33 protein-coding genes are annotated in these 57,671 nt (G+C 43.4%); 6 read left to right on the top strand and 27 right to left on the bottom strand.

The window, feature by feature from the left end; genetic code table 11:
• Nucleotides 1-54 precede the first annotated feature (54 nt).
• Nucleotides 55-1,746 (bottom strand): sodium:solute symporter family transporter, encoded by a 1,692-nt coding sequence (locus AC1DU2_RS18725; protein ID WP_477385960.1) that lies wholly within the window; start codon nucleotides 1,744-1,746, stop codon nucleotides 55-57.
• A 377-nt stretch (nucleotides 1,747-2,123) separates the two neighbouring features.
• Between AC1DU2_RS18725 and AC1DU2_RS18720 the strand changes: the two genes are divergently transcribed.
• Together AC1DU2_RS18720 and AC1DU2_RS18715 are read left to right on the top strand one after the other, a co-directional pair.
• Nucleotides 2,124-2,342 (top strand): GDCCVxC domain-containing (seleno)protein, encoded by a 219-nt coding sequence (locus AC1DU2_RS18720; protein ID WP_477385958.1) that lies wholly within the window; start codon nucleotides 2,124-2,126, stop codon nucleotides 2,340-2,342.
• 90 nt (nucleotides 2,343-2,432) lie between these two features.
• Complete coding sequence (locus AC1DU2_RS18715; RefSeq protein ID WP_477368610.1) at nucleotides 2,433-3,473, top strand: LacI family DNA-binding transcriptional regulator; 1,041 nt, start codon at nucleotides 2,433-2,435, stop codon at nucleotides 3,471-3,473.
• A gap of 273 nt (nucleotides 3,474-3,746) precedes the next feature.
• Here AC1DU2_RS18715 and nagA read toward each other — a convergent pair whose 3' ends face one another.
• The 11 genes from nagA to AC1DU2_RS18660 all read right to left on the bottom strand — a co-directional run bounded on the left by nagA (nucleotide 3,747) and on the right by AC1DU2_RS18660 (nucleotide 22,169).
• Nucleotides 3,747-4,931, bottom strand: coding sequence for an N-acetylglucosamine-6-phosphate deacetylase (gene nagA / locus AC1DU2_RS18710; protein ID WP_477385956.1), 1,185 nt, complete (start codon nucleotides 4,929-4,931; stop codon nucleotides 3,747-3,749).
• A 150-nt stretch (nucleotides 4,932-5,081) separates the two neighbouring features.
• Nucleotides 5,082-5,945, bottom strand: a complete 864-nt coding sequence (locus tag AC1DU2_RS18705) for a DMT family transporter (RefSeq protein WP_477385954.1) — start codon at nucleotides 5,943-5,945, stop codon at nucleotides 5,082-5,084.
• Between the two features lie 513 nt (nucleotides 5,946-6,458).
• The gene (locus AC1DU2_RS18700) at nucleotides 6,459-8,561 is read right to left on the bottom strand and encodes a CehA/McbA family metallohydrolase domain-containing protein (RefSeq protein ID WP_477385952.1); all 2,103 of its coding nucleotides are present in this window, start codon (nucleotides 8,559-8,561) and stop codon (nucleotides 6,459-6,461) included.
• 172 nt (nucleotides 8,562-8,733) lie between these two features.
• A complete protein-coding gene (locus AC1DU2_RS18695) occupies nucleotides 8,734-9,810 on the bottom strand; it encodes a cellulase family glycosylhydrolase (protein WP_477362228.1) in 1,077 nt (358 codons plus the stop codon).
• An 18-nt stretch (nucleotides 9,811-9,828) separates the two neighbouring features.
• A complete protein-coding gene (locus AC1DU2_RS18690) occupies nucleotides 9,829-10,992 on the bottom strand; it encodes a sialidase family protein (RefSeq protein WP_477385950.1) in 1,164 nt (387 codons plus the stop codon).
• Between the two features lie 3 nt (nucleotides 10,993-10,995).
• The gene (locus AC1DU2_RS18685) at nucleotides 10,996-12,039 is read right to left on the bottom strand and encodes a family 43 glycosylhydrolase (RefSeq protein ID WP_477385948.1); all 1,044 of its coding nucleotides are present in this window, start codon (nucleotides 12,037-12,039) and stop codon (nucleotides 10,996-10,998) included.
• Between the two features lie 12 nt (nucleotides 12,040-12,051).
• A complete protein-coding gene (locus tag AC1DU2_RS18680; protein WP_477385946.1) occupies nucleotides 12,052-14,115 on the bottom strand; it encodes a beta-L-arabinofuranosidase domain-containing protein in 2,064 nt (687 codons plus the stop codon).
• Nucleotides 14,116-14,279: 164 nt separating this feature from the next.
• Entirely contained in the window at nucleotides 14,280-16,121 is a 1,842-nt protein-coding gene (locus AC1DU2_RS18675) for a glycoside hydrolase family 2 protein (protein ID WP_477385944.1), read from the bottom strand.
• A 209-nt stretch (nucleotides 16,122-16,330) separates the two neighbouring features.
• A complete protein-coding gene (locus AC1DU2_RS18670) occupies nucleotides 16,331-17,035 on the bottom strand; it encodes a DUF3823 domain-containing protein (protein ID WP_477385942.1) in 705 nt (234 codons plus the stop codon).
• Nucleotides 17,036-17,054: 19 nt separating this feature from the next.
• Nucleotides 17,055-18,947: a RagB/SusD family nutrient uptake outer membrane protein gene (locus tag AC1DU2_RS18665; RefSeq protein ID WP_477362216.1), complete on the bottom strand. Its 1,893-nt coding sequence runs from the start codon at nucleotides 18,945-18,947 to the stop codon at nucleotides 17,055-17,057.
• Nucleotides 18,948-18,971: 24 nt separating this feature from the next.
• A complete protein-coding gene (locus AC1DU2_RS18660; protein WP_477362214.1) occupies nucleotides 18,972-22,169 on the bottom strand; it encodes a SusC/RagA family TonB-linked outer membrane protein in 3,198 nt (1,065 codons plus the stop codon).
• Between the two features lie 194 nt (nucleotides 22,170-22,363).
• Here AC1DU2_RS18660 and AC1DU2_RS18655 point away from each other — a divergent pair, with 194 nt between their 5' ends.
• Nucleotides 22,364-26,359 (top strand): hybrid sensor histidine kinase/response regulator transcription factor, encoded by a 3,996-nt coding sequence (locus AC1DU2_RS18655; RefSeq protein ID WP_477385940.1) that lies wholly within the window; start codon nucleotides 22,364-22,366, stop codon nucleotides 26,357-26,359.
• A gap of 96 nt (nucleotides 26,360-26,455) precedes the next feature.
• Here AC1DU2_RS18655 and AC1DU2_RS18650 read toward each other — a convergent pair whose 3' ends face one another.
• Nucleotides 26,456-27,775, bottom strand: coding sequence for a vanadium-dependent haloperoxidase (locus AC1DU2_RS18650; protein ID WP_477385938.1), 1,320 nt, complete (start codon nucleotides 27,773-27,775; stop codon nucleotides 26,456-26,458).
• A gap of 234 nt (nucleotides 27,776-28,009) precedes the next feature.
• Between AC1DU2_RS18650 and AC1DU2_RS18645 the strand changes: the two genes are divergently transcribed.
• Entirely contained in the window at nucleotides 28,010-31,573 is a 3,564-nt protein-coding gene (locus AC1DU2_RS18645; protein ID WP_477385936.1) for a VCBS repeat-containing protein, read from the top strand.
• Between the two features lie 58 nt (nucleotides 31,574-31,631).
• Here the strand turns inward: AC1DU2_RS18645 and AC1DU2_RS18640 are convergent, their stop codons facing one another.
• From AC1DU2_RS18640 to AC1DU2_RS18605, 8 genes are all read right to left on the bottom strand, one after another.
• The gene (locus tag AC1DU2_RS18640; RefSeq protein WP_477385934.1) at nucleotides 31,632-34,028 is read right to left on the bottom strand and encodes a hypothetical protein; all 2,397 of its coding nucleotides are present in this window, start codon (nucleotides 34,026-34,028) and stop codon (nucleotides 31,632-31,634) included.
• A 14-nt stretch (nucleotides 34,029-34,042) separates the two neighbouring features.
• A complete protein-coding gene (locus AC1DU2_RS18635; protein WP_477385932.1) occupies nucleotides 34,043-35,221 on the bottom strand; it encodes a DUF4249 domain-containing protein in 1,179 nt (392 codons plus the stop codon).
• A gap of 7 nt (nucleotides 35,222-35,228) precedes the next feature.
• A complete protein-coding gene (locus AC1DU2_RS18630) occupies nucleotides 35,229-36,413 on the bottom strand; it encodes a DUF4249 domain-containing protein (protein WP_477362202.1) in 1,185 nt (394 codons plus the stop codon).
• A gap of 11 nt (nucleotides 36,414-36,424) precedes the next feature.
• Nucleotides 36,425-37,615, bottom strand: coding sequence for a DUF4249 domain-containing protein (locus AC1DU2_RS18625; RefSeq protein WP_477385930.1), 1,191 nt, complete (start codon nucleotides 37,613-37,615; stop codon nucleotides 36,425-36,427).
• Between the two features lie 63 nt (nucleotides 37,616-37,678).
• The gene (locus AC1DU2_RS18620; RefSeq protein ID WP_477385928.1) at nucleotides 37,679-40,450 is read right to left on the bottom strand and encodes a carboxypeptidase-like regulatory domain-containing protein; all 2,772 of its coding nucleotides are present in this window, start codon (nucleotides 40,448-40,450) and stop codon (nucleotides 37,679-37,681) included.
• Nucleotide 40,451: 1 nt separating this feature from the next.
• Nucleotides 40,452-41,150 (bottom strand): hypothetical protein, encoded by a 699-nt coding sequence (locus tag AC1DU2_RS18615; protein WP_477385926.1) that lies wholly within the window; start codon nucleotides 41,148-41,150, stop codon nucleotides 40,452-40,454.
• 500 nt (nucleotides 41,151-41,650) lie between these two features.
• On the bottom strand, nucleotides 41,651-42,691 hold the full coding sequence (locus tag AC1DU2_RS18610; RefSeq protein WP_477385924.1) for a glycoside hydrolase family 43 protein: 1,041 nt from the start codon (nucleotides 42,689-42,691) through the stop codon (nucleotides 41,651-41,653).
• A 32-nt stretch (nucleotides 42,692-42,723) separates the two neighbouring features.
• A complete protein-coding gene (locus AC1DU2_RS18605) occupies nucleotides 42,724-45,177 on the bottom strand; it encodes a TonB-dependent receptor domain-containing protein (protein WP_477385922.1) in 2,454 nt (817 codons plus the stop codon).
• Nucleotides 45,178-45,416: 239 nt separating this feature from the next.
• On the opposite strand from AC1DU2_RS18605, the gene AC1DU2_RS18600 reads away from it, so the two are divergent.
• The gene (locus tag AC1DU2_RS18600) at nucleotides 45,417-46,535 is read left to right on the top strand and encodes a sensor histidine kinase (RefSeq protein ID WP_477385920.1); all 1,119 of its coding nucleotides are present in this window, start codon (nucleotides 45,417-45,419) and stop codon (nucleotides 46,533-46,535) included.
• A gap of 1 nt (nucleotide 46,536) precedes the next feature.
• The gene (locus AC1DU2_RS18595) at nucleotides 46,537-47,271 is read left to right on the top strand and encodes a LytR/AlgR family response regulator transcription factor (protein ID WP_477385918.1); all 735 of its coding nucleotides are present in this window, start codon (nucleotides 46,537-46,539) and stop codon (nucleotides 47,269-47,271) included.
• A 131-nt stretch (nucleotides 47,272-47,402) separates the two neighbouring features.
• Here the strand turns inward: AC1DU2_RS18595 and AC1DU2_RS18590 are convergent, their stop codons facing one another.
• The 6 genes from AC1DU2_RS18590 to AC1DU2_RS18565 form a co-directional block, all read right to left on the bottom strand.
• Entirely contained in the window at nucleotides 47,403-49,139 is a 1,737-nt protein-coding gene (locus AC1DU2_RS18590) for an alpha-L-arabinofuranosidase (RefSeq protein ID WP_477385916.1), read from the bottom strand.
• A 63-nt stretch (nucleotides 49,140-49,202) separates the two neighbouring features.
• Complete coding sequence (locus AC1DU2_RS18585; protein WP_477385914.1) at nucleotides 49,203-50,114, bottom strand: AraC family transcriptional regulator; 912 nt, start codon at nucleotides 50,112-50,114, stop codon at nucleotides 49,203-49,205.
• Between the two features lie 80 nt (nucleotides 50,115-50,194).
• On the bottom strand, nucleotides 50,195-50,719 hold the full coding sequence (locus AC1DU2_RS18580; RefSeq protein ID WP_477385912.1) for a carbohydrate binding domain-containing protein: 525 nt from the start codon (nucleotides 50,717-50,719) through the stop codon (nucleotides 50,195-50,197).
• A 72-nt stretch (nucleotides 50,720-50,791) separates the two neighbouring features.
• The gene (locus tag AC1DU2_RS18575; protein WP_477362179.1) at nucleotides 50,792-51,952 is read right to left on the bottom strand and encodes an IPT/TIG domain-containing protein; all 1,161 of its coding nucleotides are present in this window, start codon (nucleotides 51,950-51,952) and stop codon (nucleotides 50,792-50,794) included.
• 8 nt (nucleotides 51,953-51,960) lie between these two features.
• On the bottom strand, nucleotides 51,961-53,628 hold the full coding sequence (locus AC1DU2_RS18570; protein ID WP_477362177.1) for a RagB/SusD family nutrient uptake outer membrane protein: 1,668 nt from the start codon (nucleotides 53,626-53,628) through the stop codon (nucleotides 51,961-51,963).
• A 21-nt stretch (nucleotides 53,629-53,649) separates the two neighbouring features.
• Nucleotides 53,650-56,793: a SusC/RagA family TonB-linked outer membrane protein gene (locus tag AC1DU2_RS18565; protein ID WP_477385910.1), complete on the bottom strand. Its 3,144-nt coding sequence runs from the start codon at nucleotides 56,791-56,793 to the stop codon at nucleotides 53,650-53,652.
• Between the last annotated feature and the right edge of the window lie 878 nt (nucleotides 56,794-57,671).

The following is a 57,671-nucleotide window of genomic DNA, read 5'->3' as shown; positions in this document are numbered from 1 at the left end:
ACTATTCCTCCACTATTACTTACAAGCTTTCGCGTCCCTTGCTTATATCTATAACTACCAGAAACGCACGTAAATAGCAGAAAGAAATAGCAATATTACCGCGATAAGCACTATCGATGACGATTTCAATTTAAACATCCCTTTATCAACCTCGATAGATTTGGCATTAACCGCCGGCCCTGTTAAGCTTACCAAAACCATCACTAAAAAAGTTGTCAGGAAGGACCAGCCGAGGCATATGAAAAAAGGAATTTCATAAACACCAGCAGCGTTTTTAAAGGCTGAATATAACAAGGTTTCGGGGCCGAATACCCCAACCGCGAACTGGTTGAAAAATACAGATGCTGCAAATCCTGTCAGGATACCAACAATAGCGGCCTCGCCTGTGGTACGTTTCCAAAACATGCCTAACAGAAATGTAGCTAACACACCGGGGCTCACAAAGCTGCTGTATTTTTGAACAAAGGTATACCCACCTTCACCGCTGATGCCCAGCATATCGTTCCAGGTAAAGGCTACGGCAATTACAAGGCTGCACACAATAGCTATACGCCCTACCCAAACCATATTGCGTTCGGTAGCCTTGGTGCTCATGTAGTTTTTATAAACATCCAACGTAAAAATGGTTGAGATACTGTTAACCTTACCCGCAATGGAAGCCACAATTGCCGCCGTTAATACGGCCAGGGACAAACCTTTCAATCCCGAAGGTAAAAATGATAATATAGCCGAATAAGCCCCGTCTTTTTTGCCACCAACAAGCATAGGCAAATCGCCATGTTTGTATAATACATAAGCTACAATGCCGGGCAGCATTACAATAACCGGCATCAATATTTTAAGCAGGCTGGCAAACAGGATACCGGTACGGGCGGTGTGCAAATTGGCGCCCAATGCCCGCTGGGTTATATACTGGTTACAGCCCCAATAGTTAAGGTTGCTTATCCACTGGCCGCCCGCATACATGGCAAAACCGGGCAGAATTAAATATTTGCTAATCGTTTCTATAGATGCACCATGGGCAGGCTTTTTAAAGATGAGGTGAAAATGATCGGGCGAATCTTTCAGGATCAGCTTTAAACCGGTAAGCGCGTTTTGGCCGAAACCAAATTTATCACTCACAATAGTCAGCGAAAGATACGTAATGGCAAGCCCGCCAATAATGAGCACCGCAACCTGTACCACATCGGTATAACCAACCACCTGCATACCGCCAAGCGCGATGATTACTCCAAATATAGCCAGGCCAATCATAATCTCGTGCAAATACCCGCCGCCGAGCAGGCCGTTAATGGCCAGTGCGCCAAGGTATAAAATGGCGGTAAGGTTAATAAATATATACAACGCCAGCCAGAATATCGACATCACCAACGCTACACCGCTGTTATACCTGTTTTTCAGGAACTGCGGCATAGTGTAAATTTTATTTTTGATATATACCGGCATAAAAAACACCGCTACAATAATCAGCGTGGCTGCGCCCAACCATTCGTAAACGGCTACGGCAATGCCCGCAAAAAAACCATCGCCGCTCATGCCTATAAATTGCTCGGCCGAGATATTCGATGCAATGATAGATGCGCCTATCGCCCACCAGGTAAGTGACCCTTCGGCCAGGAAAAAGCTATGCGAACTGGAATTGGTTTCTGCTTTTTTACGGCGATAAACCAGGTAACCATAAACGGAAACCAAAACGAAATAGGTAAAAAATACGATCAGATCGCCTATGGAGATGTACTTCAGCATGTTTGTTTTTGCAATGGGAATTAGGTTATACCCGGTTCAATTCTCAAATCTATAAAATAAAATGGACTGGCAATGGTTTAACATGATCAAATGTCAATGATACAGCTGTAGTAAGCTATTTAATACCACAACCGCTACTAATACATCCCGAAAGGGTGTTTCTTTTAACTTGCTCATAAGTTTATAATTTTATTAAAGGAAATGCAATTGGCAAACAGTTCCTTATGGCTATAAAATCCAAACATGCTTAATTACTGCTATACATTTAGCAAAATCATATTATTTATTTGCTTAAACGTTTAACATCTTCGAAATTTATTTTTTTATCTGGCCCTGAGTTTTACATTTGATACCCGGGGATAAACTTCCGTGAAGATATGGCAACAGAACCGATTTTAAATTCAACAATAACCTGCCCGAATTGTGGTTTTCAACAAGAAGAGCTGATGCCGGTGGATTCCTGCCAGTATTTTTATTCCTGTAAACATTGCGAAGCTTATTTAAAACCCCTTCCTGGAGATTGTTGTGTTTTTTGCAGTTATGGTTCGGTTAAGTGCCCACCTATACAGCAGGGAACTTCATGCTATGGCCATTAAACTACAACATTTGCAGCATATGGTTGTAGCTAAGTGCAATCTACCTACCCTAAGAATAATTTTAACAAATTTATATATAATTGAATATCCATGGCCAGCGAACCCAAAAGCGATAAAATAGACATGAAGACACTGGCCAAAGTGCTCAATGTATCTATCGCCACTGTATCAAAAGCCCTTAGGGATAGCCATGATATCGGCCCCGAAACCAAGCTGAAAGTAATTGAAGCCGCCCGTAAACTCAATTACGTGCCTAACCCCTATGCCAGCAGTCTCCGTAAAAAAGCCAGCAACACCATCGCCATTATTATCCCCGAGATTGCCGACAGCTTTTTTAGCCAGGCCATCAATGGGATAGAAAGCATTGTAGCCATAAAAAAATACCATACGCTGATTTACCTTACCCATGACAGCTACGAGCGCGAAGCTTATATGTTTGGCGAACTTGCCAGCGGCCGGGTTGATGGGGTAATTATGTCAGTAGCCAGTAATACCGAAGATACCAGTCATATTAAAACCCTGCAGCAGGCGGGCGTGCCCATCGTGTTTTTCGACCGGGTTTTTGATGACCTGAATTCGGTGAAAATCACTACCGACGATCTGAACAGCGCCTACATTGCCACCAATCATTTGCTGGATGCCGGTTGTAAAAACATCTCGCTTGTTACCATCAAAGGTTATCCATCCATCCTATCGGCCAGGGAACAGGGTTATAAAAAGGCGCTGGCCGAACGGGGCATCCAGCCAAAGGAATCGGGCATTGTTACCTGTTCAAATAAGTACAATAACGAAAATGTTGAAGTAATAAAAGAACACCTCACGCTTCAAAAGCCCGACGGCATTATTGCAACGGTAGAACACCTGGCTACATCAACTTACCTGGCCTGCAATGAACTAAAGCTAAATATTCCGCGGGATGTTAAAGTGGTTTGCTTTACCAACCAGATAACTGCCCCCATCCTAAACCCGCCGCTCACAACCATTTTGCAGCCGGCTTTTGATATGGGCAAAAAAGCCGCGCAATTATTATTTGACCATTTGGCCGGCAAAGCGGTTGAAAACAATAAGGAGATAGTTTTACCCTCAACGCTGGTGATAAGGGAATCTTCAATTATGGAATTGTTGAATTAGTGAATTATTGATTTTTTCAGATTGAAAGGGTCGAATCAAAATTAAGCTATACGACTTGAATTGAATAAACTTATCTTCCGAATTGGGCGATGCCTGCGGCCCGGGCTGTCTGTTCATACGCCTTCATGGCCTTACACACGGGCCGGTATCCACGCCCATCCCTATCGCAAATTTAGCTGAACCTGGACTGCATCAGATTAATCAGATTGCCGGATCTTTTACATTTAACTTAATCTCCCTCACAACTCACAACTCACAACTCACAACTCAAACCTACCCACCATACACCAGCTTTCCGTTCACGATTGTTGCCTGGATATTTATATGCTCGTCAAAAATGGCGATGTCGGCATCAAGGCCTTCAACCAAAGCGCCTTTACGGTCATCTACCCCCATAATTGTCGCCGGGTTGTTGGTCATCATTTTTACGGCTTCGGGCAGCGGCACACCGGCCATTGTCATCATCGTACGTACCAGCCTGTCGCAGGTGGCCACACTGCCGGCAAATGAACTGCGGTCGGGCAGTTTGGCAACGCCATCTTCCACAATCACTTTTAAACCGGTATCCTTATTGCCCAGTACGCTATCCCCCCCGGGCATACCCGCCGCCCGCATGGCATCGGTAATGAGCGCTATCCTGTCCGGCCCTTTAATTTTGTAAACCAGCTTTAATAGGGGTGCAGGCAAATGAATACCATCGGCAATAACCTCTACATCCATCGCATCAATCAAAAAAGCTGCTTCAATAACCCCGGCATAACGGTAAGCATTGCGCCTGGTTACACCCGACATGCCAGAATATAAATGTGTTGCCAGCGTGTAACCGTTTTCAAAAGCTACGGCAACTTCCTCGTAAATTGCATCCGTATGAGCCAAAGCAGGCATAATACCGTTGGCCTGCAGGTATTTGGCAAACTTAATTGCGCCTGGCAGTTCGGGCGCGGCGCTCCAGCGTTTGATAGCTTTGGAGTAAGCAATAATCTCTTTATACTCCTCCTCGTCGGGATTGCGGATATAGCGCGGGTCCTGCGCGCCGCGCTGGTTCATGGCAAAATATGGCCCTTCCAGGTGCATACCTAAAAATTGCGCGCCCATGGTATTTTTAGCATCGGCACTGGCGTACAGATCAAGCGTTTTAAGCAGGTCGGCCTTCTCGGCAGTTAGCGTTGTGGGCACCATGGCCGTGGTACCGTAGCGGGCATGCGTACGCGCTATCTCCAGGAAAGCTTCCTCGTTGCCATCCATAAAATCGTGGCCACCACCACCATGCACGTGGATATCAATAAACCCCGGCGAAACATAATTGCCGCCAGCATTAATAATTTGAGAACCAGGCGCGTCAATATCCCCATGACGAATAGCGCCTATTTTGTTTCCGCTGATAAGCAGTGTGCCGTTGTTTACGATACTGCCCGGCGTTATAATACGCCCGTTGATGATCTTGATTTGATTGTTCATCTGTTGAGGCTTACAGGTTAAGCCGATTTAAGTAAACTTTAAGATCAACATTAAAAATGTAAAACTGATGTTATTTATCATGAATAAACATTGATTTTGGAGATTAATTTCAAGCGAAGCAAGTTTTAATATCAAATATAGAACAAAAGCTCAATTCAAACTCAAGGCAATTATTCCTCCGAGTATCAATACACTGGCAATTAATCGTCTCCTGCTATCGTCTTCATTCAACACCCGCGAACCAATGAATACGCCCAGCAGAATGCTGGTTTCCCTGGCTGGGGCAACAACGGTAAGCGGCGCGTATTTCAGCGCTTCGAGCACTAATATGTAAGCTGCCGGGCTTAACAGGCCAATAGCTATAATTGTCCATTTGTGCCGGCGTACCTCCCGTTTAATTTCGACCTTTTGTGTTACAACCAGGGGTATCAGCAACATCATGCTGAACATATTGGAAACAAAGGTGACTACGATGGGCGAGATGGCGTATGTTTTTATGGCAACGGCATCGTTAAACGTGTATAAGGCAATAAACAAACCAGTAAGCGTGCCCCAGAAAACACCAGTCATTATTTTAGCATTGTTTTCCTTTCTTAAACTTAAACCGGTTATTATAAATACGCCGATAAGAATCAGCAACAAACCTATGCTTGCTTTCAACTTCAACTGCTCGTGTAAAAATAAAATGGCCGCGACAGATGAAAACAGCGGACCGGTGCCCCGGGCAAGTGGGTATACCACAGACAGATCAGCGCTTCGGTAGCCTTTTTGCAAAACCAGGTAGTAACCAGTATGCAGAGCAGCGCTGCCCAGCGAAAGCCATAATAATGGTTGCGACCAAGCTACATGGCCCTGCATCAACTCATAAAACATCACCGGCAGGTACAACACAGTGCTTGCAATATACATTAGCCAGATAAATGGCGCCTTACCCCCGGCTTTTTTGGAGAGTAAGTTCCATACGGCATGCAGTACTGCGGCTGTAAGTACTAAAGCAAGTACATATAAACTCATTTGCACTTCAATTTATCGCAGCGTGTTGATCCATCATAGTTTTAAATTACTACCTGCCTTGCTTTAACACATAAAGACCGGTTGACGAACTAAAGATGCTTTTATTTATCACCCTGGGCAAATGATAAATAGTAATTGATTAATTACCTTAAGTTATGACTAACCGATAGCCAATGGATAGTGTTAAATACTTTGGGTCGATCGTTCCCAAATAAACCACCGTGAATAGTTAATATCTTAAAACATGAACAAAGAGTGCGTATTGGCAAAGATGTAATAAAGGATATTTAGCGCGCCATGGGGTGCCCGACAGAGTTACGGGTCTGATTAGTAGTGTTTGCAGGCTATATTAAAAATCACATTCTACTGACTATCAACACAATTAAGCTTTTCACATTAGCAATTTTCGCTATAAAACACTCCTACAAACAATCATAACCCGCAACTCTCATTTTGCAGGTTTTAATATATTGCTAATTTTTGTACAGATGCCTTTACGGGTGCTGTTTCCCTTTATTCAAACCAAACTGTTTGCGTAAAAGCACCATCGGCGGCAGCGTCCCATATCTCTAAACGTGCCCATTTACGGCCTTTAAGGTTTTCTGTTAAGCTAAATAACTGGTTTCCGAATGCTTCGGTGGCATCAAGGTTAACGCGTTTACGATAAACCTGCTTGCCGTCACCAGAAATAATTTCGGCAAAATTAAGCGGGAATGTCCAGCTGGCTTTAAAGGAGATGTGGCATTGCCCATTGTCGGGGAAGGTAAAGGTTTCGCCAGACGACCGGCCATTTATTTTAAAATCTTCAATCAAAACTTCGCCGGTGGTGGAGAAGAACTTACCCTGCTGCAACACATCCAAAACCGGCTGCCAGCCTTGCTTAAATTCCGGTTGTTTATCCAGTTTCAGGTAATTGATATTCATGTGGGCATACATCTCGTTTTCCGGTTCGATGCTGAACAAGTCGGCTTCCGAGAGTACTTTTTTATGGAGGCCCCGGTTATTCATATCGTCCATCAAATCCAGCACCCGTTTCCCCAACCTGGGTTGCGACAGATCGGCCGGCATCGCCTTCCAGGCAGCACCTAAAAACCTATCCGACAGGAAAAAGTCCTCCTTTTTATAGGCATCCGGAAACCCTGTTGATCCTTTGGTACGGGCATGGGCGGTCCAGGCCAGCCCATTTTCGGCTTGCAGCAGCCGCAGCATATCGTTTTTATCACCAATGTGGTAAACCTTGCCATGTTCGGCATCGGTAGTTTCAAATGGCGTACCCTGCTTCCTGTCCATAATCCAGTAAACCGGTTTTGGGAAAAACTCCAGCCAGTGACCTCCAAAAAACTCATTCGGCTCTTCGCCTGGCAACAACAAAAAGTTTGATGAGGATAAGCGGGCGCATTGCTCAAACAACGTTTTCAACTCCTGTAAACGTTGTTCGTCGGGGCCTTTAGGGTGGGCAGTATAGTGAAACTCGGCCAGGTGCACAATGTTTACGCCCAGCCGTTTAAATACTTTCACAAAGCTGGGGTTATCAGGTACGGGCTTACCTTTAAGCACCACACTCATAATAAACTCATTATGGAAATGGCTGGCCATGGTTTTGTAACCCGGCAAGGGTTTATAGCTGTCATTGTGCGTAAATTGCTTCACATTGGCTAACAACGCCGGTGCGCCATTAATACCTAACAGGCAGAAAAAGTTAAGCCGCTGTTTTGTTCCCGGCGGGGCGTTAAACCATGGCACATAACGTTTATCACCATTTAATTCCTGCCTTATACCAATGCCAAAGCCCTCAAGCATTTGGCGGTAATTGTTGCCATACCACACAAATTTGAGGTTGAAAGCTTCATCTAATGGATAAAAGTATTGGTGCGGTGCCGGGAAAACTGCAATGCTTCCTTTATCATTTGTGCCGATGATTGTACGATACTTTACGGCTATATTTTTAGCAGTATCAGGCTGATTGATATCATCTGTTTGCAGTTTTTCGTAAACATCGCTGTAGCTGATGTTCTTTACAGGCGGGTGCTTCCCCACCAAACCGGCATCATACAGTATAGCCGTCGAATTTTTTTGGGTTGATACAAAGGCGGCTATGTTGAACAGGGGTTGGCCGTTATAGAGTGTTATCTGTAGGTCGCCTTTAAAATTGGTGGCCTCTACCCCACTCATCGTAATTACAGTTCGTGAACCCGAACTATTTACGTTGATATCCTTTTTATGAAATTCAACTTTATAGGATTGATGCGGCTTTAAGGGCACCTTATCAAAAAATATGTTCCATCCGTTTTGGGACACCAGGTCGCGCTTGCCTTCAGTGATGATGAATTGCGGATCGACATTTTGGATAATGGTTTGGTATACTCCGCCCTTACTTAATCCGATACTGCTGAATAGTGGCTCATCATTTTTGAGGCTCAATACCAGGCGGCCGTTGTTACCTTGACCCGTGGGCCAGGTTATGGTAAACCGGGTACCGGTGGTGCTTACGAATACTCCCGGGCTGGTTTTAAACTTTTTTTGTTTAATGATCTGAGCTGATGCCATATCAACAAGCAACAAGCCCATTAAACCAAGGCATGCAGCAACTAAATAACTGTTCTTTTTAACCCTCATCGCTATTTATTTAACAAGCCCGGTGGCCATTACAGGAAAAATGACAAATCCGCAAAAAACTCACGAAGTTAAAAACTTCGTGAGTTTTTGATTTTCAAACATGTCACGGTTCCTCCTAATCTGCACATCTAAAATCTGAAATCTGCACATTTGAAATCTGCACATCTGAAATCTATTTTCCCCTTCCTGTCAGGCTTTTAATCAGTTCTGTTTCTTCAGTTTTATATGGCGTGCCATCTTTGTGAAAAATATCGTGGAACCATAGTTTTGGTTCGGCGCCATCGGGCATTGGGGTATCCCAGGCGTAAATGGTATTGGTTTTGCCGGTTACAAAGCCCCAGTTTATGGCGCCTACGTTTTCTTTTTTCAGCATAGGCAATACGGTTGCAAATGTGCTGTTACGCGGACGGGCCATGTATTCGGTGCAAATTAGCGGGCGTCCAATCATTTTCAGGAATTGTACTGTTTTCAGGTGATCATCAACCGGCGAATAATCGTGATAAGTAGTTACATCCGAATTGGCTACCTGGAACTTGTTTAAATCCTCTAATCCCCATGACCATACACCTGCACTTATCGGCTGATTTGGGTTTACCTGCCGGGCCCATTTAAATATGTTTTTAAGCAGTGGTAAACTTTTGTTCCCTTTACCGGAGTTGCCTGGCTCGTTATATAAATCCCAAAGCAATATGCGCTTATCTGCCTTAAAAGTGGTTAATACGTCCTTTACGTATTTTTCCAATACAGGCGAATTGGCCATCTCTTCGGACGCCGGCTGGCCGGGGTCCTGCGCCCAGCCCGAATTGTGGATACCAGGTTTTGGCTCGGGCTGTTTACCTGTTTTTGGTACTTTGTTCCAGCAATCGTCAAAAAACACAAACATGGTTTTAATGCCGTGTTTGCTGGATATGGCCAGGTATTCGTCCACTCGTTTTTTAAAGCCGGCCGGGTCTTGCTGCCAGGCCAGGTGGTGTAAAAATACCCGCATTACATTCATGCCAATGCCCTGCGCATATCCCAGTTCCTTATCAATAGTCTTCGGGTCGAAGGTATCGGCCTGCCACATTTCCAATTGGTTAATGGCGCTGCTGGTTATAAAATCGCTGCCTACAAGCCATTGGTTTTTGGCGTACCAGGCGCTGGCTTTTTGCGGGCTCCAAACGGGTGCTGTTGCTTTTTGCTGGGCCGATAGCTTCATGCTCAATGGCATTATTAAAGCGATGGCCAATAATTTTAGTTTAGTTTGCATGTATAAGTGTTTAATAGTTTAATTCAATTTTTTATTTGCCAAATGTCCTTTTATCATCCAGATGGCGTTGCTGCCATAAGCATCTGTTGATGTTAAGGCGATAATTGTATCGTCGCTAAGCACGCACAGCGAGTTCCACAAGCCGTGCTTGTTTAAAGGTACATTAAATGGCGTGCTTACATTTTTAAAGTTTTTTGCATTCTCATCGCCAACGGCCACCTGCATACAGGCCAAATTGCCGTTGTTATCCCGGTTTTGGGTGCTTTGGTACGATAAAATTGTTTGCCCGCCGTGTAACTGACGCAAATAAGGTGCGCCGGCATAAAACGTTTCGGGCAACCTGGGTGTAATGGCATAAGTGCGTTCCGCATCGCCTGGCCTAACAGTTTTTTGCCAGTTTTGCGCAATGCTGTTGCGAATGATTGAGGGTTTAAACTGGCCGCCGCCGTTATCTTCAATGGAAAACACGATCTCACTTGTTGCCTTTAACAAAACAGGTACAGGCATCCCGTCGCGATGGCCGGGTGTAAATGCTACAATTTCGGGTTTCTTTGTCCAGCTGAGGCCGCCATCGTACGATCTGAAGAGCGAAATATTTTGCTCATTCGATTGCGTAAAGATGCCCTCGTCAGAATAAAATAACTGAATTTCGCCCGAAGGCAACTGCAATTGCGATGGCTCCCAGCAACCATCCTCAAACCGGTAGCCGGCCTGGTATATCAAGCGCTCATCAGTCCAGGTTTTACCTTCATCGTAGCTTTTTTTGGTGATGATGGCAAAGTGTTTGGTTGTATCTGCCACGCCATTTACTTTGTGTGGCCGGGGATTGTAGGATACCAGCAGCGAGTGGTCTTTCAGCTCTACAATATCAGGGACGGCCATATTAACACCAGGAACCGATGAAGCCACTTTTACCGGGGCAAGCCAGGTTTCGCCAAGGTTGGTACTTACTGTACTTTGTATCCCTCCGTCGCCTTCGTAAACGCAAAGCAGGTGGCTGTTGCTCAGTTGTATGGCACGGGCATAGTTGCCACCGCTGGGAGATACTTGTTTTAGCGTCGACTGCTCCCACGCGATATCCACCTGATCACTTGCTTTCACAGGCATTTTATCTTGTCCGCAGGCCATGAGCGGAATTAACATACCAGCAAGCCATATCTTGGTTATCCCCATCTTCATCATGCATCAGTTTACTATATCGGCCAGCCAAAAGTTAAAGGGTTTGTCCCTGTCGCACACCAAAGTGCTGCCATCAAATTCAAGTTCGGCAGCATGTATAGATGTGCGCTTCGTTGAATAAGAATATGCTCCGTCTTTATCCAGCCCCCCATCATCGCCATGTGTTTTGCGGCCTGGGTGGGTAAAATAAATAATATAAGCATGATCGCCGCTCGCCACTACATCGGCATGTGCGCCGGTTGGCGTATCCTCGTTACGGTGGCCGGGTTTATCTAATATAAGGCCCTGGTGTTCCCAGGTTTGCGCATCTTTTGAACGGTAAACGCGCTGGCCCTGCCATTCGTCGGTTATCAACCAGTAATAGTTTTTAAACCAGAATATCTTGGGGCCTTCGTGGGCACGCCCGCCTATGGCAGGTTTATCATCAACCTTCCAATTCACCAGGTCGGTGCTTTGGGCAGTCATGGTTATGCTGTTCAGCTTTTGATCTTTATACCACATGTGCCATTTTCCGTCGGGCAGTTTTATCAGTGTTGGGTCGATGATATTATGATCTGGCAGATGAAGCGGGCCTTCATATTTCCAGTCCCACAGGTTTTTACTGGTATAATGTACCAGGTGCGAATCGCCGCCCCATTGGCTGTAAACACCTTTGATATAAACTACAAACATATGGTAGACGCCGTTTTGATAAACAACATCCGGGGCCCAGAAAGTATTCTGCCCCTGTCCGTGTTCCAAATTTAGTGCTCCCTTATATACCCAGCTATGCCCATGATCTTTTGACACCGCAACGCCTATGGCAGTGCCATAACAATAGGCCACACCCGGCGATTGTACATTAGCCCGGCGCTGGGTATACAGCATCGTCCACTCCTTTTCGGCGCGGTTAAAAACCAATACCGGGTCGGCAGCTCCATCATAAATGGGGTCGCGATACAGTGGCGATGGTGGTTGCTGCGTGATAGCCCCTTCCCTGGGCTGAGCCACAACGGTTAAACACATCGTGACCAACGCGGTGAATGCTGTTATAAATTTAAGGCCTTTCATTAGCTGTTATACTTACTCTGCTACCGGGAACGACGAAATTCTTAACCTTGCGCCGCCCATAGGCACTAATGTTAAATTGACTGTCGGCTGGCCGGTTTTAACCGGGCTTTGAGGCAGCACACCACAAAGGCCATATTGATCAATTGCCCAGCCGGGAATTTGTTTACCTTTTGTTTTTAACTCAATAGGCGCGTTGGCATTTGTAAATGGATTATTATCCTTTGGCCATGCACGATGAATAACTTCAATTGATTTCTCCGGATGTTCCTGGTCAATTACCAAACCATAATTCCAAGCAGATGCGGCGTGAATTTCATATGAAGGCCATTTTTGAGGATCGGCCGTAGGCTGCCAGTGCGAATCGCCCTGAGTTGTGGTACGGCTATCTTCCTTAGTGTATTGCTCATCAATTTTAAGCGAGTAAGTAAGCGGCCCGTAATTTACACTCACGCTGCTTTTGTTTTGCTCCCACTGGCGTACTTTTAATTGCATAGGTAAATGCAGGGTTATTTTATCGCCGTTTTTCCAGGCCTTGGCTATTTTAATATAGTCGCCGTTGGCCGAACTTAATTTTACCGGGATACCGTTTACCTTTACCGAGGCAGCTTTACACCACTCTGGTATCCGCAGGTAAAGCGGGAAAGCAACCGTTTTTGCCGCATTTACCGTAAAGCTCACCTCATCTTCAAAGGGATATTTACTGGTCTCCACAATATTTACATTTACGCCTTTGCCAACTTTTGCCGATACCTGGCCTTGTGTATACAATTGTGCTGCTATACCATTATCGGGGGTAGCCATCCAGCTATTTTCGGCATAGTACACCCAGCCTGCTGCGTGGTTGTGCTGGCAACAGCGGCTGCTAAAAGGATTCATCATTAAAAACGGACCTTCATTGGCAATGCCGGGGCTGTGATTTTTGCCATCGCTAAGCACCATGTTTGGTGCAGTTAAATACCTCAACGAACGATAATCGGGCATAAAGGCTGCCGAAAATGTGTTGAATGCTACATCCTCGCAGTTGGATGCCCAAAAGGTATCGCCGGTTGATCCTAACAGCATTTGATCTGATGTCATTTGCTCAACCATGCCACAGGTTTCTACGGCCTGGCGTGGGTCGTCATAACCTTTGCGGGCATTTTCATCGGCACCAAACATGCCGCCGGGCACCTGGCCATATATTTTACGGATGAGGCTAAAATCGTTATAAGTAGCAGCCAGATCCTTTGAATCATGGCTCTGCAGGTAAAAAGTTGCCGGTTCGCGAAAGCATTGGGCTACGTTTACATTATGCCAGTTGGGCAGGTTATTGGCCTGGCGCCAGTTAGCGGTATTTTTATCCAATTTGGCAGCCAAATCCAGCAGGAATTTATCGCCGGTGCGGTTGTACAACCAATAAACACTCAGCATATTATCGCCGCCACGGCTGTTTTCCCAATAGTCTTCTAAGAACTGGTCATCCGGTACCGATAACTCGTACTTGAAATATTTAGTCATGAAGGGGATAACCCGCGGATCTTTAGAGTATTCGTAATAAGATTGCAGGCACCAAAGCATAGGCATGTTTGTCCACAGGTCGCGGTTACCTTTATTGGTACGGGCCGGGCCAAAATCGCCGTTGTCGCGCTGGTTATTCAATACCGCATCAATCCAGAATTTGGCTTCCTTAATAATTTTTTGATCGCCCAGCATATAGCCGATGTTGGCGTAGCCTTTTAACCAGTAAGGTAATTCTTCCCAGCCATATTCGCCTTTACCCTCTTTATTTAGCCAGGCATTGTTGGTTTTTGACAGCCAGACGCTTATTTCGCCCAGGTTACCGGTAAGGCCATCGCGCTGCAATTCCAAGGCTTTTTTTAGCCAGCCACCTGCTTTAATGCTGCCTACCGGCAGTTTGGTAAAATATTCGTGCTGCAGCGGCGCCCGGTTATTAACGTAATTGGCATTCACCTGCTGGTTATTAACCTTTGTTAATACCGATGCCTTTACTGTTTGTGCCGATGCTGTATAAACACTGCTGCACGCAGCTAATGCAGTTAAACAAATGCCTTTCCCTATCTTATTAAAATTACTCATGTTAAGTATGTTAGCCTCACCCTGCCCTCTCCAAAGGAGAGGGTTCTGAATTTTATTTCTGCGAATTAAGTTCTCTCCGTTCTAAGAGAATTATTCACGCTTTTTCTGTTGTTTGTGCTTGTGATAACTACGCAGTTCAGTCGCCGCTAAATCGTTCCTATCATTTATTTCACCAACGCCGGATCGTAAAGTTTCACGTTTTCTTTGTGTAACAATTCTACAGGCATTTTAATCACTTTACGATCATAAGTCATGAAACCGTTAACCTCTCCTTCTACGTCGGTTGTTTGCGTGTACACCGCTGCCGAAAGACCAAGTTTTATAAGTTCCTGCAATCTATCGGTAAAGGTGATATAACGTTTTAGCAGGTCGTCGCCATTTTTAAAGTTCTGGTAGCCCCAGTTTTTGTTGGCTTGCCAGGTATGCCCGTCAACAGGCCAGCCAAGGCCGCCAAACTCGCCCAGTACCACAGCTTTGGTTTTACCAAAAATCTCCGGGCGCGGCATTGCCGGGTGCGGGTAATTGTGTAAATCCACTATATTTCCTGTATCGTAAAAATTACCCCCGCTTGCGCTATTCACCAGGCGCGATGGGTCTTTTTTCATCGTCCATTCAGTAATTTCAACCGTTTTAAATTGTCCCCAGGCTTCGTTAAACGGTGTCCATACCACAATACAGGGGTAGTTGTATAATGAATTGATAATGGCGTTCCATTCCTTGCGGTAATAGCCTTCAGATTCGGGCGTACGTTGCTGATCTGTAGCTTTATCCAATACGCCAGGACGGTTTTCCCAGTGGTTACCCAAATCGCCGCTTGGCATATCCTGCCAAAGCAACATACCTGTTTTATCGCAATAGTTATAATAGCGGGCAGGTTCAACCTTAATGTGCTTACGGATCATGTTAAAACCCATGGCTTTTAACTGGTCAATATCGTAGCTCATGGCCTCGTAAGTTGGCGGGGTATACAAGCCATCAGGCCACCAGCCCTGGTCAAGCGGGCCATATTCAAATACAAACTTGTTGTTCAGCAACATGCGTTGTACCCCGTTGGCATCGCCGCCAAGCGAAATTTTGCGCATGGCAAAATAGCTTTTTACCTCATCAACCGGCTTGCCTTTACGGATAACAGCCACCTGCAAATCGTACAGAAACGGATCTGTTGTCGACCATAATTTTTCGTCTTTTATATCCAATATCGCGGCAGCGCCTGCATCAACTGTTTTTTCGTCAACTTTGATCTTGCCATCCCAGGCGGTTATTTTTAGTTGGTCGCCGGGCTGGCTATCGGTTACTTCGGCCGAAACCGTTAATGTGTGATTATCAATATCGGGGGTTTGTTTGGTGGCCTCAATATGCGTTTTGGCAACGCCTTCCAGCCAAACTGTTTGCCATATACCGGTTACAGGCGTGTACCAGATCCCTTCGGGACTTTTAACCTGTTTACCGCGTGGTTGCGGGCCATCATTTGTTGGGTCCCACACGCTCACCTTAATTTCTTGTTTTGCACCGCCTTTTAAATAAGGGGTGATATTGAATGTAAAGGGGTCGAAACCGCCTTCATGCTTACCGGCGCTTAACCCGTTTACAAAAACTTCGGTACGCCAGTCAACAGCGCCGAAGTGTAGCAATACATCTTTGCCTTTTAATGTTTTATTGAGGGTGATGGTAGTTTTATACCATAACATGCTATCCTTCCCAACCGTTTTGCCAACGCCCGACAGTGCAGATTCTACGGCGAAAGGCACCAGGATTTTACCGGCATAAGCCGATGGCTCGGCTGATGCTTTGGGTACTATGGCGTAGTTCCATAGTCCGTTTAAATTTTGCCAGTTACCACGCACCAATTGCGGGCGGGGATATTCGGGCAGCGGTGCATTTGGGTTTACCTTGTCGGCCCAGGGTGTTGTAATTTTTGTTTTGATAAGGTGCCAGCTGCTTTGCTGCGCATTAGCCGATAAACAGGCTGCAGTAAAAACCGCAAGGCATAAATTTAGTTTTTTCATTAGTTTTATTAAGATAAAAAGTATCAAGTAGTAAGTATCAAGAATTTATCGTGATTAAATGTAATGCATTTGCAGCAGTCTTGATACCTGATACTTACTACTTGATACTAAACGGCCGCAGTCTTGATACTAGCTACTTGATACTAAAAGTTAACACATCAGAAAAAAGGGGCCGCACCGCACAGTACGACCCCAAACCAATTATTAACTTAGAAGGACACTTTTGTTACCGGTGTGTAGATCATATCTTCCACACCTGCAATTTTTAACCCCACACGCGCAAAAACATAGTTTTGGGTAGGTGTGATGGTTGGAATATTAACACTTATTGAAACATTGTTAAGGCTGGTAACTGCCGAGCCGGCAACATCAGTTTTAGCTATACGGTTATCGCCATTTTCTGACACAAACTGTGTTTTACCAAGATATAACGTCACGCGCTCAATATTTTTGGCATTGGCATCTGTAATAACCTTCTCAATGTTAAACACTGCAGTTACTTTACTGCTGGCAGCAGTGAATTTCGCCTCACGCAGCATATAGAATGGTGTAACTTCAATATCTAAAGTTTGGCTGCCCGTTAAATTAACGGCTAACGTATCGCGTTTACCGGCGCTTAATTCTTTCCATAAAAAAGGACCCTGATTTGCAGGTATGGTGAACTTGTAGTTGCCATTAAATAATAGCAACGAATACGCACCTTCCTGGTCAAAATAGCCCCTGATAGATCCGGATTTACCAAACCCAGGCTGATAAACATCAAAAGGTACCTGCCCGTGCTCTACGTTGATAGTGGTGCCTTTGTAAGTTAAATGGCCCTTTAATTCTACCGACGGCGCGTCGTAGTTATCTTTCTTACAACCCGTAGCTGTAATTAAGAGGGCTATTATGATGTGATGAAATTTTATTTTCATGATTTTATATTAAAAATACCTATTGATTTGGTTGCTTAACAATTTTAGGGTTTCTGGAGATGATATCATCCGAAATTTGCGAATAATAATTACCCATCTGGAACCTGTTTGACCCGGTAACCGGGCTTGGTTTTATCTCTTTAAAGATCCATTTCCCACTGTTTGCGTTGCCTGGGTTAAAATATTTATATGGCCATAAACCAAACGGTTGTGTGTTATGTTTTTTGGCGTCGCCAATATCGCTAACCAGGTCAGCAACATCCATCGGGTTACCATCCCATACAATATGTGCAAGTCTCCAGCGCTTCATATCAAACAAAATATGCCCTTCAAATGCTAACTCAACACGGCGCTCATGCACAATCCGGTCAAAATAGTTTGCTGCTGTTAATACAAGCGGAGTAGTTAAACCAACACGTGCACGCACCTGGTTGATATAGATTGACGCTTCACCGTAATTTCCAAGTTCTGCGTCAGCTTCTGCTGCATTCAACAATACTTCGGCATAACGGTAACGAATAAAGTTAACATCACTACCACGACCGCGGCGACCAGAACCAACAGTTGGATCAAGATATTTACGGATATAAAAACCTGTTTGCGTACGAAGCTCTAAACCACTCACAGGTCCGTCTTGTCCTACCACCTGCACACGGCCCAATCCGGGGACTTCCTGCGGCAGTGAAGCATCGCTGCTGCTGATAATTGTTCCATTAGCTAACTGATACCCCGCCATTACATCGGTACGTTTACCTTTAAATAAACCATTCGGTAATAATACTGTTCCTGCTAAACGAGGGTCTCTTCCTGCAAAAATATCCAGCTGGTTTGCGTAGTAAATAGGATTACCCGAACCATCTTTAGTTGGCAGTGGAGCATAAGTGTTATCCAATTTCTCAAACGCTTCTACCAGGTTTAACGATGGATCTAACCTGCCGGCGTCACCACCCTCGTCAGAAATAGAATAAGGCTGATCATTAGTTGTAAAACCGTGAGTCTTACCGGCATTTGCTTTGAAGTCTTCAACAAATATTGATTCTGAGCTTGTTTTATCAAGGAAAATATTTGCAAAGTTATCGCTTAAATCTGGTAACTGTTTGTATAGTGAATAGTTACCTGCGCTACCGCTAATAATAGCTTTTGCAGCAGTAAGGGCTTTGTTGTAGTAACCGGTAGCCATACTTGATGGTATGCCTACCTCATTACCCGGCAAAGTTACCACGGGTGTAGTAACACCGTATTTTGCTATTGAAGCTGCATACAAAGCGGCTCTTGCTTCCATTGCTAAAATTGCACCCTTTGTAGCTCTTGATTTATCGCCATGATCCACAGCAAGATCCTTTATAGCCTCTGCTTCGCTGATAATGAAATCGTAAATATCAGATTCTTTAGCACGAGGGATCTGCAATGAAGTTACGTTGCCAGAAAAATCGTAATCAAGAGATTTGGTGATCAACGGAACTCCTCCCATACGTTTTACCATTTCGAAGTAAAAGTTGGCGCGTAAAAATCTGCCTTCAGCAATAAAGCCATTTTTTTGATCGTCGGTCAATTTTGTAGAGGCATTCAGACGTTCAAGAAACAAATTGAGCTCGCGAACGTAGGTGTAATCATATAAACCCCACTCGCCAAAGCCCCAGCCGGTGCGCTGAACAAAGAAATAGCTACCGTTTTCTGAGGGGAATGATTCACTAAAATCGGCAAATGATGCCCAACCGTTATCAAGACCAGAGAAATCAACCTGACGGTTGTATAAATCACCAAGTATAGATAATACCAACGCCGGATCTGAAAACGCTACGTCAGAAGATACGATCTGCTTTGGCGGAACATCCAGGAATTCGCTGTCTTTTTTGCAGGCCCCTGTTAATAACACGGCTGCAAACATTGTTGTTATAGTTATTTTTTTCATTGAGTTTTAAACTTAAGGGATTAATTAAAAGGTTAAATTAACACCGAAGTTGAGTACCTTACTTTGCGGGAACTGAAGCCCGTTATCGTCGGTAGTTTCCGGGTCAACGCCAAATTGTTTAAGATTGTCGAATGAAAACATATTGTACGCGTTAACATAAAATCTCGCTCTCCTGATCTTTACCTTTGTTAACAAATTAGCAGGCAATGAGTAGCCTAACTCCAGTGTCCTGACACGAAGGTATTTCACGTTATGTAACCAGTATGTTGAATTACGCTGACCATTTAATTCATAATCAGCATGACCAAAGCCCGGATTAAATCTGTTGGCAGGGTATTTTCCAGGAATCCAGGGACTATTCACATCATTGTAAACCGCGTGGTGCCACCTGTCTTCAAATATGGTGTTTAAGTTACCGGTGTTCTGGAAAGCCCAACGTGTTTCGTAATTCTGGAACCAGGTGTAGCCTGCACCACCCGAGAAATCGGCATGGAAGTCAAACCCTTTGTAAGCACCACCTAACTGGAAACCAAAGTTAATGTTAGGTTGAGTGCCATAACCAAAACCGATTGGACGCTCATCGTATTGGTCAATTCTACCGTCACCGTTTTGATCTTTGTACATTAAATCGCCCGGTAATAAGGTAATGTTACCCCGGTTATCGTTATTAATCTTGTAATTATTAATCTGCTCCTGCGAAGTAAACTGACCGATTACCTGGTAACCCCAGTCAATATGCGAGTACCTGTTTGCAGCTGAGTTCCTGTACTGATCAAGTGAGTTGTTAAACAAAGGTTTATATTGTGACAGATCTTTTGAACGTGAATAAGAGAAATTACCTCCAATATTGTAGCTAAAAGCACCTATCTTATTATTGTAGTTAAGTGAAATCTCCTCACCATACTGGGCGTCACTGTTCAAGTTTTCCTGAGGAAGGTCAAAACCAACTTCAGATGGCAATACAACGTCGTATTTACGTCCTAATAAGCCGGTACGTTTACGATAGAAATAATCTACAGTACCATTTAAATGGCTGTTTAGTAAACTAAATTCGGCACCTACGTCAAAAATCTTACTTTTTAACCATGACACGTTGGTAGTTACTATACCTTTATCTCTTGATGTAACCACCGGGTTACCACCAATAATTGCGGTACCGGTATTGTAGTTGTAACCGGGGATATAAGAGAACGCACCGATAAGATTCCTGTCATCACCCAATAAACCGTATGAACCTCTGAACTTCAAATCGTTAAGAACGCTATTATCACCTAATAAGCTCTTCATGAACCCCTCTTGTGTAATCCTCCATCCCAGGGATACGCCTGGGAAGTAACCTACACGTTTATCCGGGGCAAACAAGTACGATGCATCACGTCTTGCAGATGCTTCTAAATAATATTTGTTATCGTAGTTGTAATTTAAGCGACCAATATAACCTGTACGTGCTTCTTTATCGTCACTATCCTGGTATTGATCCATAATAGGGAAATAGATAAGGGGCAGGTTATTTGAAACAGGCGAAGCGTGCAGCCAGTTACGTAAATGCTGCAGTTCAATACGCTCTGATACGAATGTAGCACCTATAGTATGCTTACCGAAAGTGTTGTTGTAGTTAATTTGCCATTGGTAAGTTTTAGCAAACTCTTTACGCTGCTCACGCTCGCGCCATGGGTTGGTACTGCCGCCGGTTACATTGTATTGTTTAGTTGCAGGATCGTAAGTATATGCATTATAAGTATACTCCTGGTTGTTCAGCAAATAATCGGCAAGATAATATGAGTATAAACCTTTAACTACTAATCCTTTTATACCAGGAACGGTATACTCTGCACCAAAATTGGTTTGCAATACTCTCCAGTCGCTGTGGTAAACGCCTGATAGCTTTTTGTTCAGGAATGCATAGTTCGACTCTGTATTATTGATTTTATTCAAATAGTCGGGATTGTCATTAGCATAAGGACGCTCTAAGGGTGTATTTCTCAATACAGCAAACCTGGCCAAAAAGTAATCGTCACCACCCGGAACACCTGGGTTTTCACGAGTTTCTATACGGCCGTTAATATCTAAACTAACTTTTAAACCATTAGCTACCTTTAAGGAAATGTTTGATTGAATGTTTGAGCGGTTGAATTTATACTCTTTACCCAACTGAGAGTTTTGGTAAAGGTTTGTAGCCGATACGTAATAGTTCAACCTGTCTGAACCACCGGTAAAGTTAGCGTTCACCGAATTTTGAGGCGCGTTGTTATTGCTGTTCAACACATATTTACGCCAATCAAAACTACGGTAAGCCGGATCAGTTCCTGCTTTGTATTTGTCAAGCTCTGCTTGTGTAATCGTGGTCGATCCGTTACTGTTCACTTCAGCCTCTGCTTTATAACGCATGTAATCGTATGAATTGTTAACCACGTTAGGGAACCTGTACCAGTTTTGGTAGCCGGTGTACGCATCAATGTTGATACGTGCCTCGCCGCTACCTTTTTTAGTAGTTACCACCACCACGCCGTTTGCCGCACGAACACCGTAAATAGCTGCAGATGCGTCTTTCAACACGGAAATGCTTTCCACGTCGTTTGGCGCAAGGTTGTTAAACTGACCTTCATCCTGCTGGATGCCATCAATTACATACAGCGGAGAACCCATGTTACGGATCTGGATACTGGCGCTGGCTCCAGGCCTGCCTTCAGACATCCTGAAAGTTACACCTGGAATTTTACCTGCCAAACCAGTACTCACCGTTGAACCGGCGTGCACACGGTCGAGATCTTTACTGGTTACAGTAGAGATTGCGCCCGTAATGGATTCCTTTTTCTGTGTACCGTAACCAGTAACCACAATTTCCTGTAAGGATGCGTTACTTGATTTTAAACGGATTCTTACGGCTGTTTGCCCGTTTAGGGGCACTTCAAGCGTTGTAAAGCCAATATAGCTTAATACAAGCACGCTGTTGGCATCGGGTACTGTTAAGCTAAACTGTCCTTTTACATCAGTTGTTGATCCACCCTGGGTACCTTTAATACGTACGGCAACGCCTGTTAGCGCTTCACCCGTTGTATCAGTTACCGTTCCTGTTACCTTCACCTGTGCCGATGCACCAAGCGAAAAAAGCAGGCAGCTCATGATAGAGAATAAAACTAATGTTACTTTTTGGCTCCACTTACTGGGCGGCCATTGCACGCGGGAGGGCCCCCCATGCCTGAGTAGTAAAAATTTTCTCATAAATTGATTTGTTATTGGTTAATTGTTGATTTTAAAAATGTAATGTTGACATATCTAAAATCACGATGTAAAGAAAAAGATTTAGGGGGGCTCCTTATTAACCAAATCATCTCAATAATTAGTCAAAAAGTATCAATTTTTATTCATACGAAAACCCTTGCTCAGAATGGCTATATTTGTTCAAGAGATCGATTTTGAAACCTGCATATTTATTTTTTTTACTATTTATATTCTCCTTCAATATCTGTAATGCACAGCCTTATTACTTCAGGCATTACCAGGTTGAGCAGGGCTTGTCAAACAATACCGTTTACTGCAGCCTGCAGGATAAGCAGGGTTTTTTGTGGTTTGGCACGCGCGATGGTTTAAACCGTTTTGATGGTTACAGCTTCAGGGTTTTCAGGCATAATCCTAAAAACAACAAGAGTATTTGCAGCAATATGGTGCATGCGCTGGCGCTTGATCATAATGGCAACCTATGGGTAGGTACCGATGAAGGGATTGACAAATTTGACAGTAAAACAGAAAGTTTTACGCGTGTAAACTCCCCTAATACAAACGGTGTGCGGAGTATTGTCTTTGATCGTTACAACAACTGCTGGTATGTGGCGGGGGCTTCGCTCATCAAGTACAACACTTCAACAAAACAAATTACCGATTACTTTCCGGAGCAACATTTTGAGGCAACCAGTATTGCCCAAAACGATAATGGAGATATATGGGTTTCTACCAGCCGGGGTAGTATTGAACAGATGGATACTGTGCATAACTCATTTAAAAGCTATAGCATTACCAGCCACTCCAAATGGGCACCATCAAACTTTATCGAAAAAATTTTTAGCGCAGGCAACAACAAAATATTTATAGCTACAACCAGCCAGGGCTTTAAAGATTTTGACTGCGCAACCGGAACTTACCGCGACCTGTTAACCTATAATAAAAACAAAACCGGAGTATACGTACGAGATTTTGCCAAATATGCCGAACATGAGTTTTGGCTGGCAACAGAATCGGGCGTGTTTATTTACGACGACCTGCACGGCACATTTTTCAATCTTCGTAAAAAGTATAACGACCCATATTCCATATCCGACAACGCGGTTTACACCCTATGCCACGATGTAGAAGGAGGTGTTTGGGTAGGCACTTATTTTGGTGGGATAAACTATTACCCCAAACAGTATTCAACATTTAACAAATTTTATCCTGGCGACGAGAAAAACTCCCTCAAAGGCAACGTTGTGCGTGAAATTTGCAAAGACGATTATGGTAATCTTTGGATGGGCACCGAAGATAATGGCCTAAACAAACTGAGTGCCGATAAACACACCTGGACACATTATGTGCCTGGTGGCAATACGGATATTACCAATACCAACATCCATGGACTGATTGCAGATGGAAAAAATCTCTTTATAGGCACATTTGAGCGCGGCCTGGATATTATGGATATCCCCAGCGGCAAAGTAGTAAAAGTTTATATTGCCGGTAAAGACAGCAAAACTTTAAAAAGCAATTTTGTAATATGTTTTCGCAAAACGCGCAATGGCAACATTTATATTGGGGCAACCAGGGGTTTTTACCTGTATAACCGCAAACAAAAAGATTTTACTCTTATTGATAAAATACCCATCTGGGACTTTATTTACGACATAGTTGAAGACCATACCGGGATGCTTTGGATTGCCACCGTGCGCGATGGTATTTATAGATATGATCCCGAACAAGACACCAGCTATCATGTGCCCTACCGTTACCCGGTAAAAAATGCACTGAATGGCATAACAGTTAATGGAGCATTTGAAGATAGCAACCACATTTTATGGTTTGCGACCGATGGGCTTGGCTTATGGCGGCATGACCCGGTAAAAAACGATTTTAAATTTTTCGATCTGGATAATGGCTTCCCAAGCAACTATGTATTCAGGATGTTGGAGGATGATCATAAAAACTTATGGGTAAGCACTTCCCGTGGCCTGGTTTGCCTTAATATAAATACCAATAGCATTAAGGTTTATACAAAAGCCAATGGGCTGCTCAGTGATCAGTTTAATTATAACTCGGCGTTTAAGGATACCGATGGCACCCTGTATTTTGGCTGTGTTAAAGGTATGATAAGTTTTAACCCGGCCGGCTTTAATAGTAACAACTATGTAGCCCCGGTATATATAACAGGGTTCCAGGTCCATAATAAAGAGATTATGGTAAAAGGGAGCGATTCGTTGCTTAACCAATCAATCATCTACACAAAAAAAATATATTTAAATTACAACCAGTCGTCCTTTAGTATTGATTTTGCGGCCTTAAGCTACCCATCGCCGGAGATGACCCAATATAAGTACACCATGAAGGGGCTTGACAAAGGCTGGACCGATTTAAAGCGAAACCGAAAAGTATACTTTACGCAGCTGCAGCCCGGTCATTATACTTTTATAGTAAAAGCTGCCAATAACAACGGCGTTTGGAGCACCAAAGAAACCGCCCTTGAAATTAATATAGCACCACCTTTTTGGGAAAGTATATGGGCATATATCCTGTATGCATCGCTGGTTATTTTCATTTGCTATTATCTGTTGCAGCAATACCACAACCGTAATAAGGCGCGGAATAACAGGCTTATAGAAATATTGGAAAGTGACAAAGAGAAACAGATCTACAACGCCAAAATTGAGTTTTTTACCAATGTAGCCCATGAAATACGCACGCCTTTAACCCTTATTAAAGGGCCAATGGAAAAGGTGATCAAAAAAGCAGAGCATGTGCCCGAGATTCAGAATAACCTGAAGATCATGGAAAAAAATACCAACAGGCTGCTCGATCTTACAAATCAACTGCTTGATTTCAGGAAAACAGAAACCAATGGCTTTAGCCTGAGTTTTGTAAAAACAAACATAGCCGATTTGCTGGCCGATATATTTTTGAGGTTTAAGCCACTAACTGAACAAAAAGGGCAACGTTACACGCTAATATGTGTTGATAAAACATTGTATGCCTATGTTGATATTGAAGCATTTACCAAAATAATAAGTAACCTGATCAATAACGCCATTAAATATGGCGAAAACGCTATCGAGGTTGAACTGTTAAAACCCGAACAGGGCGACAATACTTTTACCATTGAAATAAGAAACAACGGCTACATTGTGCCCTATGAAATGCGTGAAAAGATTTTTGAGCCCTTCTTCAGGATGAAAGAATCAGAAAAACAAATTGGTACAGGGATAGGCCTCTCCCTGTCGCGCTCCCTTGCCGAATTGCACAAAGGATTATTAGTGTTGAATAAATCTATTAACGATTTCAATATTTTTAACTTAACCTTGCCTGTTCACCAGGAGAAGGAATTTGACCTGCACAACACTCCCGACGATTATGAACTAACCGATTCTATAAAAGAAGAAAATTTTGACTTTATGAAACCGATTATACTTTTGGTGGATGACAATCCCGAGATCCTTGATTTTATTTCGGATGACCTGAGCGATAAATATGCTGTAATAAAAGCATTCAACGGCCAGGAAGCGTTGGATATGATAGAAATTGAAAACATCCAGCTTATTATCAGCGATGTGATGATGCCTGGCATTGATGGCTTTGAATTATGCAAACGCATCAAAACCACATTTGATTACAGCCACATCCCAATTATATTACTTACAGCAAAAAACACCCTGCAAAGCAAAATAGAAGGCCTGGAAGTAGGCGCAGATGCCTATATCGAAAAACCCTTTTCGCCCGAGCATTTACAGGTGCAAATTGCCAATCTGCTCATCAACCGCAATAAAATTAAAGACCATTTTGCAAGTTCGCCGCTGGCAAATATTAAAACCATGGCCTACTCCAAACCGGATGAAAGCTTTTTAGATAAGCTTAACGCGGTAATTAACAACAACATCCAAAACCCCGAACTGGATGTGGAGCATATTGCCAACCTGATGAACATGAGTAAGCCTACGTTGTACCGTAAAATAAAGGCCATATCCAACCTAACCATCAACGAGCTGATTAATATAACGCGCCTTAAGGCTGCCGCAAAACTACTTGAGGATGGCGATTATAAGGTTTACGAAGTTGCAAATATGGTAGGCTACAGCTCACAATCGCACCTGGGCCGTAACTTCTTGAAACAATTTGGCACTACCCCTACCGAGTATCAACAAAATAAAAAGAACCAGAAGGTTAGAACATACTAATAATAGTATCAAGTAGCGAGTATCAAGATTTTAGACTTGCAGCTTTACCACTATGTATTTGCGGCTATCTTGATACTAACTACTTGATACTTGTTACTACTTTCGTGTCTTTAGCTTGTTGATCGCGAAGTTTCCGATACGTCTCCCTTCATCAACGCCATTTACAATGGATGGCATATAATGAATACCGCCGTAAAACCGGCTGATGGCTGCCTCATCGGCCGCTGCCTTAAATGATTTGAACTTACGGGCGGGGATGCTAAACTCTACCTCGGTGGAATCTGTAAAAGCAAAATTATCGCCAAACAGCTTGCCAAGCATCACTGCCGATGCATTTGAAACTACGCTATGTCCGCTGGTATATTCGGGGAACGGCGGGGTTTGCAGCAAAGGCATCCAATTTTGATCAATGTATTGGTTAATATAGGTCTCGGGGCGAATCACTTTGCTTTTGTATTTTTCGTCCCAGCAATTAATAAAACTATCGGCAATTACAACAGCCAGGCAGGCATAGGTCTCAGCCGAACGGACGTATTCGGCTTTTGCCTGGCGGCAAACCAGCCCGGCAATGTTTATCCAATGGCCTCCGGGCGATATTTTTTTGGTTGCAAACATGGTATGCCCATTGGTATTAACTTTAAACGGGTTATCGTCCCAATAAGTAGCTATCGCGCTTTGCTCCGGTGTTAAATGCTGGCCGGCCTCCCTAACGGCAACCGCCAGTTTATAAAAATAACTGGTGGGCTCCCTTGAAAAATCTACCGCTTTTGCTGGCTTAAACTGTTGTGCCGAATCCAGTAAAAATGGACGTATTTCGTTCCAGTGCGGCTCTACCCCTTTCATATAGGCCGGTGGTGTTGGCTTCCAGGTGGCATCGTCTGTTTGCACATCGTATTTTGATAACGAACGGGTATGCTTATAATTATCCTTGCCCGCCCATTTAATAATCCGATCGGCAATCAACTTTCCATAAGCTATCGAGTTTTGGTATACATCGTCGGGCATGCCGGTATTTTTAAATTCATCCATCAACCCGCTGTGGAAAGCCTCTATCCGGCCTTCCGACATCACCAGGATTTTCCCAACCGTTAAAATGGCATGCGCTGCAGCTAAATTGTAGCAGTATGTTTTGCCGGCTTCCGGTTTGGGGATTGAATCCAAACCCGTCAACTGGCCCGCGAGCGTCAGATATTTTGTATCGCCGTTACGCGCGGCCTCATATCCTGCAACGGTAATATAAGCGTAAATACGGCTTGCCACGGGCGGCGAATAAATATCATGCAGCATTACCTCGCTAACCTCGCGTACCGACCTATGGATGTAATTGGGGTTTGCGGCTAATTTTTTCCACCCGTTATTTTTATTACAGGCAAACAACAAGGCAACAGCAAAAACAGTAAAGTAAAGTTTATTCATATATGGGTTCCGATAAAATAAATAAAGGTTAATTGGGCCGGGCGGGCTATTCATCAAAGCTAACAGTAAATCCATAAACATATATTGAGCGATACAATTTGACGAAATATTGAGATGATTTGCAGAATCTGTTATATCAAAATCAGTTTTCTTTACGTACGCTTACTGTATAGCGTTCAGTAACTTAAAGCTCAACCAAAGCATAAATCATTATTAAATTTTTATTGTAATTACATGATAAAACCTTTACTCATTAAGTTTAAACTCCCCCTTGTGCTATTGATTTTTTTGGCGGCCGGCTGCTCGCGCAAACAGGACGGCCCTACCCTTTTTAAACTATTGGATGCATCGCAAACCGGCATCGATTTTAAGAACACCCTAAGCCCAAGTGATAGTATCAACATTCTTAACCATCCTTATTTGTACAACGGCGCCGGCGTAGGTATAGGCGATTTTAATAACGATGGCCTGCCCGACGTTTACTTTGCAGGCAACATGGTGGCCAACAAGCTATTCCTCAACAAAGGCGATTTAAAATTTACCGATATAACCAATACTGCCGGTGTTGACGGTGAAGGCAAATGGAGCGCGGGTGTATCCGTTGTGGATATTAATAATGATGGCAAAATGGATATTTACGTATGCGCATCGTTTCAATCAAATCCCGAGCAGCGCCGTAACATGCTGTACATTAACCAGGGCAATAATAAAGATGGCATACCCACTTTTAAAGACGAAGCAAAGGCCTACGGATTAGATGATAACGGCTACAGCACACAGGCCATTTTTTTTGACTACGACCATGATGGCGACCTGGATATGTACCTGCTGACCAACTTTTTAGGCAAAACCACCCCGGTTGCCTATCGCCCTAAACTAACTGATGGCAGCGCCGAAAATAACGACCGACTGTACCGCAATAACGGTAACGGCACCTTTAGCAATGTTACTAAAGAGGCAGGCATTTTAACTGAGGGTTTTGGCAACTCGGTATCTGTAACAGATATTAACAACGACGGCTGGCCTGATATTTATGTGGGCAATGACTTTATATCAAACGATGTGCTATACATCAACAATAAAAACGGAACATTTACCAACCGCGCGGGCGACTATTTTAAGCACACCGGCTGGTCGGTAATGGGGTCGGATTTGGTAGACATCAACAACGACGGCCTGCCCGACCTGGTATCGTTAGAGATGCTGCCCGAAGAAAATGTGCGTAAAAAAACCATGCTGATGGGCGATAACTACATTACCTACATCAATAACAAAAAATTCAATTACGAGCATCAATATATCCGTAACGTACTGCAATTAAACCAGGGACAAACGCCGCTGGGGCACACCCAGTTTAGTGATATAGCCTACATGGCCGGCATTTATCAAACCGACTGGAGTTGGACGCCGTTAGTGGCCGATTTTGATAACGATGGTTACCGCGATATGGTGATTACCAACGGCTACCCACGCGACGTAACCGACCTTGACCATGCCCTATACAGTAACGACCAGGGCCGTACTGTAAAGGAAAACCGCACGCTGGCCGCAGCCGATTCGTTCCCTGTTGTTAAAACGGCCAGTTATGCGTTTAAAAACAAGGGCGGTTATATGTTTGCCGATCAGTCGAAAAACTGGGGTATTGTTAAGCCAACTTTTTCGACCGGCGGCGTTTATGCGGACCTTGATAACGATGGCGACCTTGACCTGGTGATTAACAATATTGATGACGATGCCTTCATTTACGAGAATACGTTGAATAGCAAAACACAGGCAGATAAAACGCACCATTACCTCACCGTTAATCTAACGGGTGATAATAAGAACCTTGGCGGCATTGGTGCAACCATGCGTATTTACTACCAGGGCAAGCAGCAATTTTACGATCAGCAACCCTGTCGCGGTTATATGAGCACCGACGATGCCAAAGCTCATTTTGGTATCGGCACCGCCAATGAAATTGACTCATTGCGCATCCGCTGGGCAGATGGCAAAACCGAATTGGTAAAAAATATCAAGTCAAATCAAACTATCACCCTGCAATACAAAAACGGTTCTGGCAATTACAGCCCACAGCTTCAGTTGGAGCGTGCACCGGTATTCCAATCAGCAGCAAGCCAATTGGGTATCAAATATGTACACCAGGAAAAAGATGCCATCGATTACAACATCCAGCCAACCTTACCGCATAAACTAAGCCAATATGGACCATCTGTTGCTGTGGGCGATATAGATAACAACGGCTACGACGATTTTTATGTTGGCGGGGCCGCAGGCAATAAAGGCGTATTTTTTATGCAGGGTGCCGACGGTAAGTTCACCATGGATAATAATCGTTTTTTAAACGATAGTTTCAAGGAGGAAGAAGATATGGGTGCGCTGTTGTTTGATGCAAATGGCGATGGCTTCCTTGACTTATATGTAGTTAGCGGCAGCTACGAGTTCCCCAAAGACCATACTACCGCGCAAGACCGCCTATATATAAACAATGGTAAGGGCCAGTTTACCAAAAGCTTTGGCGCAGTACCGGTTGAGTACGATAATGGCTCGTGCGTACGGGCCGCCGATTTTGACCACGATGGCGACCTTGACCTGTTTGTAGGCGGGCGATCTGTTTCGGGTGCTTACCCATCATCGCCGGTGAGCCATATTTTCAGGAACGATGGCGGCAAATTTACCGACGTAACCGCACAGCTTTGCCCCGAACTGGTTCACGGCGGGATGATTACCGATGCGCTATGGTCTGATTTTGATAACGACGGGCTTGTTGACCTGGTTGTTGTGGGCGAGTGGATGCCGGTAACGTTTTACAAAAATACAGGTAATGGTTTTACCAAAATAAAAACGGGAATTGACGCACACGTAGGCTGGTGGAACAGCATTGTTGCCGGTGATTTTAATAACGATGGCCAGGTGGATTATGTGGCCGGCAACCTGGGCCAAAATTCAAATTACAAAGCAACTTTTGAACAACCAATGACCATTATGGGTAAAGATCTTGATGGCAACGGCTCATTCGACGCTATGATATTTTGCTACATGAAGGCCGAGGACGGTTTGCAAAAGCCCTTCCCGATGCACACCCGCGACGACTTGATAAGCCAGCTGATATCTATCCGCAAAAAATACCCAAGCTACAGGGGGTTCGGCAAAGCTACTATGGACGATTTATGGAGCGACAAGGACAAAGAAAACGCGGTGATCATGAAAGCCACAGATATGAACACCAGCTTTATTACCAATAAAGGAAACGGCAAATTTACGATAAGCCCTATGCCATTAGCCACACAAATGGCCCCCGTGTACGGTATGATTGCAAAAGATATTGACCAGGACGGCAACCTTGACCTGGTAATGGCAGGTAATGATTTTGGAATGGAGCCCTTTACCGGGCGGCATGATGCCTTTATGGGCTTGTACCTGAAGGGTAATGGTAAAGGCGGCTTCGCTCCTTTATCTGTAGCCAAAAGTGGGCTGTTTATTAATGGCGATGCCAAAGCGCTGGCCGCCATACAATCGGCTAAGCGAGGTGATATTTTAGTAGCCACCCAGAATCAGGACAGCCTGAAAGTATATCGCCAAACCGGCATTGGTATGAAGCCTAAAAAATATATCAAACTAAAAGGCGATGATTTTTTTGCAGATATCAGTTATAAAAACGGCAGTAAAAAACGAGTAGAGTTTTACTACGGATCTACTTACCTGTCGCAATCATCGCGTAACCTGCAGGTTGATGCGGATGTAAGTAAGATTACTATTACCGGATATGCCGGAAAGAAGAGAGAAATAACCAATTAAAAAACAATGGCGGGCTGCTTAAAAACAACCCGCCACTGTTTTTTATGTCGAAGCATTTTCACTTTACCTGTGATGAATAACTCGGTTTTACTTCAAAACTAAAGGTTTGGCTGCCTGCCTCGCCGCTTTGGGTTATCCCTTGTATTACGCCGATATAAGTTCCGGGTTGATCGGATGTATAAAATGACAATTGTTGCTTACCATCGGCACCTGTATTTACAGATGGCGACCAGTAAAGTACATTTCTAAAATCGGGCATGTGGCTGGCAGCTTGGGCATCGGTATCGTAAGCCGGCGAGTAAAACTGCCGTTCCTGCTGCAGGCCCTCATAATCAAGCACCACCGCATGCGGATCTATTTCGGCACCCCCAAGATCGCCTTTATAGCTGGTGAAACTAAATATCCCGTGTTCATACGTTGGCCCCAGCGAGTAGTTAAATGGTACATCCTCCAGTTTCCGAATTTTGAGCGGGTCAACCTTGAACACTTTATTGATATCAAAAAATGGCACGCCATCTATCAGCATCATCGGGTCATCATCGGCCAGGAAGCCTATGCCAATACCGGTAACCACTTTTACGTGAAATTGGTTGCCGGTATGAAAAACGTTTGCCTCCCTAATGTATTCGCGCATTACCTCTTCCATTGTAGTAAAGCGGGTGTAGTTATCTAACAGGTAAGTTTTGTAGGGCGCTCCATAAAATGCTGTGGTATCCGGGCGGGGGTCGGTAAATTGCCTCATTTTTGGGCCATTGTAAATATTTTGGACCTGCATTGTTAATGCAGCATCTTCAAAAGTTGTCTGCAGGCCAGGCGTAACATCAAAATGTGGCGTTGTGGCTTTGGCAAACTGGTCAGAAAATGGCGTCAAAACATCTATACGGTAATTGGTATCAACAGTGGTATTGGTTTCAACCACAATTTCATTTGGCCCGTAAAACTCCCGCATATTAAATACCAGTTTACCACGGGCGTCGCTTTTAGCGGCATACAGCTGGATGTGTTTACCCGGTATCCCAAGATAGGCATGGATGTCTTTTTCTGGTTGGTTATTAAGTTTATTAACAAGCGTAGCGGTAATAACCGGTCCGTTTACCTCGGGTAAAAAATTAAAAGCCGGTGTTTTTTTATTTAAAACATCGTCCCAGGCAAAGCTTCGCCAGCCCTGGGTAAGCATCAGGTTGTCTGCAGCCTCGGTAGCTACCGCGTTTTTATCGTTAAAATAATAACCCGCCGATTCAATCTCCCCTCTTAAATCCGATTTTAACCATAAGTAACTCAGGATATCTTCCTGTTGGTTGTGCTGCAACGAATCCATCCTATAAACAGACACCGACAGGTTGGCGGCAACAGGCTTATTACCTGAACCTTGCGTAGCTACAGTAACATCAGCCTTTTTACGCATGGCGTACTGTGTAGCGCCTGTACCGGCGCTTATAGATAGTTTTTTTGTTGGGCGTTTAAAATAAAGGCGTTCGCAAACCGGCTTTTTATCGGCACTAAAAACTGTTATTTGCGATATCCCTTCGCCAAGCCTGCTTTTATCTACAACAAAATTGGCGGTACCGTTGGTTACAGCAGATGATTGCACTACTTTAATCACCTGATGGTTTTGAGCAAAAAGGAAAACGTTGCCATCGGTCAGGTTTGTATTTACGCTAACCGAAAGCTGGCCGTTGCCATTATCTTTTAAACTCATTACGTAGCCTTTATTGCTTATGGCCGGAATGTCCTTTTGTATTACTTTCCCTTCAATTTTAACAACTGCACGGTAGGTGGCATTACTTTGAGGCTTAAAAACAAACCTGCCGATTCCGAATTTCAAAGGCTCAAACCTGGCCACCGTATCATTGTTCTGATTAACAATAGCGCCCTTAAAATTTACGCCCTTACCCCATTGATCGGCAGCTTTTACCCCTACTACACTTGCTATTCCACTAACCAGGTGCCCGCCCTCCGGAAAAAACTGGATATCATAGGCCGCCAATGGTGCTTTCTCTGCCTTTACCGGACTTTTCAGCGGATTTATGATGACCAGTTTCTTTGAAAAATAGTAATCGGCGCTAAAGTTTTTCATCCAATTGGTATAAGCCCTTAATACAAAATTACCGGTTGGCAAATTAACCGGGATATACAATGAACCATTTCCGCTGCCATCCTTCATCGCAATTTTTGTTTGCAATACCGGCGTTTGCATATCATCAAGTACTTCAACATATACCACCTTACTTAAGCCAAGGGGTTTCATAAAAATACCATCCACATTAAACACTCTAAACCAAAGCACTTCTCCTGCGGTGTAGCCGTTTTTATCAGTATGTACAAATAATTTCTCCTGCAACGCGTTTGATGTGTAATCGTTAAAATTAGCCTGCACTTCGGGTAATACCTGCCCAAACAACCGGGTTATTGACATGATCGCTACTGCGAAAAAAATGCTGGTAATTTTTTTCATGGTTTGGTATTGTTTTATTTCCAAAATGATGGTTTTTTATTGGTGCCCCGCAAAGTACAATCGGCACAATAATGTTTAGCCGAAGTCATACCTGCTTTTGGGTTTCTGATAGTATCAATAGGTGTCTCTACTCCTGAATAAATAAACTCTTTAACCTGGTGTTCAACGTAGCCCGGTGGAGCCATGTCCGGAATATAATCATATAATTCCGTAATAAGGGCGCAGCCATTATAATAGCTTAAATTAGGCTGCCACGTAGCTGGTAGCTGACTGGCACTAACAAAAAGTCGTTTTTGTGCCACCGCCCCCGCCGTTACAAATCCAATTACAGTTTCTGTGGGATCGGTCAAGTTGTGTATGTTCCCCGTCAATTCAGATGGCTGCGCATCAAAAACACCACCTACCTGTGTCGAATTTTTATTCAGCGCATCATAATAGCTAAAAGCTTCTGAAGTTAAAGCATGTTGCTTTACCAGGATACTGAATTTAATCCGCAACGATTCGGCTGTAGGCAGCAAGAAAGCTACCTGTTGCCCGCTAATCCTGTCTTCAGCTAATTTAGCCGATGACCCTAATACGATGGTAGTGGAAGTATCTGTTACCCAGCAATGATAAATTTGTTGGTCGGCTGTCCTCAATGCTGTAGTATCTTGGTTTACAACAACATACTTTGATTCAAACATAGATTGTACTATATAAGTACTCGTATAATCCCAACGGTAATAACGCGTGTTATTGGATGGATCATGGGTATTAACCGTCATGGCCAAACCATCATTTTTTACCTGATATCCAACACTATCAATAGCAGGCGAATTTTTCACAACTACATAGTCGGATGCATACTGCTTCCCGTTGGACGTAATTATTTTTAAACGATATTTTTGATCGGTTGGCAAATTTAAAACTGGGCTTTTATAATCGCCCTTACCCATTGTTGTTAAACTATAGGTATTTCCGCCCGAGCTTTCTATGGTTATAGTCGCATTCAGTTCAGGGGCTGACCGTGCGTTACCATCTAAATTTACTGTACGGCTGAGCAGGATATGAGTAGAATCGCCAACGTTAATAAAGCCATCAACAACCAGGTAGCTGCTGTTGCCACCAACAGGTACCAGTACCACAGGCTTTTTACAAGCCGTGGTGGCAACTATTGTAGTAAGCAATAAAAACAACTTCCCTGTTAACTTCATGGTTTTTCTACTTCCAAAATGATGGTTTAATGTTAGTTCCGCGTAATGTACAATCCACACAAACCGGCGTAGACGAGGCATAACCTCCCGGGGCATAGTCAACTGTAAGCTGCAGGCCCGAATAGATAAGGTTATCCACTTCATTTACAGATTGGTCGGGATGCAATGCCAACGGGCGGGCGTATAAAAGCGTGTTCAACACGCAACCATCATAAGGTGTTACCGCCACCCAACTTGCCGGCAAATCAGTTTTATTTATAAAAATCCGTTTTTGAGTTACCTGTCCCGCTGTTATAAAGCCAATTACCGGTTCGTTTAAATTGGTAATACAATGCAGATTGCCGGTAAGTTCGGATGGCTGCGGGTCAAATATTCCGCCAATTTGTTCCGTATTCTTTTTTAACAATTCAAAATAATTGAAGGCATCAGTAGTTATGGCATATTGCTTAACCAGGATGCTGTACCTGAATTTGAATTTTTCAGAATCGGATGCTACCAACGCGATGGGTGCATTGCTAACCTTATCGACACCCAGCTTTGCCGTTGTACCTGTAATAATAGTGCCTGATGTATCGCTTCGCCAGCAATTATATATCATGTCGGCGGGTGCAGCCCTTTCGTATTGAAAATCTGGCGGCCTGCGCGGAAAATCTAACTTCTGTTTCACGATAATCACCGATAAAAAGGCAGATTGAATTTGAAACGTTTCGGTATATTCCCAACGATAATACCTGCTTGTCCCCCCTGCGTCGTGTGTATCCAGGCCAATTTGCAGTCCGTTTGCTGTTATATAGGTATGTATGCTGTCAATTGCAGGGGAATTTTTTACCGGCACAAAATCAGATGCGTACCTACTGCCGTTGGCTGTTGTGATTTTGAGGCAGTACTTTTCATTTGCCCCTAAGTTTAAAGGTGCGGATATATAGGTTCCGTTAGGCCTGCCCGTTAATTTATAACTTGTGCCACTTGCGCTCTCTACCACTACGGTCGCGCCCGGTTCGGGGTTTGTCCGCGAATTGCTATCCAACGCAACGGTGCGGCTCAGGGTGATCGTAGTTGAATCTCCGGATGATATATTACCATCAACAACAAGGTAGCTGGTTACCTTAGCTACTGGTGCAAGGCTGATAGGCTTTTTACACGCTATCGTTGCGATTGTTAATATGGATAATATGATCAGTCTATTTTTCACTTATATTCTTTTTATTTCCAGAATGATGGTTTTTTGTTGGTTCCGCGCAAAGTACAATCAACACATATTGGCGACGAAGCTGTATAACCACCAGGGGCGTAATCAACAGTTAACGATAAGCCGGAATATATCAGATTATATACTTCGGGCACAGATATCGGCGGGATATCCGGAGCTGTATTAGTCACCAAACGTGAATATAGTAGCGTATCCAAATGGCAGCTACTGTACATAGTTTGGGCTATCCAAGCCGAAGGCAAAGCAGCTTTATCAACAAAAACCCTTTTTTGCGTTACCTGCCCTGTTGTTACAAAGCCTATCACGGGTTCGCCAGGGTTAGTAAGGCAATGCAGGTTACCTGCTATTTCTGATGGCTGTGGATCGAAGATCCCCCCTATTTGTTCGGTATTTTTTTTCAACAATTCAAAATAATTAAAGGCATCCAATGTAATTGCATATTGTTTTACCAGGATGCTATACCTGAACCGCAGTTTTTCGGAATTAGCCGCGATAAGCGCTATTGGCGCGTTACTTATCTTATCAACAGCAAGCTTGGCTGTGGTGCCGGTAATAATTGTATTTGAGGTATCGCTTACAAAGCAGTTATAAATTTTTTGATCGCCCGTACGCGGATATTGAAAATCAGGGGGAAGAGGTGGATTGGCTGTATTTTGAACTACCGTAAACTGCGATTCAAACGCACTTTGAATCTGGTAAGTTTCTGTGTACTCCCAACGATAGTATTTAGTACCGTTACCGGGATCGTGGGTATCTACACCTATTTGCAAACCATCACCGGTAATGGTAGTCCTGATGCTATCAATTGTTGGCGAGTTTTTTACCTGCACAAAATCAGAAGCATACTTGCTGCCGTTTGATGTGGTTATTTTGAGACTATACTTTTCGCTCGTAGCCAGGTTTAACGGCGCAGATACATAAGTACCGTTTTTTTTACTTGTTAATTGATAGCTTGTACCGGCTGCGCTTTCAATGGTGACAACAGCACCTAACTCAGGGTTTGCCCGCGAATTACTATCCAGGCCAACAGTGCGGCGGAGAGTGATCGTAGTTGAATCGCCGGATGATATATTACCATCAACAACCAGGTAACTTGTTACCTTGCCCGATGGAGCGATAGTAATTTGCTTTTTACAGGCTGCTACTGCTATCAATACAAACAATATGTAACACATCCTCTTCATTATAACTGTTGCTCAACTACTTTTCTGATTGTTAATTGCTTCATCCCCAAATTTCCCCTGCTATTAAAACCTGATATTATAATTTATAAACGGTATCGGCCTGGCAAAAATGGATAGCTGGTACGAGTTAATTGCCCCACCCTGCTGTTGAAAAAACGTTGAATAAGCATTTTGCCTTCCTGTTAAATTGTAAACCCCAACCGTCCACGAATTATGGAAGGTTTGGTGTATTTTATGGTTGCCATCTATATTGACAGAAAAATCGGACCTGAAATAATCTGGGATCCTGTATTCGTTCCGTCCTGAATAAAACACCCGTTCGGCTCCGTTTGAATAATATTTGGCAATGGGCAACGTAATGGGGCGGCCAGTGCTATAGGTAACATCCAGCGAAACACTGTAACGGTGCGTTATGCGGTAATTGCCGGTAAAATTAAAACTGTGCGGTTTATCGTAATTGGCCGGGTAGTATGCCCCGCCATTAATGAGCTGGCCTGCAATGGCATCGTCCTGCTTTAAAAATGTGCGCGAGTAAGTGTAATTAACCCAGCCGTTTAGCTTACCGGTTGTTTTACGTACCGAAAGTTCAACTCCGTAGGCTTTGCCCTGGGTATTTAAAACTTCCTGCTCAATAGCGTGGCTCATTACCAGTTTTGCCCCGCTTTTATAATCCAGGTAATTGTCAATGTGTTTGTAATAAACCTCTACCGATGTTTCGATGGTATTTTGTTGCGCGTTTTTGAATATGCCGAACGATACCTGGCTGCCGTATTGTGGTTTGATGTTGGGGTCGCTCAGTTTATAAATATCAATGGGCGATATAGCTGTAGTGTTTGACAGTTGATGGATATATTGCGCGAGGGTGTTATAACTGGCCTTTAATGAAAGGTCATCCTGGATATTGTAACGGGCAGATACCCTGATTTCGGGCCGGGAATAGGTTTTTATGACTTTGCCGCCGCCATAGTTGGTGCTATCAACAACATTGAGCGGGGTACGTGGTAAGCCGGGCGCGTAATTACGCACAGTTTGTGCGCCAAGATAATTGAACAACGAATACCTGATACCCGCGCTAATGGTAAAATCGGGCGTAATGTCAATTTTATCGCCCAGGTACAGGGCGCTTTCCAAAGCCTGTTCATCAGCCACTTTATCGGGAATTATTAATGAAGATGTGCTATTGGGCGTTTCGCTACCTGGGTTTAATTTATAATAAATAGAGCTTAAACCAAAGTCGATCGTATTATTAGGATTAAGATAATAGGTAAAATCGGCTTTTAAATTGGTTTGATTAATACCAAATTTTAGTTTGTAGGCATTAACCGGGTTTGCTGTACTGGCAATATCATATTTATACCCATCGTAACCAACGCTTAACAGGCTGTATAACTTACTACTAAAATTGTGCTTCCATTTAATGTTTGCGTTTTTATTACTGTAGTTATAAGTGGTATCGCTGTTTAACCTGAAATTATCGTTGCTTAAATAGGTAGTGATATAAATGTTATTATCCTTATTAACCTGGTGACTTAAATCGAGGTTAAAATCATAAAACGACGCATGGCTGTGCTTATATTCCTCGGGCAATAATTTTAACAACCAATCTGAATAGCTGGTGCGGCCGCCAAAAATGAACGACGTTTTATCTTTCACTATAGGCCCTTCAACATTAAGCCTGCTGGTCAGCAGCCCAATGCCAGCCGAACCTGTAAAGTTCTTTTTATTGCCCTCGCGGTCGGTAACTTCCAACACCGATGATAAACGGCCGCCAAATTTTTCGGGGATGGTACTTTTGTAAAGCTCAATCCCTTTTACAATATCGGGGTTAAAGGCCGAGAAGAAACCAAAAAAGTGGGCCGGGTTATAAATTGTTTTGTCATCAAGCAAAATCAGGTTTTGATCTGCGGCACCTCCTCTTACATTAAAGCCGGTTGTGGCCTCACCAACGGTTTGCACACCTGGCAAGGTTAATACAATACGTAAAACATCGGCCTCGCCAAAAACAGCGGGCACCTGTTTTATACTTTTAATATCTAACCGGCTTACAGCCATTTCGGTACTGCGCACATTGGCCACTTTATCTGCCGATATCTTTACTTCTTTAAGCGTTGTTACCTGGTCCTGCAGTTCGATATTCAGTTCGCCATCCGTATACAGCATAATTTGCCTGTGCGCATCTTTCATGCCTATTCCTTTAACTATCAGCAATTGTTTGCCGCGTGGTAGCGCCAACGTAAAATAACCAAACTGATCTGTTGTAACCCCAATGCTGGTATTGCTTACATAAATGCTTGCGCCGGCAATGGCCACGCCCGATTTGGCACTTTTTACATAACCAGATAAAGCAGCTTTGCCGGGTTTTAACTCATTGCTTTTTATGCCAATTTCATACAGCTTATTTTCGATGGTTGATTCAATTACCGGCTTTTTAACAGGCGCTGTTGTAAAATCAATTACCGGCGACGGCATAACCGGCTTGCTTTGCCCCGGTTTTACGTTAAAATAACCTTCGGCAGGTTGTGTCTGAATTTCTTTCCCAAGCGTTAAAAAAACCTGCATTTTTGATGCAACCACGGTATATTGAAAGCCAGAGTTATGAAAAGCCTGTTTAAGCACATCTTCCAGCGGCTGGTTATTTACCTGTAGTGTAATTTTTAGGCTATCAAACTGGGCACGGTCGTAATAAAACCGGTAACCTGTTTTAGCCTCAATATCGCCGGCAAACTGATCAATGCCTGCCTGTTGAAAATTAACACTGATGCTTTTTGAAGTAACCTGCGCATGCAATAGTTTAACCGCCAATAAAAGAATAATAGCCAGGTAAATTTTTTTCATATTATTTGGTTATACTATCATAATAGGCCGTTACAGAAGTCAGCGCCAGTTCGCGCAGGTCATCAAACTGCAGGTGTTTGTCTTTGATGTATTGCTTAAGTTCTTTCTTTTTATCTGGAAACAGGTCAAGCACTGAGCTTTGGCTGCTCACTTTGTAATAAACCAATCCTTTTTTGATATAATAATCGGGCACCTCTTTAAAGGGCACAAAAAGCCGCTCCCGGCCGTTGGGCCCGGATGTAGATTTAAGCAATTTTTCGGATCGTTTTATTAATTGCGATTTGCCGCCATAAAGCTGTTCGTAAAAACCGGCTTTTATACCGCCATTACTGTTGGGTACCCTAACAAAATGCCGCTGGTGTAAATCAAAACCGGAAACTTTATCGGCTATTAACGCAATTGGCGAGGCATGATTGTAGAGCAGTACCACCAGTTGATCGGTGTACATGTCATAAATCATAGATACATTTTCGAAGCTTTGCCCATCGTACTCAACCGAGCCCGGGCGCCAGGCATCAACATCGTCAAGGTAAGGGCTACCTTTGATGGATGAATCGTAAGAATCATAAACCAGGCCGTTATAAAGGCGCGACTGCTCGCCAACGCCCTGGTAAAACCGGTTTGTCACGTTACCAACAGCAGCATCATAGCTTGAACTATCGGCAGATTGTGCCGATGCTGTTTTACACAGCAGGGCCATAACAAAATAACATATTATTTTGACTGGATAACGAGTAGGCATCAGTTAATATTTATTCAGTAATTAAGTCATTTTTAACCATCAAAGCAAATTTTTATTAATTTAATAGTTATTCAAGCTCAATATAATCAATTTGTTACAGTATTTAATATTGTGTTAACAGTTTTAGTTATCCAGGGCAAACCTATCTAAATAGTTAAACGGAATAAGCTGTAGAATCTGGAAGATATAACCATCAAACGATACCTTGTTTTTATTGGCTGATGGTGGTTAAATGATCCAGGTACCAAAGAGACTTGTATTGGCCAAAAACAGGCACAAATATTTGGATGCTTCTAAGTTGCAAGATCAGTTTAGTGTTAACCATGTTAAAATATAAAGCATTGACTATAAAATATTTATAAAAAATATATTTGAAATGTGTTAAGTTATGTTAACCCAATTATTAGATGCGTTTGCCCTGTTTAATTATCGCATATTCTATGAAAATATGTCCGTTACTAATTACCTGATGGTGCAGCCAAAACTACTCCCTCTTTTAACGGTACCCCAAAATCGGGCGAACCATCTTTTTTCCAGCTAAATTTTTGTGCCCGGGGCGACCGTTCATTGCCGCAGCCCTGGCCTGGTTTGGAGTTGGCATGGTACAATATCCAGTCCTCGGTTCCATCCGGCGATTTAAAGAATGAATTGTGACCAGGTGCATAAACGCCATTATCCGCCGATTGCTTAAATACCGGCCGGGCCGATTTTGTCCACGATGCCGGGTTCATTAAATCGCCACTCGCTAATGCACTGAGCATGCCAAGCGCGTAGTAATCTGTCCAGCAGCCACTGGCCGAGTAAACCAGGAATAATTTATCGTTATGTTTTAAAATCTCGGGCCCTTCGTTTACGTTAACGTGCGGCGGGTTTGATTGTGCGCCAAGGTCGCCATACTTCTCCCAGTCAAATTCAGGGCTTGATATTTTTACCCGCTGGCCATCAATGGAGCAGGCATCTTTCATTTTGGCTATGTAGATATTTTGCTGCACATTAACATCGCCTTCCCAGCCCGCCCAAATCATATATAACTGTCCCTTGTTTTCAAATACCGATACATCTATGGCCCATTTATTGGTATCATCGGCTACCTTGCCTTTAAATGTCCAGGTACCTTCTGTTGGGTCGGCAGCCGGGTTTTCGATCACATAAATCCGATGGTTGTTGTTATTGCCGTCATCAGCAGCAAAATACATATACCATTTACCTTTTATGAAATGAAGCTCGGGCGCCCAAAGTTCTTTTGAATAGCTGGTGCCTGCCGGCGGCACCCAGATTGTTTTTTTAACAGCAGTTTTCAGCTGCGTGATATCTTTTGTTTTCCAGATAGCCAGGTGACTACCCGTTGAATTGGTATAATAGTAAAAGCCATCTTTGTAAATAACCCACGGATCGGCACCGGAAGGCAGCAGAGGATTGGTGAAATTTTTTTGCTGGGCGAAGCCCGATTGGTGGGCCACAACCATTAATAGAACGCAGATTTTTATAATGTTTTTCATGCCCTAATATAGGACACAATTTTTTATATAATTTATAACCGCCCTCTTTCATCTTTGGATGCGTTATCATCTTTTCGTTGAGCTTTGTTTTTTGAGCCAAATGAGCGATAATAGGTAAGCTTGACAAAGGGAAAACTCCTTGACTCGGCATTATACCGTACCCGCACCTGCGAATTAAAAGCATCACGGGTTAGGTGGCCAATGTAACTGTAATAACTTGCCGATGATAACAAATCGGTAACTGATAGCTGGAAACTGCCTTTATTGTTATTAAGTTCTTTTTTTATCCCAAGGTTAAGCATCCCGTTTCCGTTGCTTCTTGAGGTAGCATAATATGCCGGCGAATAGGCATAGCCGGAAAGCTCCACAGAAATGCTTTTAGGTAGTTTAAATGTTTCGCTAAAATCAACCGATCCGGCGAAGTACGATTTGGTAAAGGTTTGCGGCGTATAGTCTACTTTGTATTGCCGCCAACCGCCAACAAAGCCATAGCGTCCCTCCCACCAGCTTGTTATTTTTATCGGGATGCTTGTTTGCAGGGTGATGTTATTTTGATAAGGGGCGTTTTGCGGGGCAAGGTAAACCAGCCCTTTAGATGGCCCGGTAGAAATTTGTGTTTGCAATATCACATCCTTATCCCGGCTGAACAAAATAGAGAACACATAATCGTGGTAATTATAAGCCAGTTTAATATTATTCGTAATAGTAGGTTTTAACGCAGGGTTGCCGGTAAAAACAGATACCGGATCATTATAGGTTACATACGAAGCCAGGTCGCTGTACGATGGGCGGCTGACGCGTTTGGTATAGGATAACTGCAATTCGGAATGGTCGTCAAGTTTCCGCGTCAGAAATATACTCGGAAACAACTTCTTTAATTTCCGGTCGATGTCATATTGCGCATTGCTGGCGTTATCGGTACTGTTGTGCGAGTATTCATAGCGTGCGCCAATAATAAGACTGGTAGCGGTATCCAGCTTCGCGTTCAAAGTTGCGTACCCCGCGCCAATCATCTCTTTTGTAACCAGGTTATTGGACACCCCTACGCTACTTAGCACCCACTGGCCGTTTTGCATGTTTTCTATCCCGGACACACTGTTACTGCGGGTAAAGGTGCCTTTTACACCTGCTTCTAATTTCAGGTTTGGGTTTATCTGCTTTGAGTAATCTGCTTTAAGTACTGATACTTTTATAGCGGTACTGGCCAGGTCGCGCTGGCGGGGTGCGTAAAGGCTGTCGCCGGCACCGGCCAGGTTGCCATAATTATCAACAAAGGTGCTTTCAACATTAGTTTGCCCGTTGTTTTTGTAATAAATATAATCGGCGTCAAAATTAATTTTTTCGCCTTTACTGAGTTCCAGTTCCAGGAAAATGCTGCCAATGGTATTGTAAGTATGATTAATACCATCGAGGTAGGAATTGAACAGCAAAACAGAATCGGGCTTAAGGGCATAGTGCCCATGGTTGTAATTATTGCTGTGGTCGCTCCCGGCCGCAAAATAGATACTGGCGCCAAGGGTTGTCTTTTGATTGGGCCGGATATCGGCGCCAATTTCGGCATCCTGGTATTTGGCCACCGGTTTGGCCAGGCCTGTGTACAAAAACTCAGTTTGCCCGCCTATTGCGGGTACGGTTTCCGTCCCACTTGCAAATAATTCACTATGGCCGCGATCATGGGCATAGGAATAAGAAGCCCGCAGGCCCACTTTACTTGTATTGTGGTTGATTGAGGCATTTATGGAACCCTTTTCGCCCTGGCTATACCCAGCCGTAACAGTAGCAGACCCGTTTGTACCCTGATGCTTATTTTTTTTGGTAACAATGTTAATTAGCCCGGCATTGCCGTCGGCATCGTATTTAGCGGGCGGCGTATTTAACAGTTCTATTTTTTCAACGTCATCAGCACTTATGCCATTTAGCAAAGTAAGTACCTGCGGCATCGACATCCGCATCAGCTTGCCATCCAGCATAACCATTACACCGGCCTTTCCGTTCAGTGTGATGCCGGTGTTTTGGGGATTGACGATTACGCCTGGCGAGCGCTGCAGAACTTGTAACACCGAACTGCCTTTTGTTAATATACTGCTTTGTACATTTACTACCATCCCGCCCGGATCCTGTTGTACCAAAGGTTTACTGGCCACAATGGTAACCTCACTTAATTGTTTGGAGGCCGCTCTTAGCCCAATAATACCAAGGTTTTTTGATGGCTTTACGCCTGTAAGCTCAAATACGGGCGACGACCATGTTTCGTGGGTCATATCGCTTACCTTAACAATATACCGGCCCTGGCCAACAGGTTCAAATCTAAAAGCGCCTTTATCATCAGTAAGTGCCGATTTTATCAGCGCGTTATCGGTACTATCTAATAATATTACCGTTGCAAATGATACGGGCCGCCCTCCGGCATCCACAAATTTACCTGATACCTGGGCAAACGATGCCAGGCAAAAAAACGACAGGAAGCTGATGAGTAAGTATTTCATAGGCCGGTTACGATGATTGTATATCCAAAGGAATACAAACCCAACATGCCACAAAAAACCGATTGACCAGCGTACCACCCCGATTGACGAAATACATTAAAAGCACCGAAGTTTATTAAAACAGCCCACTTTTCTTATAATTTACCGGTTATACATCAACAGGTGCATTTGGTCAATTAATTAGCCCCATTGAGATTGTGGCCATAAAAAAATAATTCATTTAGCTGTATCTTTAGCTTATGCCTCAAATTCAATCCAAACAAAACTGGCTTATCAGGTATAAATTGTACCATCTTCCTTTTTGGTTTTTATACAATTACCTGTGGTGGGTATTTTCCCAGGGCGATCCTATTGGCGTGGCGCGCAGCATCTTTTTCTCCCCCTACACGGTGAAGTTTAGTTTTTACCTGGTATTCCAGGCGTTAGCGGCATATTTTAACCTGTATTTCCTGATGCCACGCTATATGGAAAAGGGCAAATTTGCGCAATACATAACTTACGAGTTATTAACCATCATCAGCGCTGCCATGCTGATTGTTCCGGGTTATTTTTTAAGCGCCATCCTATCGGGCAGAACAATGGATGATTTATATGGCAGCGGCCCGCATAATTTCTTCACACTTTTCCTGGCCAATCCGCTGCCATCAATAGTGGCCAGCAGCACCCTTGCCATGAGTATTAAGCTAACTAAAACCTGGGCACAAACGCAAAAAAGGCAACAAATACTGGAAAAAGAGAAACTGGAAACCGAACTTAAATTTTTAAAATACCAGTTTAATCCTCATTTTTTGTTTAACAGCATCAATTCCATTTTTTTCCTTATCCACAAAAACCCCAATATGGCATCGGCTTCGCTGGCCAAATTTTCTGAACTGCTGCGGCACCAGCTGTATGAATGCAACGACCAGCAAATTCCCCTTCAAAAAGAGATTGCCTATCTTGAAAATTTTATAGAACTGGAAAAGCTGCGGCATGATACCGAAGTACAGGCCGATATACAGCTGCATGATCCCTTTGCAGGCCAGCTGGGCATTGCCCCCTTTATTTTGATGACGTTTGTTGAAAATGCTTTCAAACACGTATCAGCCCATGTAAACGGCAGCAATTGGATCAGTATAAAACTTGAGCTTCAGGGGCAGCGGCTAAACCTGTTTGTAAGCAACAGTACAGCAGCCGGCGAAGCCAACCAGGCTATAAAATATGGCGGTATAGGGCTGGCAAACGTTAAACGGAGGCTCGATTTAATGTACCCCGGCATTTATGAATTGGATATTGACAGCCAACCCGATACATTTACGGTAAAACTACAGCTAACACTTGCTGTGCTCCAAATATCACCAACAATGCAAATGGCTTAATATGAATATCAATTGTATAATTGTTGACGATGAGCCATTGGCCCGCGAAGGGCTTGGCAACTACGTACGCGAGGTAGATTTTTTACAGTTGGCCGGCACCTGCGAAAACCCGCTTGAGCTTATGAAACTGCTTGACCGGCAACCTGCCGATTTGATTTTCCTGGATATCCAGATGCCTAAAATGAACGGGATAGAGTTTTTGAAGATTATGCAAAAACCGCCTATGGTGGTTATTACTACCGCATACCCTACCTATGCCCTGGAAAGCTTTCAGCTGGATGTGCTGGATTACCTGCTTAAGCCAATTACCTTTGAGCGTTTTTTTAAGGCGGCCAGCAAAGCCCGGGATTATCACCGGCTACTCACCAAAACAGTATCGGCAGATATCAATAAAGCCGAAAGGCCTGATGATTACTTTTTTATTAAGTGTGGCAGCAAATATGAAAAGGTGCCGTTGGACGAAATTCTTTATGTAGAGGGAATGCAGAACTATGTGAACATTTTTACGCTGAAAGGTAAATATGTAACCATGCTATCCCTTAAAAACCTGGAGGAGAACCTGGCTGGCAGGTCATTTATCAGGGTGCATAAATCATACATTGTGGCCGTCAATAAAATTGATGGGATTGAAGGTAATGAGATATTTATCCAGGCCAGCAAAATTCCTATAAGCCGAAATTACCGCGAACAGGTAATTGGCCAGGTAGTTACCAACAGGCTTTGGGATAAAAAATAAAACGGCCTGCTACGACAACCTGTGCCGTAACAAACACGTTTTACACTGCTTTTAAGTCATAAGTACTAAGTCAATTGATGTTTTTTCGACTCAGAACCTGAGGCTTTCGACTACCCCGTTAAACACGGTATTTATTTTTTATCACAAACCAAGAACACCACGCCCCTTGCGGGTACGTTAACAGTTATTCCGCCGCTGGTGCCAGATGAATTTGCAGCAAGCGTGGCATACCCAGCCGGACCACCAACATCGCCGGCAGGGCCGTTGTTGTTAACGGTTACCTTACCCGAATACGATCCGTTATCCGTGCCGCCCTTCAATGTATAATAGTAATAATTAGACCCGGTATAGTAATTTTTGAAATTGATGCTAACTACCTTATCGGTACTGCTTTTATTCACCAGAGTAACACCAGCTTCGCCCGAGGTGAATGAAGATGCATAACTCACAATATCGGTACTTCCACTAACTGTCGAACTGATCATCCTGTCGCCAAAGTATTTTTGAAAATAATACAGGTAATAGAATGCCGGCCGCGGGGTGAAATTTGTAGTACCATCCTGGTTAAAAGTAAATAAACCATGGTCGTTACCATCGCTGCCTCCGTTAGCCAGATCCCAGCGGCAGGCCATGCTTACCTGGTTTTTAATTAACTCGCCCAGTACTAAAACAGCATGCACACCACTCACGTAAGAAACCTGTTGCCTTGAACCAGTTGCAAATATATTCCACTCGTCAAGCGCAATGGGCTTTTGAGCCACACCAGCCTTTTGAACAGAATTATTTACCCAACTTACCATTGGAGCCGTAACTGCCGATGGCGTTGCCAGTATAACTTCGGGCGTTGAATTTTGATTATAAGGGGTATAATAATTATGCACTACAAAAAAATCGGGCGATGATCCGGCAGCAGATAAAACACCCGAATTCCAGTTTTGCCCACCTGTAGTATTGTTTTGGTCGTCTGTTTCGGTTAGTACAATACCTATTTTAATGGAGACACCTATGTCGCTGGCAGCCTTGCGCATCGAATCGGCGAAAACCTTAAAATGTGTTCCGTATAGCTGCCCCGTTATAATTTCGGGCTGGCCATCCTTATTTTTCGATACGTCAATACGATACCCGGCCTCCCAGTTGCCGAAATTTTCATTCCCTACCTCCCATAATTTAGTTCGGCCCCTATCATTCCTTACCCACTGTGCGGCGTAATGCGCGGCAGTTTCAACCGGGTGATCGCTTAGCCCATAACGGGCGTAGCCATAATTTACGGTGATGATACCGGTACTATTTGTTTTTTGTAACAGCGAATAGTAATTGCTAAGGCTTATTGACCAGCTATCGGTTACCATTCCGCTCCAATACCCACTGGTAGGATCGGCGCTGCCATCGGCCTTTAATAATTGAGCAGGCACATCAGCCGGTTTACCGCCCGCGGGCAAATCATAAAAATACACATCAGACAAACTGCCCCCCGGCGCCCTGATAATGTTGGGCGATAGGTTGGTGATATTTTTCACCAGGCCTGCGTCGGTATATTGACTGGTAAACGGATTCATGTTATTGCCAAACAGGTTGTTTGACACCTTCGAAACTACCTGGGCAAAATCTGCAGTTACGGTAACTGACGATGCCGTTGGCTTTGTTGCACTTGTTGTAGCTGGCTTTGTAAATGTTTTAGCTGTCCAGCTATCTAAAAAAAAACCTTGCGAAACTGCGATGCCGGGGTCGGTTGGCGAAGTAATTGGGCCCGTTGCCCCCCCGTTGCCTGTATCAACAACCGTTGTATCGGTCTTTTTATCCTTTTTGCATGCCGTTAAAGTTATAAGGGCCAATAATATTGTAAATACACTATTTATTATCACTTTCATTTTCCTGTTTTTTACCGTAACGGTATTTATCGGGCCTTTTTCTTTGCCTTTGGTTTGTATAAATTAAGCTACTGACGCTTTTAAGCCAACGTGCGGGCCATGCATAAAGCCCGCAACCATATAGGTTGATCTGAACTCGTTGGGTGTAAATTGTTTTTTGCGTTTAAAAATCCTGTTGAAATTGGATATGTTGTTAAAGCCGCACTCATAAGCTATCTCGGCCACTGTAGTTGTCGAGTCAATGAGCATCCGTGCGGCGTGTCCTAACCTTATTTCGTTTAAACTATCGGTAAAAGTTTTTCCGGTGCGCTTTTTTATAAACCTGCTGAAAGAGGCCTCGGGCATGTGAACAACACGGGCAACCTCGGCAAGGGAAACCTTGCGGTTGTAGTTGGTATTCATATGCTCAAATACTTTTTCGATACGGCGGCTGTTATGGTAAAATTTCTCGTTAATAAAGCTCGGATCCGACAAGGTTTTCATATCTGCCGATGTTGAAAGCTCGTGCAGTATGGATAACAATTCTAAAACCGATGTAAAGCCACTCTGCTTATTCAGCGCCATAAGCCGATCCTTAACCGTCATAATTGTTTCGGTCGAGAAAAGAACCCCCATTGGCGCACGCTGCAGCATTCCCTTTAAAAAACTAAGCTGGTTACGCTGTAAAAATTTCTCATCAAAAAGGTCTTTATGAAACTGGATCACAATCTCGGTTATCTGCCGGCTTTTACACTCGTTGGTAAACCAGCCATGATAAAGGCCGGGGCCTACCAGTACCAGTTCCAAATCGTCAATTACATCAATATGTCCGCCAATAACGCGTTTGGCCCCTTTGGCGTTTAAAACCAAATGAAGCTCATAATCGTCATGGTAATGAAGCGGTCCTTCAAAATTATTATCAACCTTCGCAAAAACAGTAAAGCAATCGCCTGCTGTCAGCGGGGTATTTTCGCGCATTACATTGCTTGTCGTCATAAAATAAGCTGTATCACAAAATTCAAAAACAAGTTAGTTAGGCTAGGTAACTGTATAAGATGATTACTTTGCAACGGGGGCTATTCACTCTGCTCTTTGGCTGCAACATCGTCTACTATCATTGTTCCCGAGGCGTTGCCCATCGCAATCAAAACTTTAAAACTTGCGGCCTTTTGGGGTATTTTAATCACTTTAGTATAAAGCGTCCATTGCTGGTCGCCGGTTAGGCGGGCAATGTAGTCGCCACCATTTATTTCTTTATCGTTACTATCCAAAAAAGCAACACTAAACAGGGCTCCTTCCCAATCATTTTTGCCTTTAACAACATTTAAGGTTTTTAACCAGGCGCTAAATTCGATGGCTGTAGCTTTTTTAGGAATCCGGACAGTTTGATCAATCCCAACCCACTTATCGGTGCTGGTGGTTACAATGGCGCAGCTGTTTTTGCCACTTTTAATATTCCAGGGGGTAATTTGCCCGCCACCATCATTCCAGCCATAAAAATCATCTTCAAAGCCGCCGTTGGTTAGCAGATTTTTTTGCGCGTTGGCTTTTAACATCAGCAAAATCAAACCCACGCTGAATATTATTTTAATCGCTTTCATCAGTCAAATGAATTTTAAATATCGCCGCCAGGTTTATCCTGGCGACGATATTGATCAGGCCTGTTAATTGTGTTATTTAATATTTACAAGACCAACATCATCCATACTAAAAGTAGATGAGTTACCACTAAATTCCTGGAAAACCAGTGCACTGATGCTTGAAGGCAGCGGATTGCCGGCATCCACCCAGTTGGCAATTGGAATTTGATAATCGGTCCATTTGCCTTCTGTAAGTGTTATCTGCACGGCAGTGTTAAAATTGTAATTAAGTACCAGGTGGATATTTTTACCGGTAGTGCCCTTGCCGCCAAAAATTGAAAACTTAAGGGCTGTATTAGCATCAACACTGTTTCCGCTGCCCGGCTGTATTACATAACCATCGTACCCGCCGGTGTAGCTGTATGTTCTGGATTTTGTACCTCTCCTGAAATTGGTATTATCATCCTTCGCTCCGGCACCCCAGCCATAATCGCTCCAGCCGTTTTCGTACCCATCTTCAAAAATTGCTGTATTGAAGCCAAATATGGAATTGGTTTGCTTTGCTGACGAAACGTTGTTTGATAATAAGCTTGTGCCCGAAGTTACAACCGGACCGGTACCTACGCCGCCGCCTTTAGTAGCCGATGTGGTAACCAGTAAATGTGCAGCAGTTAAACCTGATGGCACTTTTACGGTTATCACTGTAGGCGATTTGGTAAGTACCGTAGCCGGTACTGTACCAAATGATACACCTGTGAGGCCATTAAATGTTGTACCTGTTATGGTAATAACATCGCCGGCGTTACCTGCCAGCTGGCTAACTGTTGTTATGCCAGGGGTAGGCTGTTCAATTATAAAAGGGGTACTAACTTTTCCATGAGCGGTAACAACAGTAAGTACGTTACTTGTAGTGTCGTTACTAAACGGCACCGTGGTAGGCACTGAAAACTGAAGCGTGGTATTTGATGAATATGCTATGTTAAAGTATATAGAAACACCATTAATATAAATTGCTTTAGTTGTGCTTAAATTATTACCTATCACTGCATATAAGGTTCCTATCTTGCCGTCGCTTGTTGTTGAATCAAAAGCTGTAACAGTTTGCGATGTTTGGGTGCTTTGGTAAACGGTGCGTATCCTGGTAATAACCGGAGGGCCATCCCCGCCGCTATCGTGCTTTTTACAGGAGCTGATACTGAATACCACCACAAGCGAAAGTATGCAGTAAGAAAATATCGATTTTAAATTTTTCATAGCTGTATTTATTTAAAAGTGTATGGTACTGCTGGTTCTAATAATTTAGGGTCGGCGGTTGTTTCATTAATTGGTATAGGCAATAAAAAGTCGGTGCTTTTTGGCGTAACCGCGCTATGGTAAACAGTTTTACGGTCATTGGCGTAAGTACCCCTTTCCTGCTGGCTTATAAACTGCGTAGCCAGTGGGTGGCTGTTATTCAATATACCATTCCATCCATCAATGCGGCAAAGGTCAAACCAGTAGTCGTTTTCGATAGCAAACTCATGCCTTCTTTCCGTCAAAATATCATCCTGGATAATAGTAGTAGGCACAGCATTGTTAAAGGTGGCGTCATAGTTAGGGTTAGCAACTGCGTGGTTACGTTTTATAACTGTTAACGGTGCCAGGTTTGCCCTTTTCCTGATTGCATTGATGTAAGCCAAAGCCTGGGCATCTGTAGAGGTTGAGTTTTTGCCAACAATTGCCTCTGCAGCAATTAAATAAACTTCGGCATAACGCATTAAGTACGTATTGTTTGCCGCAGATTGGGCCGCGCCTATGCCGCCATTATCGGCAGGAGTACCAACCACGTATTTTTTGATAGCAGCATCGGTTCCCTGTGAATTAATATTATCCGGTACGGTATAACCTCCTGCCGCTGCAGTAATTTCGGGGTAAACATCCTTCGCTTGCATAATTGTAGCATGCAGGCGTAAATCTCCGCCTTCATAAGAATTTTGCAAGTCAATTGTGGGGCCTAATACGCTATAGCCATCGCCGGTACCGGTAATAATACCACTGGCGGCTAATGAAGCCTGTGCCGGGTTACCGTGACCATACGATGCACCGCCGGCCCATTGCAACTGGCAAATGCTTTCTTCGTTGTTATTATTGGCTGTTTTAAACAGATCGTTATAGGTTTTATTAGGCAGATCTATACCATACAATTTAAACTCTCCGCTGTTAATCACTTTTTGTGCTTCTGCAAGTGCATTAGGGTAATCCTGCATATACAGGTATATTTTGGCCAGCATAGCCGAAGCTGAACCACTGGATACATGGCCTTGAGTGATAGAACCAGTCCTGATCATCTTGGTACAATTTGCTTCGGCAAATTTCATATCCTTAACCATAAAGGTGTATATGTCTTCTATCCTGTTGCTATTTACCTGGAAATTGGTTAAAAAGTTACTGGCATCCTCAATAATGGGCACCGCGCCCCATAACCTAACAATATGGAAATAAGCCATGGCACGCATAAAATGGGCTTCGCCCAGGGCGTTATTTAAAACAGCCGGGGTTACATCCGCGCCTGCTCTTGGGGGCATTAAGTTGATCAGGGCATTAGCCTGCGCAACAACAGTCCATAATGACGACCATGCGGCATCATTCTGCGAATTGAGGTTGGTAACGGCGCCGTTCAGGTTGCCAAAATCGGTAACATCTGATGAATAGCTACGGCCGTTACCGCCGGTCATCTCGCACACAGCCCAGCCTGGTTTAGCCACATAATTAAACCAGAGTGAATTGTAAAGGTTGATTGTACTTGATGATACCTGGGCATCGGTTTTATAAAAATTATCAATTGCTATCGCGTTTTCGGGCGGCCTGTTGAAGAAATCTTTTTTACAGCCTGTTACAGAAACAAGGCCAATGACTGCCGCGCTGATTATATATTTAATATTTGCTTTCATTTTAAGTCTTTTATGGTCAAATTAAAATTCCGCGTTTATTCCAAAAGAAATAACCCTTGGCGAAGGATACCTTCCCAAATCTACATTGGATAAAAACACGTTTTGATTTTGCTGGCCAACTTCGGGGTCAAGGCCTTTATAACCTGTTATTACAAACAAGTTTTGTGCACTGCAATACACTTTTAAACCACTAAGTGCAATACGTTTAGCCCAGGCTGCCGGTACGTTATATCCTAAACGTACATTTTGAAACCTTAAAAAAGATGCACTTTGCAAAAACCTGGTCGACATGTTAAGGTTCGGGTTAACACCGCCCTTTGGAGCCGGAATGGTTGCATTAGGGTTTGATGGGCTCCAGTAATTTGAAGCTTCGGCAAGCTGATTGGTATATAACCCATTCAGGCCTTCTATAGTGTAGTCAAGGTAATTGAGCACTTTGCCGCCATAAGAGCCATACAGAAATATAGACAGATCAATACCTTTATAACTGAAATTATTGGTAAAACCATAGGTAAAGGTTGGGTTTGGATTACCAATAGCACTCATGTCGCTTGCATCAATCTTGCCATCATGATTGGTATCAACATATTGTATATCACCCAAAGTTGTTGAACCAAGGGTACCCAGTGTAGTGCTTATAGGCTGGCCAAATTGTATTGGCGCGTTTTGCAGCTGGTCTTCTGTTTTAAATATTCCTTTAACAGTGTATCCATAAAACTCGCCTATAGGGCCGCCAACTTGCGTACGTGTAACCGGGATTTGTAAAAAGCCCGAGGTAACGCTGGCATTAATGATACTGTTGTTGTAGGTAGAAACCACTTTATTAACATAATGGCTAAAAGTCACAGTAGTATTCCAGTTAAAATTCTTTGAAACGATGTTTTTTGAATTGATGCTGAACTCGATACCTTTATTGCTAACCTCGCCTCCGTTTACATAAAGCGAACTGATTCCGCCAAGATAATTGGGCCCGCCGGTTAAAAATTCTGGCAGCGGTGCCTGGAAAAGGAATTTTTTCGAGGTTTTATTATACCAGTCCGCAGCTACATTAACCCTGCCGAATAAAGTAAAATCCAAACCTATATCAGTTTGTATAGATGTTTGCCAGGTAAGGTTAGGGTTATTATAATTTGATACGTTAAAGCCGGTACCTAAACCTGTGATTGTGGGGTTAAGTGCAGATCCGTACTGGTAGCCCGGTATGTTCTGATTACCAACCTCACCATAACCAATTCTGAATTTCACATTATCAGCTACACTTTTAATGCCAGCCATAAATGATTCGTTTGAAATCGTCCAGCCAAGGGCAGCTGATGGGAAATAACCTGTCTGGTGGCCTTGTGCAAAGTTTGATGACCTATCCGACCGGATGGTGGCAGTTAAGCTGTACCTGCTATCGTAGTCATAAATTGCACGGGCATAAAAGGATTGTAAGGTATTAGACGATTTATTTTCGCCGATAGAAGGTATTTTAGCGCCGCCAAGGTTAAGTGTTGGTAAATCGTTACTTAAAAAAGTATCGGTACCGGCACTCATACTATTGTACATGCCTTCATTCAGTTCATAACCCGCAGTTGCAGTTACGCTGTGTTTTTGGGCAAATGTATGGTTGTAGGTAATATATTCTTTCCAGTTCCAGCCTAAAGCCTGATCTGTGTATTCACTTAATTTGGCTACAGGGTTACCATATATAAGCGACGGGTTGGTAGGCGATGTTACGGTGTATGAAGGGAAGAACAGTACACTTTTCGAAAAATTATTATACCCGCCAATTTCCGATCTTAACGTCAGATTTTTCAAAAAGCGAATATCAGCGTAAAAATTCGCGTTTATCTGGCTGCGCACCAGGTTGTTGGTGTTTAAGCTTGCCAATGCAACAGGACTTATAAAAACGCCGCTGCCGTATGATGCAGGGGCAACAGTATAGCTGCCGTCTGGATTGCTGGCCGCCTGATCTGGAGCATTCAATAATGCCTGGTAAACAATACCGCCGTTATCACTCGCGCCTATGTTTTGGTCGGTACGGTTCAACGTCATATTTGAACCAAGTTTAAACCAATCCTTCAATTTCCCCTCAACATTGGTACGGAAAGAGTAGCGTTTAAAGTTTGACGCTATGATAGTGCCGTTTTGTTTAAGGAAACCGCCTGAAATATAATAATTCACGTTTTCGTTACCACCATTCATCGAAAGGTTATGGCTTTGCATCGGCGCGGTTCTGAATACTGCTTTTTGCCAATCGGTACCCGGGCCAAGTACGGTGGGGTCTGCAAACTCGCCCCTGCGGCCTATGCCGGTAATATCGGCTATCTCGTTTTGTATAGCGGCATACTGCGGCAGGTTCATCATTTTAAGGAAATGCCCTTGTTGCTGAATACCGTAATAACCATCATAATTTAAATGAGCCGAGCTATTTTTACCTTTTTTTGTGGTAATAATGATAACCCCATTTGAGCCACGGCTACCGTATATAGCTGTAGCCGACGCATCTTTCAAAATATCAATAGATGCAATATCATTTGGGTTAATGTAGCTTAGGGGGCTAACTGTATTTTCGCCATTATTTTGATTTTGGGTGGTATAGGCCGAACCATCAATATACACACCATCAACTACATATAAAGGCTCATTTGAACCCGAAAGAGAGGTTATACCCCTGATGTGCACAGACGCCGAACTACCCGGCGCCCCTGTACCGTTGGTAACGGTAACACCTGCAGCTTTACCCTGCAGTAACTGATCAACGCTTGTTTGAGGGATATTCTGAATATCCTTTGCGGTTACCGATGATATGGCGCCATTTACGTCCTGCCGCTTTTGCTGACCGTAACCAATAACTACCACATCAGTTAACGTGGTTGACATATTGACCAATACAACGTTAATAATAGTTTTTTTACCGATAACAACATCCTGTGATTTCATGCCGATAAACGAGAAAGTAAGCTCAGTACCGCCATTGGGTACGCTGATGCTGTAATTACCATCTTTATCGGTTATAGCCGAAGCCTGGCCATTTTTTACCCTGACAGAAGCCCCCGGCAGGGTTATGCCTTTGTCGTCTGTTACTGTTCCTTTGATTACTGTTGCCTGGTTTTGCGCCCCTGCCCGGAAGCATACAAAAAGAGACAAAAACAGCAATGCCATTCGTAGAATTTTTCGCATAATTGATTTACTTAGTTTATTTGGTTTTTATTTGATTTATTGGTTCTGTTACTATAGCTGCCATCATCTTTTTAACACGTGCAGAATTATTAATGAAAATCATCAAAGTTTCTGCACCTGTTGTTCCCATCAATAAATGACAAACAACTGCTTTAATAAAATTGGCTATATAAGCTTATCAGGTTTATACTAAACCGGGCAATATTATTGCCGGGCATTAATACATGTTTATAATGAGGGTAAAATTATATGCGAAACCAAACCCGGTTGTGGATAAATAGGGGTACAAATGTCAACCTGTTTTAACACACTGATTAATAGATATTTAATTGAATTAACTAAAGAATTTTATTAAAAAAAGGCGCAAAAAAGTTACAAATGTATCCCTATAAACGATTTAGCATTACATTCTGAACTGAAAAAATAGTATCACTGTGATGAGGTCAACGGGCTATTTTAACGGGGATTTTCTGGGTGACGCTTGGTTGCTGATTCGTAAAAAAAGTATTACACTTTGATACACAGTATCGTCTTTGAAAAGGTTTATGATTTGATTGTTTGGACCTATAGGTAGTTCACTTAAGGTGTCTAAAATTAAAAAAAAGACCGTCATTATAAGGTACTGACTGTCAATATCAAATATCCGTCATTGCCTTTAGATTAGCTTTAACAAAATAGTATAGGTTATTATTATTGTTGAAGCTTTCTTTTTGCTTCTTTTTCTTTGTTAATAACCTTGATTTTTGTGGATAAAGTTAACAACGGTAAGGGTGCATTATCGTCATTGCCAGGCTTGAAGGCCTATGCCTCGATTGAATCCCTTACCGTTTGTTTTAAACTGTGGCATCAAATAGAAATTAGAGTTTGGAAGGCTCATT

The sequence above is a fragment of the Mucilaginibacter sp. P4_C11 genome, from assembly GCF_056402115.1.
The sequence above is the reverse complement of the archived record's forward strand: the minus strand, read 5'-3'. Positions and strand labels throughout refer to the sequence as shown.

What these genes read in the sequence shown, in the direction of transcription:
- AC1DU2_RS18670 (WP_477385942.1), bottom strand. Translation starts at nt 17,035, where the DNA reads ATGAAAATAAAATTTCATCACATCATAATAGCCCTCTTAATTACAGCT.
- AC1DU2_RS18600 (WP_477385920.1), top strand. Translation starts at nt 45,417, where the DNA reads ATGCCTCAAATTCAATCCAAACAAAACTGGCTTATCAGGTATAAATTG.
- AC1DU2_RS18620 (WP_477385928.1), bottom strand. Translation starts at nt 40,450, where the DNA reads ATGAAAAAAATTTACCTGGCTATTATTCTTTTATTGGCGGTTAAACTA.
- AC1DU2_RS18580 (WP_477385912.1), bottom strand. Translation starts at nt 50,719, where the DNA reads ATGAAAGCGATTAAAATAATATTCAGCGTGGGTTTGATTTTGCTGATG.
- AC1DU2_RS18660 (WP_477362214.1), bottom strand. Translation starts at nt 22,169, where the DNA reads ATGAGAAAATTTTTACTACTCAGGCATGGGGGGCCCTCCCGCGTGCAA.
- AC1DU2_RS18565 (WP_477385910.1), bottom strand. Translation starts at nt 56,793, where the DNA reads ATGCGAAAAATTCTACGAATGGCATTGCTGTTTTTGTCTCTTTTTGTA.
- AC1DU2_RS18635 (WP_477385932.1), bottom strand. Translation starts at nt 35,221, where the DNA reads ATGAAGTTAACAGGGAAGTTGTTTTTATTGCTTACTACAATAGTTGCC.
- AC1DU2_RS18685 (WP_477385948.1), bottom strand. Translation starts at nt 12,039, where the DNA reads ATGAAAGGCCTTAAATTTATAACAGCATTCACCGCGTTGGTCACGATG.
- AC1DU2_RS18690 (WP_477385950.1), bottom strand. Translation starts at nt 10,992, where the DNA reads ATGATGAAGATGGGGATAACCAAGATATGGCTTGCTGGTATGTTAATT.
- AC1DU2_RS18605 (WP_477385922.1), bottom strand. Translation starts at nt 45,177, where the DNA reads ATGAAATACTTACTCATCAGCTTCCTGTCGTTTTTTTGCCTGGCATCG.
- AC1DU2_RS18650 (WP_477385938.1), bottom strand. Translation starts at nt 27,775, where the DNA reads ATGAATAAACTTTACTTTACTGTTTTTGCTGTTGCCTTGTTGTTTGCC.
- AC1DU2_RS18680 (WP_477385946.1), bottom strand. Translation starts at nt 14,115, where the DNA reads ATGAGTAATTTTAATAAGATAGGGAAAGGCATTTGTTTAACTGCATTA.
- AC1DU2_RS18610 (WP_477385924.1), bottom strand. Translation starts at nt 42,691, where the DNA reads ATGAAAAACATTATAAAAATCTGCGTTCTATTAATGGTTGTGGCCCAC.
- AC1DU2_RS18715 (WP_477368610.1), top strand. Translation starts at nt 2,433, where the DNA reads ATGGCCAGCGAACCCAAAAGCGATAAAATAGACATGAAGACACTGGCC.
- AC1DU2_RS18585 (WP_477385914.1), bottom strand. Translation starts at nt 50,114, where the DNA reads ATGACGACAAGCAATGTAATGCGCGAAAATACCCCGCTGACAGCAGGC.
- AC1DU2_RS18625 (WP_477385930.1), bottom strand. Translation starts at nt 37,615, where the DNA reads ATGAAGAGGATGTGTTACATATTGTTTGTATTGATAGCAGTAGCAGCC.
- AC1DU2_RS18640 (WP_477385934.1), bottom strand. Translation starts at nt 34,028, where the DNA reads ATGAAAAAAATTACCAGCATTTTTTTCGCAGTAGCGATCATGTCAATA.
- AC1DU2_RS18675 (WP_477385944.1), bottom strand. Translation starts at nt 16,121, where the DNA reads ATGAAAAAACTAAATTTATGCCTTGCGGTTTTTACTGCAGCCTGTTTA.
- AC1DU2_RS18575 (WP_477362179.1), bottom strand. Translation starts at nt 51,952, where the DNA reads ATGAAAAATTTAAAATCGATATTTTCTTACTGCATACTTTCGCTTGTG.
- AC1DU2_RS18595 (WP_477385918.1), top strand. Translation starts at nt 46,537, where the DNA reads ATGAATATCAATTGTATAATTGTTGACGATGAGCCATTGGCCCGCGAA.
- AC1DU2_RS18665 (WP_477362216.1), bottom strand. Translation starts at nt 18,947, where the DNA reads ATGAAAAAAATAACTATAACAACAATGTTTGCAGCCGTGTTATTAACA.
- AC1DU2_RS18570 (WP_477362177.1), bottom strand. Translation starts at nt 53,628, where the DNA reads ATGAAAGCAAATATTAAATATATAATCAGCGCGGCAGTCATTGGCCTT.
- AC1DU2_RS18615 (WP_477385926.1), bottom strand. Translation starts at nt 41,150, where the DNA reads ATGGCCCTGCTGTGTAAAACAGCATCGGCACAATCTGCCGATAGTTCA.
- nagA (WP_477385956.1), bottom strand. Translation starts at nt 4,931, where the DNA reads ATGAACAATCAAATCAAGATCATCAACGGGCGTATTATAACGCCGGGC.
- AC1DU2_RS18705 (WP_477385954.1), bottom strand. Translation starts at nt 5,945, where the DNA reads ATGAGTTTATATGTACTTGCTTTAGTACTTACAGCCGCAGTACTGCAT.
- AC1DU2_RS18725 (WP_477385960.1), bottom strand. Translation starts at nt 1,746, where the DNA reads ATGCTGAAGTACATCTCCATAGGCGATCTGATCGTATTTTTTACCTAT.
- AC1DU2_RS18645 (WP_477385936.1), top strand. Translation starts at nt 28,010, where the DNA reads ATGATAAAACCTTTACTCATTAAGTTTAAACTCCCCCTTGTGCTATTG.
- AC1DU2_RS18590 (WP_477385916.1), bottom strand. Translation starts at nt 49,139, where the DNA reads ATGAAAGTGATAATAAATAGTGTATTTACAATATTATTGGCCCTTATA.
- AC1DU2_RS18720 (WP_477385958.1), top strand. Translation starts at nt 2,124, where the DNA reads ATGGCAACAGAACCGATTTTAAATTCAACAATAACCTGCCCGAATTGT.
- AC1DU2_RS18700 (WP_477385952.1), bottom strand. Translation starts at nt 8,561, where the DNA reads ATGAGGGTTAAAAAGAACAGTTATTTAGTTGCTGCATGCCTTGGTTTA.
- AC1DU2_RS18695 (WP_477362228.1), bottom strand. Translation starts at nt 9,810, where the DNA reads ATGCAAACTAAACTAAAATTATTGGCCATCGCTTTAATAATGCCATTG.